56 protein-coding genes and 1 pseudogene (1 of these 57 cut by a window edge) are annotated in these 55,464 nt (G+C 70.9%); 26 read left to right on the forward strand and 31 right to left on the reverse strand.

Features of this window, described 5'->3' with window-relative positions; all coding sequences use genetic code 11:
• From rsmA to H5965_RS30045, 6 genes are all read right to left on the reverse strand, one after another.
• A protein-coding gene (rsmA, locus tag H5965_RS30020) for a 16S rRNA (adenine(1518)-N(6)/adenine(1519)-N(6))-dimethyltransferase RsmA (RefSeq protein ID WP_310973894.1) crosses the window boundary here: on the reverse strand, positions 1-481 show its 5' portion. It extends 356 nt beyond the left edge of the window; 481 of the gene's 837 nt are visible here — the first part of the coding sequence; it begins with the start codon at positions 479-481; its stop codon lies beyond the left edge, outside the window.
• Positions 482-643: 162 nt separating this feature from the next.
• Positions 644-2,068, reverse strand: a complete 1,425-nt coding sequence (locus H5965_RS30025) for a transglycosylase family protein (RefSeq protein ID WP_310973896.1) — start codon at positions 2,066-2,068, stop codon at positions 644-646.
• 209 nt (positions 2,069-2,277) lie between these two features.
• Positions 2,278-3,114: a TatD family hydrolase gene (locus tag H5965_RS30030; protein ID WP_310973897.1), complete on the reverse strand. Its 837-nt coding sequence runs from the start codon at positions 3,112-3,114 to the stop codon at positions 2,278-2,280.
• A gap of 9 nt (positions 3,115-3,123) precedes the next feature.
• Entirely contained in the window at positions 3,124-4,920 is a 1,797-nt protein-coding gene (metG, locus tag H5965_RS30035) for a methionine--tRNA ligase (RefSeq protein WP_310973899.1), read from the reverse strand.
• Positions 4,921-5,178: 258 nt separating this feature from the next.
• Positions 5,179-5,676, reverse strand: a complete 498-nt coding sequence (locus H5965_RS30040; protein ID WP_310973901.1) for a hypothetical protein — start codon at positions 5,674-5,676, stop codon at positions 5,179-5,181.
• Positions 5,673-6,215, reverse strand: coding sequence for a sigma-70 family RNA polymerase sigma factor (locus H5965_RS30045; RefSeq protein WP_310973903.1), 543 nt, complete (start codon positions 6,213-6,215; stop codon positions 5,673-5,675). Before H5965_RS30045 ends, H5965_RS30040 begins: the two co-directional genes overlap by 4 nt.
• 157 nt (positions 6,216-6,372) lie before the next feature.
• On the opposite strand from H5965_RS30045, the gene H5965_RS30050 reads away from it, so the two are divergent.
• From H5965_RS30050 to H5965_RS30065, 4 genes are all read left to right on the forward strand, one after another.
• Positions 6,373-7,350, forward strand: coding sequence for an ATP-binding cassette domain-containing protein (locus H5965_RS30050; protein WP_310973904.1), 978 nt, complete (start codon positions 6,373-6,375; stop codon positions 7,348-7,350).
• A complete protein-coding gene (locus H5965_RS30055) occupies positions 7,340-8,104 on the forward strand; it encodes an ABC transporter permease (protein ID WP_310973906.1) in 765 nt (254 codons plus the stop codon). Before H5965_RS30050 ends, H5965_RS30055 begins: the two co-directional genes overlap by 11 nt.
• A gap of 78 nt (positions 8,105-8,182) precedes the next feature.
• Positions 8,183-8,797 carry a GH25 family lysozyme gene (locus H5965_RS30060; RefSeq protein WP_310973908.1) on the forward strand — a complete coding sequence of 205 codons (615 nt, stop codon included), beginning with the start codon at positions 8,183-8,185 and terminating at the stop codon, positions 8,795-8,797.
• Positions 8,798-8,816: 19 nt separating this feature from the next.
• Positions 8,817-10,067: an aminodeoxychorismate synthase component I gene (locus H5965_RS30065; RefSeq protein ID WP_310973910.1), complete on the forward strand. Its 1,251-nt coding sequence runs from the start codon at positions 8,817-8,819 to the stop codon at positions 10,065-10,067.
• On the opposite strand, the gene H5965_RS30070 is transcribed toward H5965_RS30065, so the two are convergent.
• A complete protein-coding gene (locus tag H5965_RS30070; protein ID WP_310973912.1) occupies positions 10,044-11,000 on the reverse strand; it encodes a zinc-binding dehydrogenase in 957 nt (318 codons plus the stop codon). The genes H5965_RS30065 and H5965_RS30070 overlap by 24 nt on opposite strands.
• Before the next feature lie 42 nt (positions 11,001-11,042).
• On the opposite strand from H5965_RS30070, the gene H5965_RS30075 reads away from it, so the two are divergent.
• Positions 11,043-11,576: a QsdR family transcriptional regulator gene (locus H5965_RS30075; protein ID WP_310973913.1), complete on the forward strand. Its 534-nt coding sequence runs from the start codon at positions 11,043-11,045 to the stop codon at positions 11,574-11,576.
• Here the strand turns inward: H5965_RS30075 and rsmI are convergent.
• Entirely contained in the window at positions 11,569-12,405 is an 837-nt protein-coding gene (rsmI, locus tag H5965_RS30080) for a 16S rRNA (cytidine(1402)-2'-O)-methyltransferase (protein ID WP_310973914.1), read from the reverse strand. The genes H5965_RS30075 and rsmI overlap by 8 nt on opposite strands.
• Positions 12,406-12,472: 67 nt before the next feature.
• Here rsmI and H5965_RS30085 point away from each other — a divergent pair, with 67 nt between their 5' ends.
• Positions 12,473-14,041: a phospholipid carrier-dependent glycosyltransferase gene (locus tag H5965_RS30085; protein ID WP_310973916.1), complete on the forward strand. Its 1,569-nt coding sequence runs from the start codon at positions 12,473-12,475 to the stop codon at positions 14,039-14,041.
• Here the strand turns inward: H5965_RS30085 and H5965_RS30090 are convergent, their stop codons facing one another.
• Entirely contained in the window at positions 14,042-14,755 is a 714-nt protein-coding gene (locus H5965_RS30090; RefSeq protein WP_310974201.1) for a helix-turn-helix transcriptional regulator, read from the reverse strand.
• A gap of 76 nt (positions 14,756-14,831) precedes the next feature.
• On the opposite strand from H5965_RS30090, the gene H5965_RS30095 reads away from it, so the two are divergent.
• Positions 14,832-15,401, forward strand: coding sequence for a methyltransferase domain-containing protein (locus H5965_RS30095; protein ID WP_310973917.1), 570 nt, complete (start codon positions 14,832-14,834; stop codon positions 15,399-15,401).
• Here the strand turns inward: H5965_RS30095 and H5965_RS30100 are convergent.
• Positions 15,398-17,170, reverse strand: a complete 1,773-nt coding sequence (locus H5965_RS30100; protein WP_310973918.1) for a serine/threonine-protein kinase — start codon at positions 17,168-17,170, stop codon at positions 15,398-15,400. The two genes, H5965_RS30095 and H5965_RS30100, sit on opposite strands and share 4 nt — an antisense overlap.
• Positions 17,171-17,354: 184 nt before the next feature.
• Between H5965_RS30100 and H5965_RS30105 the strand changes: the two genes are divergently transcribed.
• Both H5965_RS30105 and H5965_RS30110 read left to right on the forward strand, forming a co-directional pair.
• A complete protein-coding gene (locus H5965_RS30105; RefSeq protein ID WP_310973920.1) occupies positions 17,355-19,223 on the forward strand; it encodes a propionyl-CoA synthetase in 1,869 nt (622 codons plus the stop codon).
• A 65-nt stretch (positions 19,224-19,288) separates the two neighbouring features.
• Entirely contained in the window at positions 19,289-20,854 is a 1,566-nt protein-coding gene (locus tag H5965_RS30110) for a beta-N-acetylhexosaminidase (protein WP_310973922.1), read from the forward strand.
• A gap of 2 nt (positions 20,855-20,856) precedes the next feature.
• Here the strand turns inward: H5965_RS30110 and H5965_RS30115 are convergent, their stop codons facing one another.
• The 6 genes from H5965_RS30115 to H5965_RS30140 form a co-directional block, all read right to left on the reverse strand.
• On the reverse strand, positions 20,857-21,342 hold the full coding sequence (locus H5965_RS30115) for a hypothetical protein (RefSeq protein WP_310973924.1): 486 nt from the start codon (positions 21,340-21,342) through the stop codon (positions 20,857-20,859).
• Between the two features lie 16 nt (positions 21,343-21,358).
• Entirely contained in the window at positions 21,359-24,856 is a 3,498-nt protein-coding gene (locus tag H5965_RS30120) for an ALF repeat-containing protein (protein ID WP_310973926.1), read from the reverse strand.
• A gap of 120 nt (positions 24,857-24,976) precedes the next feature.
• Complete coding sequence (locus H5965_RS30125; RefSeq protein WP_310973928.1) at positions 24,977-25,459, reverse strand: hypothetical protein; 483 nt, start codon at positions 25,457-25,459, stop codon at positions 24,977-24,979.
• A gap of 105 nt (positions 25,460-25,564) precedes the next feature.
• Positions 25,565-26,167: a TetR/AcrR family transcriptional regulator gene (locus H5965_RS30130; RefSeq protein ID WP_310973930.1), complete on the reverse strand. Its 603-nt coding sequence runs from the start codon at positions 26,165-26,167 to the stop codon at positions 25,565-25,567.
• On the reverse strand, positions 26,157-26,840 hold the full coding sequence (locus H5965_RS30135) for an MOSC domain-containing protein (RefSeq protein WP_310973932.1): 684 nt from the start codon (positions 26,838-26,840) through the stop codon (positions 26,157-26,159). Before H5965_RS30135 ends, H5965_RS30130 begins: the two co-directional genes overlap by 11 nt.
• Positions 26,841-27,348: 508 nt before the next feature.
• Positions 27,349-28,326 carry an NAD(P)H-dependent oxidoreductase gene (locus H5965_RS30140; RefSeq protein ID WP_310973934.1) on the reverse strand — a complete coding sequence of 326 codons (978 nt, stop codon included), beginning with the start codon at positions 28,324-28,326 and terminating at the stop codon, positions 27,349-27,351.
• A 100-nt stretch (positions 28,327-28,426) separates the two neighbouring features.
• On the opposite strand from H5965_RS30140, the gene sigJ reads away from it, so the two are divergent.
• The 3 genes from sigJ to H5965_RS30155 all read left to right on the forward strand — a co-directional run bounded on the left by sigJ (position 28,427) and on the right by H5965_RS30155 (position 30,693).
• Complete coding sequence (gene sigJ, locus H5965_RS30145; RefSeq protein ID WP_310973935.1) at positions 28,427-29,284, forward strand: RNA polymerase sigma factor SigJ; 858 nt, start codon at positions 28,427-28,429, stop codon at positions 29,282-29,284.
• A gap of 75 nt (positions 29,285-29,359) precedes the next feature.
• Positions 29,360-30,157: an SGNH/GDSL hydrolase family protein gene (locus H5965_RS30150; protein WP_310973937.1), complete on the forward strand. Its 798-nt coding sequence runs from the start codon at positions 29,360-29,362 to the stop codon at positions 30,155-30,157.
• On the forward strand, positions 30,136-30,693 hold the full coding sequence (locus H5965_RS30155) for a TetR/AcrR family transcriptional regulator (protein WP_310973939.1): 558 nt from the start codon (positions 30,136-30,138) through the stop codon (positions 30,691-30,693). Before H5965_RS30150 ends, H5965_RS30155 begins: the two co-directional genes overlap by 22 nt.
• Here H5965_RS30155 and H5965_RS30160 read toward each other — a convergent pair.
• Positions 30,668-31,186, reverse strand: a complete 519-nt coding sequence (locus H5965_RS30160; RefSeq protein ID WP_310973941.1) for a GNAT family N-acetyltransferase — start codon at positions 31,184-31,186, stop codon at positions 30,668-30,670. The two genes, H5965_RS30155 and H5965_RS30160, sit on opposite strands and share 26 nt — an antisense overlap.
• Before the next feature lie 130 nt (positions 31,187-31,316).
• Positions 31,317-31,466, reverse strand: a pseudogene (locus tag H5965_RS46220) (GNAT family N-acetyltransferase); the annotation flags it as partial.
• Here H5965_RS46220 and H5965_RS30165 point away from each other — a divergent pair.
• The 8 genes from H5965_RS30165 to H5965_RS30200 all read left to right on the forward strand — a co-directional run bounded on the left by H5965_RS30165 (position 31,410) and on the right by H5965_RS30200 (position 37,059).
• The gene (locus H5965_RS30165; protein ID WP_310973943.1) at positions 31,410-31,739 is read left to right on the forward strand and encodes a hypothetical protein; all 330 of its coding nucleotides are present in this window, start codon (positions 31,410-31,412) and stop codon (positions 31,737-31,739) included. The pseudogene H5965_RS46220 and the gene H5965_RS30165 sit on opposite strands and share 57 nt — an antisense overlap.
• Positions 31,740-31,756: 17 nt before the next feature.
• The gene (locus H5965_RS30170) at positions 31,757-32,476 is read left to right on the forward strand and encodes a DUF2786 domain-containing protein (RefSeq protein ID WP_310973945.1); all 720 of its coding nucleotides are present in this window, start codon (positions 31,757-31,759) and stop codon (positions 32,474-32,476) included.
• Between the two features lie 52 nt (positions 32,477-32,528).
• On the forward strand, positions 32,529-33,266 hold the full coding sequence (locus tag H5965_RS30175; protein WP_310973947.1) for a Long-chain-fatty-acid--CoA ligase: 738 nt from the start codon (positions 32,529-32,531) through the stop codon (positions 33,264-33,266).
• A gap of 55 nt (positions 33,267-33,321) precedes the next feature.
• Positions 33,322-33,663, forward strand: coding sequence for a winged helix-turn-helix domain-containing protein (locus H5965_RS30180; protein WP_310973949.1), 342 nt, complete (start codon positions 33,322-33,324; stop codon positions 33,661-33,663).
• The gene (locus H5965_RS30185) at positions 33,660-33,896 is read left to right on the forward strand and encodes a hypothetical protein (RefSeq protein WP_310973950.1); all 237 of its coding nucleotides are present in this window, start codon (positions 33,660-33,662) and stop codon (positions 33,894-33,896) included. Before H5965_RS30180 ends, H5965_RS30185 begins: the two co-directional genes overlap by 4 nt.
• 113 nt (positions 33,897-34,009) lie before the next feature.
• A complete protein-coding gene (locus H5965_RS30190) occupies positions 34,010-34,273 on the forward strand; it encodes a hypothetical protein (RefSeq protein ID WP_310973951.1) in 264 nt (87 codons plus the stop codon).
• On the forward strand, positions 34,270-36,111 hold the full coding sequence (locus H5965_RS30195) for an MMPL family transporter (RefSeq protein ID WP_310973952.1): 1,842 nt from the start codon (positions 34,270-34,272) through the stop codon (positions 36,109-36,111). The genes H5965_RS30190 and H5965_RS30195 overlap by 4 nt, the downstream gene beginning before the upstream one ends.
• A 27-nt stretch (positions 36,112-36,138) precedes the next feature.
• Positions 36,139-37,059: a DMT family transporter gene (locus H5965_RS30200; protein ID WP_310973953.1), complete on the forward strand. Its 921-nt coding sequence runs from the start codon at positions 36,139-36,141 to the stop codon at positions 37,057-37,059.
• Here the strand turns inward: H5965_RS30200 and H5965_RS30205 are convergent.
• Complete coding sequence (locus tag H5965_RS30205) at positions 37,002-39,125, reverse strand: EAL domain-containing protein (RefSeq protein ID WP_310973954.1); 2,124 nt, start codon at positions 39,123-39,125, stop codon at positions 37,002-37,004. The genes H5965_RS30200 and H5965_RS30205 overlap by 58 nt on opposite strands.
• Positions 39,126-39,418: 293 nt before the next feature.
• Here H5965_RS30205 and H5965_RS30210 point away from each other — a divergent pair, with 293 nt between their 5' ends.
• The 4 genes from H5965_RS30210 (at position 39,419) to H5965_RS30225 (ending at position 43,690) form a co-directional block, all read left to right on the forward strand.
• Positions 39,419-40,717: a cytochrome P450 gene (locus H5965_RS30210; protein WP_310973955.1), complete on the forward strand. Its 1,299-nt coding sequence runs from the start codon at positions 39,419-39,421 to the stop codon at positions 40,715-40,717.
• A 110-nt stretch (positions 40,718-40,827) separates the two neighbouring features.
• On the forward strand, positions 40,828-41,769 hold the full coding sequence (locus H5965_RS30215; RefSeq protein ID WP_310973957.1) for an AAA family ATPase: 942 nt from the start codon (positions 40,828-40,830) through the stop codon (positions 41,767-41,769).
• Complete coding sequence (locus H5965_RS30220) at positions 41,766-42,350, forward strand: hypothetical protein (protein ID WP_310973959.1); 585 nt, start codon at positions 41,766-41,768, stop codon at positions 42,348-42,350. Before H5965_RS30215 ends, H5965_RS30220 begins: the two co-directional genes overlap by 4 nt.
• Positions 42,344-43,690, forward strand: coding sequence for a hypothetical protein (locus tag H5965_RS30225; protein ID WP_310973961.1), 1,347 nt, complete (start codon positions 42,344-42,346; stop codon positions 43,688-43,690). Before H5965_RS30220 ends, H5965_RS30225 begins: the two co-directional genes overlap by 7 nt.
• Here H5965_RS30225 and H5965_RS30230 read toward each other — a convergent pair.
• Together H5965_RS30230 and H5965_RS30235 are read right to left on the reverse strand one after the other, a co-directional pair.
• On the reverse strand, positions 43,687-44,439 hold the full coding sequence (locus H5965_RS30230) for a DinB family protein (RefSeq protein WP_310973962.1): 753 nt from the start codon (positions 44,437-44,439) through the stop codon (positions 43,687-43,689). The genes H5965_RS30225 and H5965_RS30230 overlap by 4 nt on opposite strands.
• Before the next feature lie 24 nt (positions 44,440-44,463).
• The gene (locus tag H5965_RS30235) at positions 44,464-44,937 is read right to left on the reverse strand and encodes a M15 family metallopeptidase (protein ID WP_310973963.1); all 474 of its coding nucleotides are present in this window, start codon (positions 44,935-44,937) and stop codon (positions 44,464-44,466) included.
• Between the two features lie 88 nt (positions 44,938-45,025).
• On the opposite strand from H5965_RS30235, the gene H5965_RS30240 reads away from it, so the two are divergent.
• Positions 45,026-45,703 (forward strand): response regulator transcription factor, encoded by a 678-nt coding sequence (locus H5965_RS30240; RefSeq protein ID WP_310973964.1) that lies wholly within the window; start codon positions 45,026-45,028, stop codon positions 45,701-45,703.
• A 10-nt stretch (positions 45,704-45,713) separates the two neighbouring features.
• Complete coding sequence (locus H5965_RS30245) at positions 45,714-46,790, forward strand: HAMP domain-containing sensor histidine kinase (RefSeq protein WP_310973966.1); 1,077 nt, start codon at positions 45,714-45,716, stop codon at positions 46,788-46,790.
• Here H5965_RS30245 and vanX read toward each other — a convergent pair.
• From vanX to H5965_RS30295, 10 genes are all read right to left on the reverse strand, one after another.
• Positions 46,766-47,374, reverse strand: a complete 609-nt coding sequence (vanX, locus tag H5965_RS30250; protein ID WP_310973968.1) for a D-Ala-D-Ala dipeptidase VanX — start codon at positions 47,372-47,374, stop codon at positions 46,766-46,768. The genes H5965_RS30245 and vanX overlap by 25 nt on opposite strands.
• Positions 47,371-48,387, reverse strand: coding sequence for a D-alanine--(R)-lactate ligase (gene vanA / locus H5965_RS30255; protein ID WP_310973969.1), 1,017 nt, complete (start codon positions 48,385-48,387; stop codon positions 47,371-47,373). The genes vanX and vanA overlap by 4 nt, the downstream gene beginning before the upstream one ends.
• Positions 48,374-49,354 (reverse strand): D-isomer specific 2-hydroxyacid dehydrogenase family protein, encoded by a 981-nt coding sequence (locus tag H5965_RS30260; protein ID WP_310973971.1) that lies wholly within the window; start codon positions 49,352-49,354, stop codon positions 48,374-48,376. Before H5965_RS30260 ends, vanA begins: the two co-directional genes overlap by 14 nt.
• Before the next feature lie 194 nt (positions 49,355-49,548).
• Entirely contained in the window at positions 49,549-50,235 is a 687-nt protein-coding gene (locus tag H5965_RS30265; protein WP_310973973.1) for a class I SAM-dependent methyltransferase, read from the reverse strand.
• A 38-nt stretch (positions 50,236-50,273) separates the two neighbouring features.
• The gene (locus H5965_RS30270; RefSeq protein ID WP_310973975.1) at positions 50,274-51,512 is read right to left on the reverse strand and encodes an acyl-CoA dehydrogenase family protein; all 1,239 of its coding nucleotides are present in this window, start codon (positions 51,510-51,512) and stop codon (positions 50,274-50,276) included.
• A 34-nt stretch (positions 51,513-51,546) separates the two neighbouring features.
• Positions 51,547-53,091 carry a 4-hydroxyphenylacetate 3-hydroxylase N-terminal domain-containing protein gene (locus H5965_RS30275; RefSeq protein ID WP_310973977.1) on the reverse strand — a complete coding sequence of 515 codons (1,545 nt, stop codon included), beginning with the start codon at positions 53,089-53,091 and terminating at the stop codon, positions 51,547-51,549.
• Between the two features lie 17 nt (positions 53,092-53,108).
• A complete protein-coding gene (locus H5965_RS30280) occupies positions 53,109-53,231 on the reverse strand; it encodes a hypothetical protein (RefSeq protein ID WP_310973979.1) in 123 nt (40 codons plus the stop codon).
• A 182-nt stretch (positions 53,232-53,413) separates the two neighbouring features.
• Positions 53,414-53,869: an SgcJ/EcaC family oxidoreductase gene (locus H5965_RS30285; RefSeq protein ID WP_310973981.1), complete on the reverse strand. Its 456-nt coding sequence runs from the start codon at positions 53,867-53,869 to the stop codon at positions 53,414-53,416.
• 50 nt (positions 53,870-53,919) lie between these two features.
• Positions 53,920-54,393, reverse strand: coding sequence for an SgcJ/EcaC family oxidoreductase (locus H5965_RS30290; protein ID WP_191307076.1), 474 nt, complete (start codon positions 54,391-54,393; stop codon positions 53,920-53,922).
• Positions 54,377-55,309 (reverse strand): thiamine pyrophosphate-binding protein, encoded by a 933-nt coding sequence (locus tag H5965_RS30295; protein WP_310973984.1) that lies wholly within the window; start codon positions 55,307-55,309, stop codon positions 54,377-54,379. The genes H5965_RS30290 and H5965_RS30295 overlap by 17 nt, the downstream gene beginning before the upstream one ends.
• Positions 55,310-55,464: the final 155 nt, after the last annotated feature.

The raw sequence follows: 55,464 nt of genomic DNA on the forward strand, positions 1-55,464 counted from the left end.
CGGCCATCCGGTCGGCGACCTCGGTCTGCACCATGACGAGACCGGTCCGGAGGGAGGGCACCTCGGCCAGGAGGTGCAGCACGACGGGCACGGCGACGTTGTAGGGCAGGTTGGCGACGAGAGCGGTCGGCTCGCCCAGTTGTTCGCGGGTGACGCGCAGGGCGTCCGCCCCGACGACGGTGAGGTTCCCCGCGGCCTCGGGCCCGCGTTCGGCGACGGTCTTGGGCAGCCGTTCGGCGAGCTTGGGGTCGATCTCGACGGCGACCACCCGGGCGCCGGTGGCGAGCAGCCCGAGGGTCAGGGACCCGAGGCCGGGCCCGACCTCGAGGACGACGTCGTCGGGCGTGACGTTCGCCAGCTCGACGATCCGCCGGACGGTGTTGGGGTCGTGCACGAAGTTCTGCCCGAGCTTCTTGGTCGGCCGCACGTCGAGTTCGGCCGCCAGCGCACGGATTTCGGCCGGTCCCAGCAGTTCAACCACCGCTGGAGCCTACTTGAACCCGGAATTCGCGTGATCAGAGGCGCATCTCGCGTGATTGGGGGGACGACACGCGTGATTGGAGAGCCGACACGCGTGATTGGCGGGTCGACACGCGAAACGGCCCCCGTCCGGGGAGGGACGGGGGCCGGTTCGAAGCGGTACTCAGGCCTTCTTGCCGCAGACCGGCCAGGCGCTGTAGCCGCCGCGGGCGTCGCGGACCTTCTCCGCGACCGCGATCTGCTGCTCGCGCGAAGCCTGGCTCGGCAGGTTCGCGTACTGGTCGCCGCCGTAGGCGTCCCACGTGCGCTTGTCGAACTGGAGGCCGCCGTAGTAGCCGTTGCCGGTGTTGATGGACCAGTTGCCGCCCGACTCGCACTGCGCGATGCGGTCCCACGCGGAGCCGTCGCCGATGTTCGGGGCCGGGGCTTCCTTGGTGCCGACGTGGACGATCTTCGGCTTCGGCTGGGTGATGACCTTCTCGGAGATGCTCTCCCGGCCGACCTCTTTGCCGTTCTTCTGCGTGACCTTGTAGGTCACTTCCTTCTCACCCGGCGTGCCGGGGTCCTCGACCTGCGTCTTGCCCTTGGCGAGGTTCGGGTCGTCGACGCGCTGCTCGGGCGGGTCGATGGACTCCTTCTGGACGACCGTCGAGACGCCGGTGCGGCTGATGTGCACCTCGGCGCCGTCGGTCAGCTTGACGTCCAGGCCGCCCTCGGCCTGGTCCTCCGGGCCCAGGGTGAGCTTGTACTCGCCCAGGAACTCCTTCGTCGTCACGGCCGTGGTCTTGACCTGCTTCGGCGCGTTGCCGCCGTCGTACAGGGTGATGTTCTTGAGCGTCTTGATCTCGACGGTCGCGCCCTGCAGCGGCAGCTCGCCGCTCTTCGGCATTGACATCCAGGTGCCGGCCTTGTCCATCTCGGTCATCCCGAGCTGGCTCAGCGCGTCGCCGAGGTGGGTCGCGCGGACCCAGGAGGTGCGCTCGGCGCCGTCGACGATCAGCTTCAGCTGGCGGCCGCGCTCGAGCTTGATGACGCCGCCGTCGCCGACCTCCGCCTGCGGGGAGGGCGAGAGCGAGTCGTGCTCGCCGACGGACAGGCCCGCGTCCTCGAGCACCTCGCCGACGGTGCCGCCGAAGGAGTGCACGGTCTGCTGGTGGCCGTCGACGTCGACGGTGATGCTCTTGTTCATCGCCAGCGCGGCCGCGCCGCCGCCGGCGACGCTGATCATGACGCTGAGGACGGCACCCTTGAGGAACCGGCGCTTCCAGACCTTGGTGGTCTGGCGGAGGCCCTCGTCCAGAGCCGCACGGCGCGCTTCGGGGGAAGCGGTGCGGTCCTCCTCGAGGCCGTCCGGGATGACGATCGGCGGCAGGTACGTCGTCTCGGCGTTGATGAGGCGGATCAGTTCGTCGACGTCGACGTCGATCTCGGCCATCATCGCGTCGGCATCGGGGCCGAGCGCGGCGAGGATGTCCTGCTGCGTGATGTTCGGGTCGTCGGAGAAGTCGAGCTGGCCGTACGCGGTGTCCTCGAAATGACCGCGTTCGAGGACGGCGGAGCGCGCTCCAGCCTGTCTGCTACCTGTCACCGGGGATCGTTCCCTTTCACGAGACGACGGTCGGGGGCGCCGTCTCTACGACTGGGCGTGACGATCGGCAACTGCTGAGCGCAGGTCCGACCGGCACGATCACGGGACAGTAACGGGTCGCGGCGGGTTGCGCAAACACCCCCCGGAGTGTCGTGATCTGGGTCACTCCATCAGGTGGACGAGCCGGGAACCCTGTTGTCGCAATGCGTTCAACCCGTTGTGACACTGGGGAGTCGGTAGACCCGCTCGGCGGTGGTCCGGACCGCTTCGGCGACTTCGTGGACAGCTTCGCCCCTGAGCGCCGCGAGGTGACGGACGGTGTAAGCGGCGCCGAACGGCTCGTTCGGCCGCCCACGGAACGGGTGGGGGGTCAGAAACGGCGCGTCGGTCTCGACGAGGTACTGCCCCGGCGGGCAGAGCCGGGCCGCCTCGTGAAGCCCCTTCGCGTTCTTGAACGTCACCGTGCCCGCGAAGGAAAGGACAAAGCCCGCGTCGACGCACTTGCGGGCCATTTCCGCGTCCCCGGAGAAACAATGGAAAATTACGGCATTCGGCGCACCCTCTTCGGCCAGGATGCGCAATACGTCGTCGTGGGCCTCGCGGTCGTGGATCATCAGCGGCTTGTCCAGCCGCTTCGCGAGGTCGATGTGCCAGCGGAACGCCTCCTGCTGGGCGTCGTGCGGCGAGTAGTCCCAGTAGTAGTCGAGGCCGGTCTCGCCGACGGCGACCACCCGCTCGTGCCCGGCCAGCCGCTCGATCTCGGCCTTCTCGGCCTCGCCGAACTCCTTGGTCCGGGTCGGGTGGATCGCGACGGCGGCCCAGACGCGACGGTCCCAGCCGGCGGCCTCCGCGGCCCAGCGGGCCGACGCGAGGTCGTCCGCGACCGTGACGACGCGGGCGACGCCGGCGCGCTCGGCGCGGTCGACCATGGCCGTGACATCGGCCGCGGTGACCGCGCCGCACGCGTCGAGATGGGTGTGCGCGTCCACCACCGACACCGGGAGCCGGTCCGGGACAGGCGGCAGCTCGCGCTTCTGATCACCCATGTGTTCTTCTCACTCCTTGATGATCGGCGCCCACTCGGGACCGGTCTCGCCGAGCGCCGGGTCGAGCTTGGTGAACAGCGGCGACGGCTTCTGCAGGGGCGTGCCGACCTCGATCGGCGTCGACTCCCACTTCGCCTGCTCGGCCGCGTAGTCGCCGGTCAGGATCGGGTTGACCCGGCCGTCGATGTCGAGGTCCTCGACCTCCTTGAGCTCCGGCTGGGCGGCCCAGACGCCGGTGCCGCCGAGGGCCTCGTGCACCTTCTGGGCCGAGTGCGGCAGGAACGGCGTCAGCAGCGTGTTGGCGTCCGAGACGACCTGCAGCGCGGTGTGCAGCACCGTGTCGCGCCGCGTGGGGTCGTCCTTGAGCTTCCACGGCTCCTGGTCGGAGATGTACTTGTTCGCCGCGGTGACGACCTTCATCGCCTCGGCCGCCGCCAGCTTGAACCGGGACCGGGCCAGGTGCGCGCCCGCGGTGTCAAACGCCTTGCGCGACAACGCTTTCAGCTCTTCGTCGGCCGCCGTCGGCGCCTCCGGGCGCGGGATGGCCCCGACGTTCTTGTGGGCCATCGAGATCGACCGGTTGACCAGGTTGCCCCACTCGTTGGCCAGCTCGAAGTTGGTCCGGCGGACGAACTCGTCCCAGGTGAAGTCGGTGTCCTGGGTCTCCGGGCCGGCGACCGAGATGAAGTACCGCAGCGTGTCCGGGCCGAAGTCGCGCAGGAAGTCCTCGACGTAGATCACGCGCCCGCGCGAGGTCGAGAACTTCGAGCCGCTCATGGTGAGGAACTCGGACGAGACGATCTCGTCGGGCAGGTGGAGGCGGCCGTACTTCCCGGGCTCGCCGCCCTTGTCGCCCTCGCCGTTGTGACCGAACAGCAGGGCCGGCCAGATCTGGGCGTGGAAGGTGATGTTGTCCTTGCCCATGAAGTAGTACGACCGGGCGTCGGCGTTGTTCCACCACTCCTGCCACGCGTCCGGGTTCCCGGAGCGGCGGGCCCACTCGACGCTGGCCGAGAAGTACCCGATCACCGCGTCGAACCAGACGTAGAACCGCTTCAGCGGCTGGTCGCGCCAGCCGTCGAGGGGGATCTTGACGCCCCAGTCGAGGTCGCGGGTGATCGGCCGCGGCCGCATGTCGTCGATCAGGTTCTTGGTGAAGTTGAGGACGTTCGGGCGCCAGTCGGTCTTCGTCGACAGCCAGTCGCCGAGGGTCTTGGTGAACGCCGGCAGGTCGAGGAAGTAGTGCTCGGTCTCGACGAACTTCGGCGTCTCGCCGTTGATCCGCGACTTCGGGTTGATCAGCTCCGCGGCGTCGAGCTGGTTGCCGCAGTTGTCGCACTGGTCGCCGCGCGCGCCGTCGTACCCGCAGATCGGGCAGGTGCCCTCGACGTAGCGGTCGGGCAGGGTGCGGCCGGTGGACGGGCTGATCGCCCCGCGGGTGGTCTTGGGCACGACGTAGCCGTTGCGGTGCAGCGCGAGGAAGATCTGCTGCGTGACCTCGGCGTGGTTGCCGGTGGTGGTGCGGGTGAACAGGTCGTAGGAGAGGCCGAGGCCCTGCAGGTCGGTGCCGATCTGGCGGGTGTACTTGTCCGCCGTCTCCTGCGGGGTCGAGTTCTCCTTGTCCGCCTGGACGGTGATCGGGGTGCCGTGTTCGTCGGTCCCGGACACCATGAGCACCCGGTTGCCGGCCATTCGCTGGTAGCGGGAGAAGACGTCGGAGGGGACGCCGAATCCGGACACGTGGCCGATGTGGCGGGGGCCGTTGGCATAGGGCCAGGCCACCGCGGTCAACACAGGGGTGCTCATACCTTATTAGCCTACGGAGGGCGTCACGCGCGTTTTCGGGAGGGAGGTCCAGCCCGGGTCGATCCACCACGCCCTGAAGAAGATGACCGCCGAGGACCTGCTGGAGCCAGCGGCAGGCGGAGCTGATGCTCGAGGAGCTGAAGGTCGGCAGGGGCCTGGGCACGCCGGAGCACGTCGGCGAGCTGTACCGGCGGTGGGGCGGGATCACGAACGCGAGCCACGCCTGGCCGGAACGCCTGATCGTGCGGCTCGAAGTGATCAGGCGGTCTGGTCGCGAAGGGTGTCCCGCAGGCGCAGCAGTGCGGCGCGCCGGGCGTGTGCCCGCGCCAGCAGCAGCCCGGCCGCCACGACGAGGACACCGCCGGTCAGGGCGGTGGCCAGGAGCTCGGCCGTGGTGCCGCGGGCCGCGGCCACGGCCGTGCCGGCGGCGCCGGTGGCCAGGCTGACCGCGAGCGCGAGCCGGGCACCCAGCACCCGGTCCCGGGCGAACAGCGGCCGGCGGCGGGTCAGCACCCACCCGGCGAAGGCGGCCCAGGCCAGGCCGACCGCGATCAGCGCGGCGAAGGCGGCCCGGGTGCGGGCGGGCAGCGGGTGCGGCTCGGTCACCCACAGCACGGTGAGCAGCGCCGCACCGCACCCGCCCGCGAGCCCCACGGCCACGTGCCGCATCCGGGAGCGCAGCGAGACCTCCGCCGCCAGCGCGCGCTCCAGTTCCACCGGGACGGCCCGGTCCGTCGCGTCGTCGTGCTCACTCATGCCTCGTACCCCTTCTCCACCAGGGCCTCCCGCAGCATCCGGCGCGCGCGGTGCAGCCTGCTCTTGACCGTGCCCGGCGGGACGCCGAGCACCTCCGCGCAGCCGGCCAGCGGGAGGTCCTCCAGGTGGAACAGGATCAGCACCTCGCGTTCCAGCGGCGGCAGCCCGCTCAGGCCGGCTTCGACCTCCAGCGCGGTCAGGACGTCACCGAGGCCGTCGTCGGCCGTGGCCTCGTCCGGCTCGGCCTCGGCGGTCCTCGGCGCCCCATACGCCCGGCGCAGGTGGTCGGTCACGGTGCGCCGGGCGATGGTGAACAGCCAGGGGGCGAACCGGGCCGGCTCGTGCAGGCGCGGCAGCCCGCGCACCACGGCGACCCACGCCTCCTGGGCGAGGTCGTCCGCGACGTGCGACGAGCCCACCATGCCCCGCACGTAGCGCCACAGCGGTCCGTGCCAGCGCCGGACGAGGTCGTGGAACGCCGCCCGCTCCCCGAGCTGGCAGCGCACCACCAGCAACTCGTTGCGCCGTTCCTCGCTCACCGCGTCTCCCCGTCTCACTTCGTGCGCGTCACCAAGACAGTCGGGGTTCCGGGCGGAAAGGTTCACCGCCGCGGTAATCAAATTTGACTAGTGCACTCTTCTGAGGCACAGTGTGCGACTCAATTAGTCAAGATGGACTACTGCGAGAGGGGATCTCATGATCACGGCACGCGGTCTCGAGCGGCGGTTCCGCCGCAAGGGCCGCACTGGGGGCGAAGTCCACGCGGTGAAGGGCGTCGACCTCGACGTCGAAGCGGGTGAGCTGGTCGGCTTCCTCGGGCCCAACGGCGCCGGGAAGACGACCACCCTGCGGATGCTGACCACGCTGCTGAAGCCGACCGCGGGCACCGCGACCGTCGGCGGCTGCGACCTCCTGTCCGACCCGCTGGGCGTGCGCAAGCGGATCGGCTACGTCGCCCAGGGCGGCGGCAGCGCGCCCGAGAGCAAGGTCGCCGACGAGCTGGAGCTGCAGGGCCGGCTCTACCGGATGAGCAAGGCCGACGCGATCGCGCGCGGCGCCGAACTCGCCGAGCAGCTCGACCTGACCGGGCTGGACCAGCGGCTGACCAAGACGCTCTCGGGGGGCCAGCGGCGTCGGCTCGACATCGCGCTCGGGCTGATCCACTCGCCCGGCCTGGTGTTCCTCGACGAGCCGTCGACCGGCCTCGACCCGCAGAGCCGCGCCAACCTGTGGGACCACATCCGCCGGCTGCGCGCGGAGCAGGGCGTCACGGTCTTCCTGACCACCCACTACCTGGACGAGGCGGACGCGCTGTCGGACCGGCTGATCGTGATCGACGACGGCCGGATCGTCGCCGAAGGGACGCCGGACGTGCTCAAGGCGCGGGTCAACGGCGACCGCGTCGAGGTGGGTGTCGAGCCGGAGCAGGCCGCGGACGCCGCGGAGATCGCCGGGCGGCTCGCGGGTGTTCAGGAGCTGTCCGTCGACGGCGGGGAGGTCCGGTTCCGGGTGCCGCGCGGCGACGTCGCGCTGCCGGAGCTGCTGCGGGCGCTGGACGCGAAGAGCATCGCGATGCTGTCGGTGCAGGTCCACCGGCCGACGCTCGACGACGTCTTCCTGACACTCACCGGGCGTTCGCTGCGGGAAGCGGAGGAGGCCGGCCGTGCTGCGTGACACCTGGCTGATCTTCCGCCGCGACATGCTGGCGGCGCTGCGCAACCCGACCTGGGTGCTGATCGGGATCATGCAGCCGCTGCTGTACCTGTTCCTGTTCGGGCCGCTGATGGTCCGGACCGTGCAGGACCAGGGCCTGACCGAAACGGCGGGCTGGATGCTGCTGACCCCGGCGCTGATCGCCCAGCTGGCCCTGTTCGGCAGCTCGTTCGTCGGCTTCGGGCTGCTGGCCGAATACCGCTCCGGCGTCGTCGAGCGGTTCCGGGTGACGCCGGTCAGCCGGGTCGCGCTGCTGCTGGGCAAGGTGCTGGCCAACGCGCTGCAGGCGGTGGTGCAGGCCGTGCTGATCATCGTGCTGGCCACGCTGGTGTTCCCGCTCGACGCCCCGGCGGGCGGCGTGCTGCTGAGCCTGGTGATCGTGTTCCTGCTGGCGGTGTCGCTGGCGTCGTGCTCCTACGCGCTGGCGTTGACGCTGAAGAGCGAGGAAACGTTCCCGGCCTTGCTCAACGCGGTGTTGATCCCGCTGCTGCTGCTTTCCGGCATCCTGCTGCCGATCACCGCCGGGCGGGCGCCGGACTGGCTCTACACGGTTTCGCGGATCAACCCGTTCCGGCACGTGGTCGACGTCGAGCGGAACAGCTTCGGCGGCGACTTCACGATGGACGCCCTGTTCACGGGCAGTGTCGTGGTGCTGGTGATGGCGGTGTTGTCCCTGTGGTGGGGCACCCGGACGTTCCAGCGCGAAAACGCCTGATCAACCGCGCGTTTGTCACTGCGGGTCCGTCCCCGGCGACGTATGGTGTGCTCTCCACCGACGTGCCGGGGGCGGACCGTGACAGAGCCGGAGAGTGAACTCGGCATTTCGCTGTCGCACCGCGAGCGGGTGGCCGACTGGCAGGCCGTGCGCGCCGCCCAGACCCGGTTCGTGTCGGTGACGATCAGCGAGAACGTCAACTGGAGCAACCCCGCCGCGGAGCGGAACCTGGCCGGCGCGCAGGAAGCCGGGCTGCACGCGGGCGGTCGGCACTACGCCCGGCCCGGCGCCGTGCACGACCAGGCGGACTTCTTCGTGCGGACGGCGAGCCGGCTCGGCGCGTTCGCCCCGGGCTCGCTGGCCCCGGCACTGGAGGTCGCGGCGCCGAGCGTCGACGACCGGTTCGTCAAGGCGTGGATCAAGCACGTCCGGCACGCGGCCCGCATCGAGCGGGTACTGGTTTACGCCGACCACGACTGCTGGGCGCACCGGCTGCACCCGGACCGCTGGGCCGACAGCGAGGTCGTGCTGTGGCTGATCCGGCACAACGGCATCCCCGGGCGGCCGGGCTGGTTCCACTCGCGGCTCGGCGTGCACCAGCACGCCTACGCCCCGGACGTCCCCGGCATCGCGGCGCCGGTGGAGCAGAACGCCGTCGTGTACCCGTTCACATTGGGCGACTTGCTGCTCTGACGTGTGGTGGTATGTCGCCATGCGCGTGACGAGCAGGGCACTCCGGACGGACGTGACGCCGGCGCGCGCGTTCTCGGTGCTGGCCCACCACGCCGCTTCGCGCGGCTTGCCGCCGCCGGCCATGCTGTCCGGTGAGTGGTTTTCTTCCCGGGCGGTGATCGCGCCGTCGCTGGCGGTCGCCCCGTCCGCGTTGCCTTCCTTCGCGCCGGAGGTCGACGCCGCCCCCGGCGTGCTCGGCGGCGGCTGGTTCGGGTACCTGTCCTACGACTCGGCGGACCCGTCCGGCCGCACCGGCGCGCTGCCCGCGTCCGCCTGGGGCTGGGCGGACCACGTGCTGCGGTGGTCCGGCACGGGCACGTGCTACCTGGAGTCCCTGGACGGCGGCGGCCCCTCGGTGTCCACAATGGAGTCGCTGCTGGCTTCGCCCGCGCCTCCGGCGTCGTGGACGGCGGGGCCGCTGCAGCGTCCGCTGCCCTCGGAGCACCGGGACGCGGTGAAGGCGTGCGTGCACGCGATCGAAGCCGGCGAGCTGTTCCAGGCCAACATCTGCGCCCGGTTCACGGGTCCGTTCTCGGGGTCTCCCGCGGCGGTGTTCGCGGCGGGGGTGTCTTCGCTGTCGCCTCGCCGCGCGGCCTTCCTGTCGGGGGCGTGGGGGTCGGTGGTTTCGTTCTCGCCGGAGCTGTTCCTCGCGCGCCACCGGCGTTCGGTGCGCTCGACGCCGATCAAGGGGACGCTCCCCCGCCGCGGGCCCGAGGACGACGGGAACGCCGCGCTGCTGCGGCAGTCCACCAAGGACGTCGCGGAGAACGTGATGATCACCGACCTGGTGCGCAACGACCTCGGCCGGGTGTGCGAGGTGGGGTCGGTGACGGTGCCGTCGCTGCTGCAGGTCCGCGAGGCGCCCGGGGTCTGGCACCTGGACTCGACGGTGACGGGCGTGCTGCGGCCCTCGGTTCCGGACGCCGCGTTGCTGGAAGCGACCTTCCCGCCGGGGTCGGTGACGGGCGCGCCGAAGATCCGCGCGCTGGACCTGATCGCGGCCTTGGAGCCGTGCGGGCGCGGGGTCTACACGGGCGCGATCGGGCTGGTGTCCCCGGCGGCGGGGCTGGAGCTGAACGTCGCGATCCGCACGTTCGAGATCTCCGGCGGTTCGATCGCGCTCGGTGTCGGCGGCGGGATCACGGCGGATTCGGACCCGGAGGCGGAGTGGCAGGAGTGCCTCCACAAGGCGGCACCCCTGGAACGCCTACTTGCCGGGGTCGAGCAGTAGCTTCCCGACCGTCTTGCGCGACCGCAGGGCCTCGTGCGCGCCACGGGCGTCCGACAGCGCGTACTCGCCACCCGGGATCGCCTTGAGCTTGCTTTCGAGAACCAGGTCGAACAGCTCCGTCAGCGCCGTCCCGAAGACGTTGCCGGGCAGCCGGAAGACGTGCGGGAGCCACATGCCGCTGATCGTCGTGCTGTGGCCGAGGACGTTGCGCAGCTCCACCGGCTTCGGGTTCTCGCGGCCCGCCATGCCGTAGAACGCCAGCCGCCCGAAGGGGGCGAGGGCGGCGATGCTCTGGTCGGTGGTCGTCCCGCCGACCATGTCGAGCACGACATCGACGCGGCGGCCGTCGTTCGCCTCGATCAGGGCGGCCGTCATGTCCTCGGCGCGCGAGTCGATGGCGATGTCCGCCCCCAGCTCGAGGGCCAGCGCGCGCTTCTCCTCGCTGCTCGCGGTGGCGATGACGCGCCCGGCACCCCAGGCCTTGGCGAGCTGGACGGCGACCGTCCCGACCCCGCCGGCGGCCGCGTGCACGACGACCGATTCGCCTTCGGCCAGGTGGGCGTTCTTGCGGAGCAGGACCCACGCGGTCGTGCCCTGGACCAGCATGGACAGCGCGGTGAGGTCGTCGATGCCGTCGGGCACCGGGAACGTCGTGGCCGACGGCGCGACGGCCTTCTCGGCGTACCCGCCACCGCCGTTGAGCAGGGCGACGACCCGCTTGCCGTCCTGGGTGCCGACGACCTCGCCGCCGGGGACGAGCGGCAGCCGGGACGGCGCGAGGTAGGAGTTCTCGGCCTGGTGGGTGTCGGCGTAGTTGACGCCGATGCGCTCGACGTCGATGAGCACCTCGCCGGGCCCGGCCACCGGGTCGGGCAGCTCGACGGGAGTGAGCACCTCGGGTCCGCCGAACTCGGTCACCTGCACTGCGCGCATGTCGCGTTCCCTCTCCGTCGTGGTTGTGAGACATTCTGACATATGTCTCAGGAGTTCGAGGTGGCCCGTGAGTGGTTCCTGTCCGGCCGCCGGCTGGACATGGGCGAGCTGGCTCAGGAGCTGTCGATCAGCCGCGCGACGCTGCACCGGCGAGTGGGGTCTCGCGACCTGCTGCTGGGCGAGATCCTGTGGTCGCTCTCGGAGGTCACGATCGCCCACCTGTGGCCTTCGTGCGCCGGCCGCGGCGCAGCCGGGATCGCGGACTTCGTGAGCGGGTACGTCCGGCTGGCGAACGACGCACCGCCGTTCCGCGACTTCCTGCGCCGCGAGCCGGAGCGCGCTTTGCGGCTGCTGACGACCCGCGCAAGCGTTTGCCAACGCCGGACGACGGAGAAGCTGGTCACCCTGCTGGAGGGCGAGGTCGCGGCCGGGCGGCTGGTCCCGCCGCTGCCGGTGCCGGATCTGGCTTACCTGCTGGTCCGGATCGGCGAGTCGTTCGTGTACACGGACGTGATCACCGGGGATGCCCCGGACGCGGAGAAGGCGCACGCCGCGGTGACCGCGTTGCTCACTTGACCCGCGCCGCCAGCACGGCGTCGTAGAGCTCCTTTTTGGACACCCCGGCCGCCGCGGCGACCTCCGCCGCCGCCGACTTCAGGCGCTCGCCGGACGCCACCCGGTCGGCCACCTCGCCCACCAGGTCCGCCACCGAAACCTGCCTCGGCGAGGCGCCCGACAACACGACCGTGATCTCCCCGCGCACCCCGTCCTCGGCCCACGCAGCCAGCTCCGCCAGCGTTCCCCGCTTCACCTCTTCGTACGTCTTGGTCAGCTCCCGGCACACCGCCGCGCGCCGGTCCGGCCCCAGAACCGCGGCCGCATCGGACAAAAGGGATGCCAGGCGGTGCGGGGACTCGAAGAACACCGCCGTCCGGGGCTCGTCGCGCAACGCCGTCAGCCAGCGCGTGCGCTCGCCCGGCTTGCGGGGCGCGAAGCCCTCGAAACAGAACCGGTCGCACGGCAAACCGGACAACGCCAGCGCCGTCGTCACCGCGGACGGGCCGGGCAGGCACGTCACCGGCAGATCCTCCGCCACGCACGCCGCCACCAGGCGGAAGCCCGGGTCGGACACGCTCGGCATGCCCGCGTCCGTCACCAGGACCACCGTTTCGCCCGCCTGCAACGCTTCGAGCAGCTTGGGCAGGCGCGCCGGCTCGACGTCCTCGTAGAAGCTCACCACGCGGCCGCGCGGGGTCACGCCCAGCGCCGTCGCCAGCGACCGGAACCGGCGGGTGTCCTCGGCGGCGATCACGTCCGCGTCCGCCAGGGCCGAAGCCAGGCGCGGGGAAGCGTCGCGGACGTCGCCGAGCGGGGTGGCGGCGAGGATCAGACGGCCCTGGGTCACCCGGCCAGCCTAGGCTGATCAGCGGATCCGGACGACGGACGCCCTGCCTCGCCCGTAGGATCGCCCCGTGACCGCCGTGCTGACCCGTCCCGACGACGAAAGCGTCCGGCCGGACCCGGTCGAGGCGCTCCGGCCGCCCACCGACCGCGAGCTGACCCTGCTCGGCCGAGGCATGCCGGCCGACCGGCTGCGCGGCTGGGTCGTCACCCTGGTGCTGACGCTGATCGGCGGCATCGTCCGCCTGCAGAACCTCGGCGTGCCCACCGACAAGGGCAGCCCGGTCTTCGACGAGAAGCACTACGTCCCGCAGGCGTGGCAGGTGCTGCGCAACGGCGGTTACGAGGACAACTACGGCTACGAGCTGGTCGTCCACCCGCCGCTGGCCAAGCAGCTGATCGCGATCGGCGAATGGCTGTTCGGCTACAACGGCTGGGGCTGGCGGATCATGCCCGCGCTGGCCGGCACGCTGCTGGTGCTGCTGGTCGTCCGCGTCGCCCGCCGCCTGACCCGCTCCACGCTGCTCGGCGGCATCGCCGGCATCCTGGTGATCAGCGACGGCGTGCTGCACCTGCAGTCGCGGATGGGCATGCTCGACATCTTCATCGCGCTGTTCGTCTTCGCCGCGTTCGCCTGCCTGCTGGTGGACCGCGACCAGGTGCGCGAACGGCTGGCGACGGCGGTCCGCGAGGGCTGGGTCAACGAGTCCGTCTGGGGCCCCAAGCTGGGCTTCCGCTGGTGGCGGTTCGCGACCGGGCTGATGATCGGGCTCACCTTCGGCGTCAAGTGGTCGGCGCTGTACTACATCGTCGCGTTCGGGCTGCTGTGCGTGTTCTTCGACGTCGCGGCCCGGCGCGCGGCCGGCGTCGAACGGCCCTGGCTGGGCACGATCCGCCGGGACGTGCTGCCCGCGCTGTGGGCCATCCTGATCATCCCGTTCCTGATGTACTTCGCCGCGTACTGGGCCTGGTTCGCCAGCGAGACGGCGACCGACCGGCACTACACCGAGATCAAGGACATCGCGCCGGGTTTCTGGTCGTGGGTGCCGCCGGCGCTGCGCTCGCTCGGCGACTACACGGCGAACGTCCTGCACTTCCACGAAACGCTGGTCACGCCCAAGGACAACCCGCACCCGTGGGAGTCCAAGCCGTGGACGTGGCCGATGGGCCTGCGCCCGATGCTCTACAGCTACAACGGCGAAGTCACCGGCTGCGGCGAGGCCCGCTGCATCAGCGCGACGATGCTGATCGGCACCCCGGCGATGTGGTGGCTGGCGATCCCGATGCTCGGCTGGGCGGCCTGGCGCTCGATCTTCCGCGCGGACTGGCGCTTCGCGGCGGTCCTGGTCGGTTACCTCGGCGGGTACGTCTTCTGGTTCACCAACATCGACCGCCAGATGTACTTCTTCTACGCGACCCCGCTGGCGGCGTTCCTGGTGCTGGGACTGACGTTGTGCCTGGGCCAGATCCTGGGCAGCGCGCGGCGCGGCTTCGAAAGACGGGGAACGGGTCTGCTCGTGGTGTCGCTGTACGTCGGGCTGGTGGTGGCGAACTTCGCCTGGCTGTGGCCGATCCTGAACGGCATCGCTATCACAAACGGTCAGTGGGAGGCCGAGCGCTGGCTGCCGTCCTGGCGGTAGTCAGCCCGCGAAGTAGGCGCCCGGCGTGACCCCGACGGCGCGCCGGAAGGCGGCGACGAACGCGCTGGCCGAGCTGTACCCGACCCGGTAGGCCACCGTCTCCAGCGGCGTGCCCTGGGCCAGCAGCGGCAGGGCCGCACGCAGCCGCACCTGCGTGCGCCAGGTCCCGAACGGCATCCGGCACTCCCGGACGAAGATCCGCGCGAGCGTGCGTTCCGCGGCACCGACGTCCCGGCCGAACTCGGCGAGCGTGCGGGCGTCGGCCGGGTTCGCCAGCACCGCGCGCTCGACGTCCCGCGCCCGGGCGTCTTCCGGTGACGGCACCACGATCGGCACCACATCGAGGGGTTCCAGCAGGTCGAAGGCCACGGCTTCGGCGCGCAGCCGGGCGTCGGGCGCGACGCCGTCGCCGGTCAGGTATTCGAGCAGTTCCCGCAGCAGCGGCCGGACGACGACCATCCGCGGTTCCGGCCACGACACCGGCGAGCGCGCCGGGTCGGCGTAGATGCCGCGCAGCGCCGCTCGCCCGAGAGCGCCGGTCCGGTGCCGCACGCCGGCGGGCATCCAGAGGGCCCGCGTCGGCGGGAGGACCCAGCCCGCGTCGCCTGCCTTGACCGCGACGACCCCGCGCGCCGACCAGACGAGCTGGTGCGCCGGGTGTTCGTGCCACGGGAACCAGGTCCCGGCGGGCAGGTCGAGCGCGCCGAGAAGCATGGCTTGGCTGTTTGGCGACATGGGTTGGCAGCGTATCGGCTACCGGTCACCCGCGCCCCAAAATAGCGTCGGGACCATGCCGATGAACCTCATCCACCGCAAGCTCTGCCGGTCCGCCTGGTGGGCGGACAAGATCGAGCGGCTCCTGAAGCCCTGGCTGGCCCGCCAGGACCTCGGCGACGACGTCCTCGAGCTCGGCCCCGGCTTCGGCGCGACGACGAACCTGCTGCTCGACGTGGTCCCGAAGCTGACGGTCCTGGAGATCGACCCGGCTTCCACCCAGCTCCTGCGCGAGAAGTTCGGCGACCGCGCCGACGTCCACGAGGGCAGCGGCGCCGAGATGCCCTTCGCGGAGGGCCGCTTCTCGGCGGTCGTCTGCTTCACGATGCTGCACCACGTCCCGACGACCGAGCTGCAGGACGCGATCTTCGCCGAAGCGGCCAGGGTCCTGCGGCCGGGCGGGAGGTTCTGCGGCACGGACAGCCAGCTCAGCTTCCGGTTCCGGCTGCTGCACATCGGCGACACGATGAACGTGCTCGACGCATCTACCCTGGCGCAGCGGCTGAAGAAGGCCGGGTTCGAGCAGGTCGAGGTGCAGACCCGCCCGAAGGAGACCGTGACGTTCTCGGCGGTCAAGCCCGGCTAGCGGCGGGGCAGCTGGCTCCCCGGCTGGCGCGGCACCACCCGCGTCACCGGGCCGTCCGCCGACTTGCCCGCCCGCGACAGCCAGCCCTCGACCTCGCGCCGCACCGCGTTCAGCGTCGGGCGCCGGCGCGGCTCCGGGTCGAGTGACGCCGCCAGCAGCCGCGCGTGCGCACTCCGCTGGGGCAGCCGCGACACCGGCTCCGCCCGGGCCGCCGCCATCAACGCCGCCATCGGTGTCTCGCGCGTCCCACGCGGCGGCTGGCCCGACAGCGCGTAACTGATCGTCGCCGCCAGCTGCCACGCGTCCGAGGCCGGCGACGCCGCCGAGCCCATCGCCTGCTCGGGGGCCACGAAGTCCGGCGTGCCGATCATCATGCCGGTCGCCGTCATCTTCGAGTCGCCCTGGCTGCGGGCGATGCCGAAGTCGATCAGGTGGGCCAGGCCGCTCGGGTCGAGGACGATGTTCGACGGCTTGATGTCGCGGTGCAGGACGCCCTTCTCGTGCGCCGCCGCCAGTGCGCCCGCCATCGTCGCCCACAGGCGGCCCGCCGCGACGTCGTCCAGCGGGCCCTGACCGTCGACCAGCTCGGCCAGCGGGCGGCCCTCCAGGTACTCCATCACCAGCGCCAGGCCGTCCGGCTCCTCGGCCAGGTCGTACACCTTGACGCAGTTCGGGTGGCTGACCACGGCCAGCGCGCGGGCCTCGCGCTGCATGCGCTCGGCCGTGTCGCGGTCCGGTGCGTGCGCGATCTTCAGCGCGACCGTGCGGTTCAGCTGGGTGTCCACGGCCTGCCAGACCGTGCCGAACCCGCCCGCGCCCAGCTGCTTGACGCGCCGGTAGCGGCTGCCACCGGCGTTGCGGGAGCCCGGCGGCGGCGGGATCGGGCCCGGGGCCGCGGCCAGCATGCCCCCCGGCGGGGACGGCGGCTCGGGCGCGGAGGCCAGCGCCGTCTTCGGGTACGGGCGGTTGGCCGGGGGCGGCGGTGGGGGCGGCGGGGTCGGACGCGGCTGGACCTGCGACGGCGGCGGGCGGTGCAGCTCCGGTTCGCGACGCGGCGGCGGCTCGTCCGACCGGTCCGACCGGTTGATCACCGACCACGGCGGCGGCCCGACCATCGCGACCGGGATCAGCCCCAGCACGCTGAACGGCAGGAACCCGAGCCAGAAGTGCAGCGCGGTGTTCGCCTCCATGCCGACGCTGAACACGAGCATCGCGGCGAACGGGATCCAGAAGAACCGCGACGGCCACTTCGGGCCGCGGCGGAAGGCCGTGCGGCCCTGCAACATCACGAAGAACAGCGAGCCGGCACCCAGCACGATGAACGCCAGCAGGTACACGAAGAACGGGAGGTCCTTGCCGTTCTGCGAGGACAGCACGTCGAAGACGGTCTGGCCGCCGCCCAGGTAGTCCCGCTGGTTGTCCACCCAGCAGCCGCCGGGGCCGTTCAGCGTCGACAGCTCGGTCGCCGACAGCCCGGTCTTCGCCTTGCCGTAGGCCGCCTGGAAGACGCCCGAGACGCCGATGGCCAGCAGCCACGGCAGCACCAGCGTGCTGAGCAGGCCGATCACGCCGAAGACGCCCAGTGTCGTGGCGTCGTAGCGGTTGCCGGTGCCCTTCCGGATGATCGACACGGCGACCGCGCCGATCGGCGGGAGCAGCGCGACCAGCGCACCGGCCGCACTCGTGGCCCAGACCCAGTCGCCGGGGCAGAAACCCGGGCCGAACAAGGAATGGGCTAGCGAGAGCAACGCGCTCGCGAGTCCGTTCACCGCCGGGCTCCCCTCACTGTCCGTGTTCACTTCGTGGCCGTCACGCGGCGTTTGCCCGCGGTCCAGCTTAGGACGCTCCCGGGCTCCGTGAGGTTGCCGGGTCTTTCCGCGCGGGAATCCGGCGCGCCCGCCGCTCCCGCGCCATGATGGGACCGGCGGAACGTCCGACCCGAAGGAGCCGAGCATGGGCGCGTACTCCGAAGCCTACCGGCGCAGCCTGGCCGAGCGGGACGCGTTCTGGCTGGCCGCGGCCCAGTCGATCAGCTGGACCAGAGCGCCGGAGCGGGCCTTGGACGACACCCACCCACCCTTCTACCGGTGGTTCCCGGACGCCGAGCTGAACACCTCGTACAACGCGCTGGACCGGCACATCGAGGCCGGCCGCGGCGGCCAGGCCGCGCTGATCTGGGACTCTCCCGTGACCGGACGGCAACGCACCTACACCTACGAGGAGCTGCGGGACACCGTCGCGCGGTTCGCCGGCGCGCTGCGCTCGCTGGGGGTCACTAAGGGTGACCGGGTCATCGTCTACCTGCCGATGGTGCCGGAGGCCGCGATCGCCATGCTGGCCTGCGCGCGGATCGGCGCGGTGCACTCGGTGGTCTTCGGCGGGTTCGCGCCGAAGGAGCTGGCCGCCCGGATCGAGGACGCGAAACCCAAGGTCATCCTGGCCGCGTCCTGCGGCATCGAGCCGACGCGGGTGGTCGAGTACCAGCCGATCATCGAGGCCGCCCTCGGCATGACCGAGCACCAGCCCGACCACGTCGTCATGCTGCAGCGCGAGCAGGCACCGGCCACGGCCGGCCGCCACTTCGACTGGCGCGAGCTGGCGGCGGGCGCCGACCCGGCCGACCCGGTGCCGGTCGCGGCCACCGATCCGCTCTACATCCTCTACACGTCCGGGACGACCGGGAAGCCGAAGGGCGTCGTCCGCGACACCGGCGGCCACGCCGTCGCGCTCGCCTACTCGATGGACGCCGTCTACGACGTCCACGCCGGCGACGTCTGGTGGACCGCGTCCGACGTCGGCTGGGTCGTCGGGCACTCCTACATCGTCTACGCGCCGCTGCTCGTCGGAGCGACGACGGTGATGTACGAGGGCAAGCCCGTCGGCACGCCGGACGCGGGCGCGTTCTGGCGGGTCATCGCCGAGCACGGCGTCCAGGCCCTGTTCACCGCGCCGACCGCGCTGCGGGCCGTCAAGAAGGTCGACCCGGACGCCCGCGAGCTGGCGAAGTACGAGCTGAAGCAGTTCCGGACGCTGTTCCTGGCCGGCGAGCGGCTCGACCCGGAGACCTACCACTGGGCCCACGAGAAGCTCGGCGTCCCGGTGGTCGACCACTGGTGGCAGACCGAGACCGGCTGGCCGATCGCGGCGAACCCGCGCGGCCTGGAGCCGATGGACGTCAAGGCCGGGTCCGCGACCAAGCCGGTCCCCGGCTGGGACGTCCGGATCCTCGACCAAGCCGGCGAGGAGCTGCCGCCCGGGCGCGAAGGCGCCATCACGGTCAAGCTGCCGCTGCCGCCGGGGTCGTTGCCGACGCTCTGGGGCGACGACGAGCGCTACCGCGAGGCCTACCTCTCCCGCTACGAAGGCCACTACCTGACCGGCGACTCCGGTTACTTCGACGAAGACGGCTACCTGTTCGTCATGGGCCGCACCGACGACGTCATCAACGTCGCCGGGCACCGGCTGTCCACCGGGTCGATGGAGGCCGTGCTGGCCGCCCACCCGGCGGTCGCCGAGTGCGCCGTGATCGGCGTGGCCGACCAGCTCAAGGGCCAGCTCCCGCGCGGGTTCGTGGTGCTCAAGGCGGGCGCGGGCATCGCGCCGGAAAAGCTGCGCGAGGAACTGGTGGCGATGGTCCGCCGGGACATCGGCCCGGTCGCCGCCTTCCGTGACGTGTCCATTGTGGACGCGCTGCCGAAGACGCGGTCGGGGAAGATCCTGCGCAAGACCATGCGCGCGATCGCCGACGGCCGCGACGAGGCCGTGCCCTCGACGATCGAGGACCCGAGCGTCCTGGAGGCCATCCGGGCCGCCCTTCGTTAAGAGCTGTTCCAAATGCCCCGGCTGGTCTGTACCTTTGCAGGGAGTCCCCGACCGGAGGTGCTTCGATGCGCTTGTCCAGAGCCGTCCTGACCGCGGCCGTCGTGAGTCTCACGGCCGCCGGCCTGCCCGCTTCCGCCACGGCCGCCCCGGCCGCACCCGAACGCGGCGTGACCGACGTCGTCCCGGCGCCCGTCTCGGCGAAGGCCGATCCGCGCGGCGACTTCCGGCTCACGCCGCTCACCGTCATCACCGCCGACCGCGGGGCCGGCCAGGTCGCGGACTACCTGCGCGGCCTGCTCCGCCCGGCCACCGGCTACCCGCTGCCGGTCGTGCCGCACGCCGCCGGTCTGCCCGCGATCTCACTGAAGTTGAGTCACGACCCGCGGATCGGCACCGAGGGTTACCGGCTGAAGGTCGCGCGAGACGGCGTCACGCTGACCGCCAACACCGCCGACGGGCTCTTCGAAGGCGTGCAGTCGCTGCGGCAGCTGCTGCCGTCGGCGATCGAGGCCACCCGCGTGCAGCACCGGACGTGGACCGTCGCCGGCGGCACGATCCTCGACTACCCGCGCTTCGCCGAGCGCGGCGCGATGCTCGACGTCGCCCGGCACTTCTTCAAGCCGGACCAGGTGAAGCGCTACATCGACCAGATCGCCCAGTACAAGGTCAACACGCTGCACCTGCACCTGGCCGACGACCAGGGCTGGCGGATCGAGATCAAGAGCTGGCCGAAGCTGGCCACGGTCGGCGGCAAGACCGCGGTCGACGGCGACCCGGGCGGCTACTACACGCAGAAGCAGTACAAGGACATCGTCGCCTACGCGGCTTCGCGGCACATCACGGTGATCCCGGAGATCGACATGCCGGGCCACACGAACGCGGCGCAGTCGACGTACGCGGAGCTCAACTGCGACGGCAAAGCCGTTCCGGTCCGCACGGACACCGAGGTCGGCTACAGCTCGCTGTGCATCTCCTCGCCGATCACGTACAAGTTCGTCGAGGACGTCGTGCGCGAGCTGGCGGCCCTCACGCCCGGGGAGTACCTGCACATCGGCGGCGACGAAGCCCACTCGACACCGCCCGCGGACTACCTGACCTTCGAGCGGAAGGTCCAGCCGATCGTCGCCAAGTACGGCAAGAAGGTCACCGGCTGGCACGAGATCGCCAAGTCGGCCCCGCCGGCGTCGGCGGTCCCGCAGTACTGGGACTTCGGCGGCGACAACCCGGACGTCGCGGCGGCCGCGGCGCGCGGCAACAAGATCCTGATGTCGCCGGCGAACTACGCGTACCTCGACATGAAGTACAACCCGCAGACGCCGCTCGGCCAGGACTGGGCCGCGCTGATCGAGGTTCGCGACGGCTACAACTGGGACCCGGCCTCGCTGGTCACCGGCGTCGGCGAGAGCCAGATCGCGGGTGTCGAAGCGCCGCTGTGGACCGAGACGATCCGGACCAGCGACGACATCGAGTACATGGCGTTCCCGCGGCTGCCGGGGATCGCGGAGATCGGCTGGTCCCCGCGGAGCACCCACAACTGGGACGCCTACCGGGTGCGGCTGGCGAAGCAGAGCCCGCGCTGGGTGGCGCAGGGCATCGACTTCTACCGGAGCCCGCAGGTCGACTGGAAGTGACCTCAGCCCAGGGTCCGGCTGCGGAGGTAGACGACTTCGCGGCCGGGCCCCGGCTTGACGAGCACCCAGAAGGTCGACCACCGGTCCGGCGCGTGGAAGCCGAAGTAGAGGTCGTACCGCACGCCCGCGTCGAGCACCCACCCGAACTGCCGCATCTCCGCCGGGTCGAACGGGGGGTTCTGCGGCCCGATCTCGTCCTGCGGCTTCGCCGGATCGACGCCGTACTGCCGCAGATAACCGTCCACACAGGACTTGGGCGCGGTGAAGGTGACCGCCAGCCGGTCGGTGAGCGGCGGCTGGACGTCGAACCGGAAGCCCTCCACCGGGCACGACGGGAGCGAGATCCGGTACCGCGCCGCGGCATCTTCCCAGCTCACCCCGCTTTCACTGCCCGGGTAGGCCCGCGGGTCGGGCTCCTTGCCGCAGCCGGCCAGAACGGCGGCCGCGGCAAGGAGCCCGAGAACGGCCGTCAGCGGCCGTGCACGCATCGCACTCCTCGCGGATTCATCGGTGCCCCGCAATGTCGAGCTTCTGGTTCGTGCTGCCCTGCACGGTGAAGTCCTGCGCGAGGCCGACGGTGGGCATCTGGGCCAGGTCCTTCACATTGTAGTCAACGCCGTGCACGGTGATCGGCGGCTTGTCGGGGTCGAAGTTGTAGGCCTTCTTCAGGTCCACGCGGTAGCCACCGGTCAGCTGCACCGTCCCGTCGCCGGTCACCTTGGCGGTGAGGTCGCCGGTGAGCCGGTACTCGAACGAGTGCAACGCGAAGATGTGGTCGGACACCTGCGTGAACTGCGAGCCGAGCCAGTTCGTGTCCAGCTTCAGCGCGCACGTGAAGCCGACCGGCCCGGTGCACTTGGCCGCGGCCTGCTTGGCGTAGGCCGCCAGCCGGGTGTTCAGTTCGCCCTGCCACTGCGGATCGCTGTAGAAATTGGCCATCTGATCGGCGCTGAGGACGTAGTCCTTGCCGCTCGCCTTCGCCCAGTGGTCGAACAGCGCGCAGGTGATCGGCCGGTTGTTGCAGACGAACAGCGCGGCCGCGCCCTGTTCCATGGTCAGCATGTTGATGTAGTCCTGCAGCCCGACCCGCTCCCAGGGCGTCGGCTCGTGGTAGGCCGGGTGGCCCGCCTGGTCGTCGCTGTAGGGGTGCCCGTCGGGATCGGTCATGTCCGGCCGGCTGCCGCCGCCGGCTTCGGCGATCTCGCGCAGGTAGAGGTCGATCGTCCGCTGGAAGGCGTCGGCCGCGGCCTGCACGGCCTGGTCGCGGCTGAGGTTGGCGTCCGCGGCCGACTTGGCCGCGTCGGCCGCCGCCGTCCGCGCGTCGGCCGCCGAGGCCGCCGCGTCCGAAGCGGACGCCTGGGCCTTGTTCGCGGACTGCTGCGCCTGCTGGGCCGCCTGGTGGGCGGCGGCCTCGGCCTGCTTGGCCTGGTTCGCCGACTGCACCGCCGCGTCCGCCGACGCCTTGGCGTCCTGCGCCGACGCCGCGGCCTGCGCGGCGTAGGTCTTGGCCAGCTCGGCGGAGTCCTTGGCCTGCTGCGCGTAGCGGGCCGCGTCGTCGGCCGCGCCCCGCGCCACCGCGGCGGCCTTGGCCGCCTCGGCCGCGTTCTGGCGGGCCAGCGCCGCCGAGCGGGCGGCGTCGGCGACGTACCCGGCGACCTCGGCCCGGTGGGTGGCGGTCAGCGCGTCCCGCTGCCGCGCCCGGTACAGCCCGGACTCCAGGAACGTCCGGACGACGCCCGCCGGCCCGGCCAGCGCGGCCCGCGCCGAGGCGCGCACCTCCGGCCCGCCGGTCGAGACGGCCTGCGTGGCCAGCACCCGGTCGTCGGCCTCGCGGGCGGTGTACTGCCCGGTGCGCAGGAACGCCCGGACGTCGTCCGCGGTCCCGTCGAGGGCGCGCCGGCCGGCGGCCTGCACGCCGGGTCCGCCCGCCGCGATGATCTGGGTGGCGAGCACCCGGTCGTCGGTTTCGCTGCCCGGGTACCGGCGGTTGCGCAGGAAGTCCTGCACCTGCGCGTCGGTGCCGACCATCGCGGTCCGCGCGGTCGTCGCCTCGGCCGGGTGGGCGGTGGACGCCGCGATGGCCGCGACGCTGGCCCGGTCGTCCTTGCGCTCGGTGGCCGGCTGGACGGTGGTGACGAACGCCTTGACGTCGAAGTCGTCCCCGACCAGCGCCGTTTCCGCGGCGGAGCGGGTGAACGGGCCGCCGAGCTTGAGCAGGCCCGCCGCGGCCTTACGACCGTTGCGCGTCACCACGGCCGCGTCGGCGCCCGGCGTGCGCGCTTCGGTGAGCAGGCGCTGGGTTTCGGCGTCGAGCTTGGCTTCTTCGCCGGCGGTCCAGGTGGCGTCCGCCTGGGCGTCCGCTTCGGCGTCCTTGGCCGCTTCGGCTTCGGCCGTCTCCTGGGCTTCCTGCTGGGCCAGCCGCTCTTCGTCGGCCTTGCGCGCGGTCGCGGCGACGGTCGCGGCGGTGTCGGACGCGGTCTTCGCATCGTTCGCGGCGGTGTCCGCTTCCCGCGCGGCGGCTTCGGCTCGTTCGGCCGCGTGGGCGGCTTCGCCGGCGTGGGCCGCGGCTTCCTCGGCGGCGGTGGCCGCCGCATCGGCGTGCGCGGCGGCCGAATCCGCGGCCGCGGCGGCCTGGTTGGCCGCCCCCACCGCCTCGTTCGCCAGCGCGGTGGCGGCGTTCGCCGCGCGGGTCGCCTCGGCGGCCTGTCGCTTCGCCTGCTGGGCCGCGCGCCGCGCCCGGTCGGCCTGCGCGCCGGCCTGCTCGGCGAACCCACCGGCGGCGTTCGCGGCGTCGCCGGCCGCGGTGGCGTGCTGCCCGGCCGCCGCGGCCGCTGTGGCGGCATCGGCCGCGGCGAAGGCCGCGGTCACCGCACCACGGGCGGCATCGGCGGCCCGGCGGGCGTTCCACGAGACCTGACGGGCGTCGACCGCGGCCTGCCGCGCCCGGTCCGCCTGGCCGGCGTCGGTGGCGGCCGCGGCCGCCGCGTTGCGCGCGTTCGTCGCGGCCTGCCCGGCCTGCACGGCCGCGGTGGCGGCCTGGGACGCCGCGCTCGCCGCGATCCGCGCCGATTCGGTGGCCGCGGAGGCCGCCCGGATCGCCGTCTTGGCCGCGTCGGCGGCTCGCCGGGCCGCGTCCGCCGCCCGGCCGGCCGCGGCGGCCGCGGTCAGGGAGTCGTTGCGGGCCGCCTCGGTCTCCTGGGCCGCCCGCTGCGCCGCCTGCTTGGCCAGCTCCGCGGCCTGCACGGCCTGGGCGGCGGCCTCCTTCGCGGCCTCCGTCTGGGCCGCGGCCCGCGTCTGCGCGTCCGCGGCGAGGTCCGCGAGCTGCGACACGGTCAGGGTTTCGTGGTCCTGCGCGACCGCGACCGGGTAGCCGGCGGTGAGGAAGCGCGAGATGTCTTCGTCGGTGCCGTCCAGCGCGATCTGCGCGGCCCGCTTGACCTGCGGACCACCCGCCGCCATCAGCTGGGTGACCCGCACGCGGTCGTCGCCGGCCTGGGCCCGCGCCCGGCCGGAGCTGAGGAATTCCCGCTGCTGCTCCGGGGTCCCGGCCAGCGCCGTCTGGGCGGCCCGCTTGACGCCGGGGCCGCCCGCGGCCAGTGCCTGGGTGACCTGCACGCGCAGGTCGTCGAGGCTCGGCTGCTGCCACCCGGTGTCGAGGAACGCCTGCATCTGCGGGACGGTGCCGCCGGCCGCGGTCTGCAGGGCGCGCCGCAGGCCCGGGCCCGCCCGCGAGACGAGCTGCGAGATGCGCACCCGCAGGTCCTGCTCGGCGGCGACGGCCAGCCCGGCGGTCAGGAAGGCGTGCACGTCGGCGTCGGAGCCGCAGAGGGCTCGCTCGGCGGCGGTCTTGACGCCGGGTCCGCCGGTCTTGAGCTGTTCGAGGGCCTGCGCCCGCTCGCTCGGCGGCGCCGGTTCGGCGGCGGCCGCGGGCAGCGCGGTGACTCCGGACAGGAAACCCACGGCGGCCAGCACGGCGGCCACGGGTCTGCGGAAGGATTTCATGTCTCGTCTCTCCCCTTTTTGGGCACGACGAAATCGCGGAACCCGGCCACGCGGAAAATCAGCGCGACCGGACCGCGCGAATGGACGGAATACCGGTCAGCGGAACACGACCGGAGCGGCTCAGGACCGGCCGGAGCGCAATTCGACGAGCGGGGTGAAACCGTTCTGCGGGTCGGCACCCTCGCCGACCGGCGTGTAGGTGTTCTTGACCACGTCGGTGGGCGTCGCGGTGCCCTTGATCACCACGGTGGCCTTGAGCTCGTGGGCGTCGCCGGTGATCGCGAAGACGTCGGGGACGTCCATGGTCAGGTAGCCGGATTCGCCGGTGATGCGGAAGCAGAAGTAGGAGCGCTCGGCGATCCGGCTCCACACCTTGACGAGCGGGCCGCTCGCGGTGCAGTCGGTGAACAGGATGTGCCCGTCACCCTTGAGCAGCCGGATGTGGTACTGCGCGTAGATCGCGTCGGCGCCGGGGTAGTCGTACTCCTCGACGATCGGCGGCGGGACGTCGTCCGCGGCGGCGATTCCGGGAACGAACGGCAGAACGGCAGCGGAAAGAGCACCCGCGACGAGCGGGCGCGCGAACTTCTTCACAGTTTTCATCCCCCTGAAAAAAGGCGGCTTTCGCCGCCTCGAATCCCCGATCCGAAGCCGATCTTACGGAGACCACACCGGGGAAGTCAACGGGCGAACCCGGCGCACCGTTCGCTAACGCCCGGCGGCTTCGAGCCGCGCCCGGATCGCCCGCCGGGCCAGCTCGTAGGGGCGGGTCCCGCCGCCGAGGACGGCGTCGGCGTTGGCCGCGCGGCCCAGCGCGTGGAGCTCGAAGGCCAGCACCTCGGCGTCCGCCTCGACGTGCCCGAGCGCGACCGCCTCCGCCGCGGTTTCCCGCAGGAAAGCGGCGAACGAGCCGCCCGCCGCCGCGACCGCGTCGTGCACTCGGCCCGGGCGCGCGTCGAACTCCGCGCCGACGTTGAAGAAGAAGCAGCCGCCCGGGAAGACGCGCTGTTCGGAGTAGGCCAGCCACTTCTCGCACACCGCGCGCAGCCGCGGCAGCCCGGGCGCCACCGCCCGGGCCGGTGTCACGACGTGCGAACGGAAGATCCGCAGCGCCGCGTCGATCGTCGCGAGCTGCAGCTCCTCCTTGGAGCCGAAGAGCGCGAACACCCCGCTCTTGCTCAGCTCCAGTTCGGTGGCCAGCCGGCCGAGGGAGAGCCCCTCGAGACCGTCGACCGAAGCGACGTCGACGGCCCGGCGCAGCACCAGCCGCCGGGTCGCGTCGCCGCGGGCGACCCGGCCGTCACCCGGCACGCCGCGCCCGCCAGCGGTCCACAGTGGACTGGACGCCGCCGCGGTAGGACGCCGAGAGCGCGGGCGCGGCCAGCACGCGGTCGGCGAGGTCCAGCGCCGCCCCGACCTTGTCCTCCGGCAGCTGCCCGTAGTTGGCGAAGGAGACGAGGTACACCTCGGTGATCGTCGGCCCGTCCGCGCGCTCGACGAGCTCGACCGGCCCGGACGTCGGCACCGTGCCGGGCCGCAGGACGCGCAGGTACCAGCCGCTGCGCCCGCTGTCGATCATCAGCGGCGTGACGTCCTTGCGCCCGGTCTTCATGGCCAGCTTGAAGCACGGCTGCCGCGGCTGCGAGACCTGGACCAGCGCGTCACCCCAGGCCCAGACGTCCCCGATCCGGACGTCGTCCTCGGTGACGCCGGACAGCGAAACGTTCTCGCCGAAGCCGCCCGGCTCGGCGTCGAGACCGTCGGCCGCCCACGCCGGGTAGTGCTCGGCCGGGTAGACGTAGACCGCTTTGTCGACCCCGCCGTGCACGGTGAGGTCGGCCTGGCGGTCGCCGTCGAGGTTCAGCTCGGTCAGGTGCAGCTCCGGGGCGGTGACCCGCGCCTTCGTGATCGCGCTCAGCACCGGCCGCTCCCGCCGGTACCCCAGGACGCTCGGTTCCCCCACAAACACGCCGTCGACGTTCATGAGAGGAAGGTAGCACGATCGTTCGTTTATTTTTCTGGCTCCGCCGGCCGGCTTGTCCGCGGGTTAAGCGAACCGGCGGCCGGCAACGGAAGCCGGCCAACGACGTCACCAGGCCTCCCCCGCCCCTCATCCCAGCTTTCTCTTCAGCCGGCGGAGGGGCGGGGGCGGTCGGACCCGCTCTGCCGCGGCAGAGCACCTCGCCGAAGCCTCCCCAGAAACTCCCTAAGCCGAAGTGCCACATCACGGTGACATTTGGCCCTAGGGCGACCGAACGGCCCTTACAGCTTGCCACCTGCCAGCCCGCCAACTGATCTTTTCTGCCGCCGCAGAAAAGATCAAAGCTGTCCTCGCCGGACGGGCAGGCTCCGGGATGACCTCCGGGAGCGCTGCCGTCTCACCTTCTGGAGTTGGGCCACTGGGTGGTCATCCCGTCGCCTGATTGAGGCCTATCACGGCCTCAGGCGACGGGATGACCGCCCAGCTCCTTTCTTGGGTGTTGTTCGGGCCGTCACGGCTCGAGGTCGGTCCGGCCCTGGCCGGTCGCCATGTCGAGCGGCACCGATGCCTGGTCGTGGACGATCACCCAGTCGTCGCCCGTCTTCCGGAAGACGAAGGTCGCCCGGACCCACATGCCGTCCGTCACCACCCCGTTCTTCAGTGTTCCGCTGACCCGGCCGAAGCCGTGTCCGACAGCGAGGTTGCCGCTCGTCGTGATGGTCAGGTCTCGCAGCTCGTAATCCACCTTTTCGAAGACCGTGAACACCCGGGCCCAGTTCTCCAGCTTCGCGTCGGTCCCGACGTGCTGCAGCGGCGGTTCGACGTCGAAGGACACGACGTCCGGGGCGTAGACCCGGCGCAGGGCTTCGAGGTCCTTGTTCCGCAGCCCGTCGATGATCGCGTCGAGCCTGCTCCGGATCGCCGCTTCCGCGTCGCCGCCCCGCAGCGGCGCCAGCGCGGTGCTCCAGGCGACGACGTGGTCGAGCAGCGTGTCCAGTGCGGCGAGCTGGTGGTCGCCCGGCTTGAAGACAGCGTGGTTCTCGAACTCGGTCGCCAGGGGCAGCGTCACCTGCGGGGCCACGTCGGCCAGCTGGAGTGCGCCGCAGACGAGCCGCAGCTGCTCGACCGACCGGGCGCCGCCGACCCCGCCGTACGAGACGAAGCCGGCCGCCTTGTTGTTCCACTCCACGTAGACGTGGTCCAGGGCGTTCTTGAGCACTCCGGGCACGGAGTGGTTGTACTCCGGCGTCACGAAGACGAACCCGTCGCACGACGCGACGACCGCAGCGAACGCCTGGGTGCGCTCGTCCTGGTACTGCCCCGAGAAGCCCGGCGGCTCTTCGAGGTGGGGCAGCGGGTGGTCGCGCAGGTCGATCACGGCGAACTCCGCGTCGCTCCGGCGCGCGGCGCGCTCGTGCACCCACCGGGCGACCTGGTCCCCCACGCGGCCGGAGCGGGTGCTGCCCAGCACGATTCCGATCTTGGTCATCGTCTTCTCCCCTGTTCGGTTGCCTTCGAGCGGTACGACGAAGCAGCCGCCGGGAACGTCAGGCCCTGACGTTCCGGCAGGCTGTGTCGTCGGAGGAGTCATGACAACGTCACCGGAACCGGTCGTCGCCGAACGACGTCACCTGGTCAACCTCGCCTATCGGCTGCTCGGCTCGCTGACCGAAGCCGAGGACGCCGTCCAGGAGACCTACGCCCGCTGGTACGCCCTGTCGCCGGCGCAGCAGGAGGCGATCTCCTCGCCCGGCGCCTGGCTGACGACGGTGGCCGGCCGCATCTGCCTGGACGTCCTCGGCTCGGCGCGGGTCCGGCGCGAGCGGTATGTCGGCGAGTGGCTGCCGGAACCGCTGCCCGACCAGCCCGATCCGGCCGACCGGATCACCTTGGACGAGTCGGTGAGCATGGCTTTCCTGGTGGCGCTCGAAGCGATGACGCCGGCCCAGCGGGTGGCCCTCGTCCTGCACGACGTCTTCGGGTACTCGTTCGCCGAGGTCGCCGAGACCACCGGCCGGACACCGGCGGCGTGCCGCGAACTCGCCTCCGCGGCCCGCCGCCGGATCCGCGCCGACCGGCCCGCCGTCTCGGTCGGCCGCCAAGCCGGTCTGGTACGGGACTTCAAGGAGGCCTGGGCCGCCGGCGACATCGGCACCCTCGTCGGGCTCCTCGACCCGGACGCCACCCTGACCGCGGACGGCGGCGGCCGGGTCCGCGCCGCGATCGCCCCGATCGAAGGTGGCGAACTCGTCGCCCGGTACGTGGCGGAGCTGGCCTCCTCCGGCGAGCTGACGCTCGAGGAGCGCATGGTCAACGGCCGCCCGGGCCTGGTGCTCAGCCGCGGCGACGAGCTGGCGGCCGTCTACTCCTTCGCCGTCAAGGACGGCCGGATCACCCGCATCTGGGCGATGCGGAACCCGGAGAAGCTGGGTCCCTGGCTGGGGTGAACGCCGAGTAGACACCGTCTACACAAGTTTGATAGACAGTGTCCACAAGGTGAACCACGGGTTACGGAGATCGGGATGAGCTACCACCGTTTCGTCGTCGTCGGCGACAGCTGCGCCGAAGGCCTCGACGACCCGTACCCGGACCAGCGGCACTACCGCGGCTGGGCCGACTTCGTCGCCGCCCGGCTGGCCGAGGACGAGCCCCGCTTCCGGTACGCCAACCTCGCCGTCCGCGGGCGCCGGCTCGACCAGATCGTGCCCGAGCAGCTCCCGGCCGCCCGGCGCCTCGAACCCGACCTGGTCGCCCTCTTCGGCGGCGGCAACGACGTCATGAGCCGGGGCTGGGACGCGCGCACGGTCGCCCGGCGGGTCGACGCCGCCGTCCGGGCCTGCACCGACATCTCGCCCGTCGTCGTCACCTTCACGCTCAGCGACGTCTCCCGCCGGATGCCGCTGGGCAGCCGGATGCGGCCGCGGATCATCGCGCTCAACGACGCCATCCGCGAAGCCGCCGTCAGCTACGGGGCCCAGCTCATCGACCTGTGGCCCGACCAGGCCGTCACCGATTCGCGCTACTTCGGCGCCGACCGGCTGCACCTGTCCGCCCACGGGCACCGACGGCTCGCCGCGTACGTCCTCGCGCGGCTCGGCCTCGATCACGATCCCGCCTGGCTCGCGCCCCTGCCCGGCAGCGCCGCGCCCGGCAGCCGGCGCGCCGACCTGCAGTGGCTGCTCCGGGAGGTGCTGCCGGTCGCCGTCACGCGCACGCGCAACCGGCTGATCGGCCGCCAGCCCGGCGACGGCTTCTTCCCGAAGCGCCCCGACCTGCTCCCGATGACCCTGGACGAGGCATGGGCACGCGGCAACGCCTGATCACGACGGCGTCGGAGCTGCTCGCCGACGAAGGCGTCGGCGCGGTCACCCTGCGCGGGATCGCCAAGGCGGCCGGGGTTTCCCACGGCGCACCCCTGCGGCACTTCTCGGGCCGCGCCGAGCTGCTGTCCGCCGTCGCGACCCGCGGGTACGCCGAGCTGCTCGCCCGCCGGGAGACGCTGCCGGACACCTCCCCGCGGGAGCGGCTCACCGCGGCTTGCCACAGCTACCTCGACTTCGCGCTGACCAACCCGGCGATGTTCGAGCTGATGTTTCGCCGCGACCTGATCGACCCGGACGACCCGGCACTCTCGGCCGCGGCGAGCGCGGTGTTCGACACCTTCGCCGTGCTGGTGGCGGCGGTACCGACCCGGGTCGCGCGGTCCGGTGCCGACCTGCGGCTGGTCGCCGCGTCGCTGTGGGCCGCGCTGCACGGCCTCGCCCAGCTGTGGCTGTGGGGCGGCCTGGCCGGGGCGAGTTTCGCGCCGTCGCCGGAAGCGGCGCTGGCCGTCACGCTCGACGCGTACCTCGGCTGAGGAGCGCGTCGAGGTCCTGCTGAACGGCGATCACGGCCGGCAGCGAGCTGAAGCCGAGTTCGCGGTTGACCCGGATCATGTGCGCGTTCTCCACCCCGGTGGTGGTGCTGATCCGCCGCAGCCCGGGGCGCTCGGCGAGCAGCCACCGGATCATGTGCGCCTTGACGCACCGCCCCAGGCCGTGCCCGCGGTGCCGGGGGAGCACCGCGGTGTCCCGCTGGTAGCCCCAGTCCGGCCGGCGCGGGTGCACGCACACTTCGGTGAACCCGGCGACGTCCCCGGTTTCCTCGTGGACCGCGGCGACGATCCGTTGTTCGAGGCCCTGCGACCGAGCTTCGGCTTCGGCCGCGCGCACCCGCTCCGCCGTCCACGCCGGCCACTGGTAACCCGAGTCCCCGAGCGGGGCGTCGTGGATCGCCGCCCGTGCGCCGGCATAGGAATCGAGCAGATCGCCCGGGGCCGCACCCGCCCACCGCACCACCCGGTATCCCACCGGGACGGTCACCTCCCAGCGCGCCCGCTCGCCCTTCGGCGAAGACCAGGGCCTGCCGCACGATCGTCCGCACCGGCCGGAAGCCGAGCGCCTCGGCCCACGGCTCCCCGGCGGACCCCGCGGCAACCTGCCACCCTTCGACGCTCCGGCGGTCCCGCGCGCGCAGTTCCGGCAGCACTGCGTGCAGCAACGCGGTGCCGATCCCCGAGCGCCGCGCGGCCGGGTGCACGACGACGTCGATCAGCCCGATTCCGCTGTTTTCGGCCTCGAGGAAGTGCACCTCGGCGAACGCGACGAGCTCGTTGCCGCGGTACGCCACCCACTGGGCGGCTTCCCCCATCCCCGGCAGCGGCCTCGTCAGCCGTCCGGCCAGCTCACCGAGCGGCAGCACGGGTTCACCGGGCCGGTCGGTTTCCCGGCTCGCCGCGAGCACGGCGTGGTAAGCCGAGAATTCCGCCTCGGCGGCCGACAGCGGGGCGAAGCGTTCGATCGTCACCATCCCCCCAGTGTCCAGGCCGACACGCCGACCCGGTCCCCGCACCCGAACACCTGATCGAATACCCTCTCGGCATGACCGAGTCAGACCCGCAGCTCGAGCGCATCCGCAAGCTGCTGGCCAAGGCCGAAGACCCGGCGGTCACCGAGGCGGAAGCCGAGGCGTACAACCAGAAGGCCGCCGAACTCGTCGCGCGGTACGGCATCGACCAGGCGATGCTCGCCGCGTCCGGGGCCGGCAGCGACGAGATCGGCACGCTGAAGATCCCGATGAACGACCCGTACAGCCGCGACAAGGCGAGCCTGCTGACCTCGGTCGCGTACCCGCTGCGCTGCCGGACGCTCCTGCATCGCCTCGGCCAGAAGGTCGAGAGCGTCACGGTGTTCGGCTTCCGCTCCGACCTCGGCCGGGTGGAGCTGCTGTTCACCAGCCTCCTGCTGCAGGCGAGCACGCAGCTGACGCGCGTCCGGCCGGACGGCTTCTTCCCCGGCGAATCCCTGGCCGCGTACCGGCGCACCTGGCTGCACGGCTTCGCACGCGCGGTCCACGAACGGCTTTCCCACGCCGAACAGGAGGCCGTCCGCACCGCGGTGCCGGGCGAGCGGTCGGCGGAACTGGTGGTCCGCGACCGCGCGCAGATGGTCCAGCACGCGTTCGACTCCGAGTACGGCGACCTGCGCGCCGCCTCGCCCCGGCGGCTCTCCGGCAGCGGTTACCTCGACGGCCACGACGCCGGCACCCGGGCCAACCTCGACCCGGCCGCGCTGACCCGGCGCCGCAAAGCCCTGCGCTGAGTCGCCCGGTTGCCGCTATCGCGGCGGTGATCGCTTCCGCTTGTATGGGCGCATGCGCGTTGTCGATCTTGCCGGCCGCCCCGACCTCCTCGACGCCGCACTGGCCCTCGGCGACGTCGGCGGCCAGTTCATCTACCAGGGCGTGAGCGGCCGGATGATCACCGGCGAGCGCTTCCTGCGCCACTGGGCGCGGTACTTCCTGATCGCCCTGGACGACGCCGGCACGCCGATGGCCCGCGCCCTGTCGGTCCCGCTGGCCTACCCGGCCCCGGACCGCACCGAGCTCCCGGACCGCGGCTGGGACCAGGCGATCGAGTGGGCGGCCCACGACATCATCGACGGCCGCGCGCCGAACGCGTTGTGCGCACTGGAAGTCGTGATCGCCCCGCACCTGCGCGGCACGGGCCTGTCGGCCCCGATGCTGAAGGCGCTGAAGGCCCGGGCGGCGGAAACGGGCCTGCGCAAGCTGATCGTCTCGGTCCGTCCGATCGGCAAGGAGGCCGAGCCGGCGGTCCCGATGCCGGAGTACGCGGCCCGCCGCCGCCCGGACGGCCTCCTGGCCGACCGCTGGCTGCGCACCCACGAGCGTCTCGGCGCACGGGTGGTGAAGGTGTGCCCGTTCGCGGTGACCCTCTCGGGATCCTTGTCCGACTGGCACGACTGGACGGGCGTCAAGCTCCAGGAAGGCGAGAACTTCATCCCGGGCGGCATCGCCCCGGTCCACGCCTCGACCGCCTACGACATGGCGACCTACGTCGAGCCGAACGTGTGGATGGAACACCCGATGTGATCTCGGGGATCACCCCGATGGCCAGGCCGCCGACCACCTGCTAACTTTTGTTGGCATGTGGACGACGGGTGACGAGCTCCTGCGGCAGCTGGGCGCCCTCGGCAACCCGCACCGGCTGCGGATCGTCGCGGCCCTGCACGCCGAACGCACCTACGTCAGCAAGCTGGCCCGCGAGCTGCGGATCAGCCGCGCGCTGCTGCAGGTCCACCTGCGCAAGCTCGAAGCCGCCGGCCTGGTCACCGCCAGCTTCGAGGCCGGCGAGGACGGCAAGACGCTGCGGTTCTACGAGCTGACCCCGTTCTCCGTCGTGCTGACGCCGGAGGCGATCGCGGCCGCCGCGCCGACGCTCACCACACCGGATTCCGTCCACGGGGACGGCGAGGAGGGACGGACATGAACTGGCACCAGTGGCAGGAGATCATCGGCGTCACCGGGGTGTTCGCCCTGCTGTCGATCGCGATCGTGCAGCTGGCCTCGACCTGGCGCGCCAAGGCGAAGCTGGCGCGGGAGCACGAATACCGGGCGCTGGCCGAGAAAGCCGTCCGGACGCAGGAAGAGACCGAACGGCAGCTCAAGGACGTCCAGGACCGGCTGCGCTCCATCGAACGCGTGCTCAAGGAGGTCGACTGAAGTGAGGCCCTGGGCCACCGAGCGGCAACTCGGCGGCCCAGGAAGAAGAAGCAATCACCTCGCCCGAGGGCGAGCTCTCATCGGATCACTCCTTCACGGAAGGACCTTAGTTCATGCTGCCCGCAAAAACGCCGGTGGTCGAGACCGTGACGAACTGGTCGTTGCGGCACCGCGCCGCCGCGATCCTCGGCTGGCTGGCGCTCGTCGCGCTGGCCTGGGCCGTCGGCACGTTCGTCCCCGGCACCGACGCGCGGTCGAGCCCGGCCGGCGACGCCGGCACCGGCCAGGCCGTCCTCGACCGCCAGGCCACCCGCGAACCCTTCTGGGAGAACGTCCTCGTCCAGCCCGGTCCCCCGAGGCCACGGCCGACCTCGTGACCACCTTGACGACGTCGGGCGCGGCCGCGGACATCCGCTCCGAAGTCTCCGCCGACCACCGGTCGGAACTGGTCACCTTCCGGATCACCGGCAGCGGCCCCGAAATCCGGGCCAATCTGGCCACGGCGACGGCAGCCGTCGACACCGTCGCGACCCGGCACAGCGGCGTCCGGCTGGCCCAGGCCGGCGACCTCAGCGTGCCCGGCGCGGTCGACAAGAGCATCAAGGAGGACATCGGCCGGTCGGAGGCCCGCTCGCTCCCGATCACCGTGCTCATCCTGCTGCTCGTGTTCGGCTCACTGGTCGCGGCCGCGATCCCGGTCCTGCTGGCGGCCACCGCGGTGGCCGCCACCTTCGGCTTTCTGTCCGTTGTGGACAATGCGATCCCGGTCAACAGCGCGACTTCCGCGATCACCTTGCTCATCGGCATGGCGGTCGGGGTCGACTATTCGCTGTTCTTCCTGCGCCGGGTCCGGGAGGACCGCGAACACGGCACCGACGAGTCCATCCGGATCGCGGCCCGGACGTCGGGGCACGTGATCGTCGTGTCCGGGCTGACCGTCGTGCTGTGCGTGACCGGCCTGCTGTTCACCGGCCTCGACAACCTCCGGGGCCTGACCGTCGGCACGGTCCTGGTCGTCGGCCTGGCCGTGCTGGCCGCGGTGACGGTGCTGCCCGCGACGCTTTCCCTGCTCGGTTCCCGCGTCGACCGCGGCCGCATCCCGTGGCTGGGCCGCCGCCGCCTGCGCTCCCGGTTCTGGGCCGGCGTGGCCGACGTGGTCACCCGGCGGCCCGCGGTCTGGAGCGGGCTGGCCACCGCCCTGCTCGTGCTGCTCACCATGCCCGCGCTGGGCATGCGGCTGCAGGACCCGGCACCGACCGAAAGCCTGCCGCGCAGCATCCCGGTGATCGACGCCGCCGTGCGCGTCCAGGAAGCGTTTCCCGGGGTCACCATGCCCGCGCACGTCGTCCTCTGGAACACCCGTGGCGGCCCGGTCGACACCCCCGCGCTGCGTCAGGCGATCGGCGAACTCACCGCGGAGGTCCCGCGCCCGGCCGTCGTCGTGCCGGTGGATGATGCACTCGTCGTCCGGATCCCGCTCGGCGGCACCGGCAACGACGAAGCGGCGAGCCGCACGCTCACGACGTTGCGGGAAACCCTGCTGCCGCGGACGGTCGGGCGGATCGACGGGGTCGGGTACGCGGTGGCGGGCCGGACCGCCGAAGCACACGACTTCACCGAGCAGGCGATCGCCCGGGCGCCGTACACCTTCGGGTTCATCCTGCTGCTCGCCTTCGTGCTGCTGCTCGTGGTGTTCCGGTCGGTCGCGGTGCCGGTGGTGTCGATCCTGCTCAACCTGCTGTCGGCCGGCGCGGCCTACGGCGTGCTCACCCTCGTGTTCCAGGACGGGTTTCTCGCGCCGCTGCTGGGTTTCACGCCCTACGGCGGGGTGCTCGGCTGGCTGCCGTTGTTCCTCTTCGTGCTGCTGTTCGGCCTGAGCACCGACTACCACGTGTTCATCCTGAGCCGGATCCGCGAGCGACGGCTGTCCGGCGCGCCGGTCCGGCAGGCGATCGTCGAAGGCACCGCGCGCAGTTCCGGCGTGGTGACGAGCGCCGCGCTGATCATGACCGGGGTGTTCAGCGTCTTCCTCAGCCTCGCCGCGATCGAGTACAAGATGCTCGGCCTCGGCATGGCGGTCGCGATCCTGCTCGACGCGACGATCGTCCGGGGTGTCCTGCTGCCCGCCGCGCTGGCCCTGTTCGGCGACCGGCTCTGGCGCCGGGAGGAATTAGCACCCCTTAAAGATCCGTCCAGAACTCTTCACTTGTCCTGACGGGTCCGCTTCGGCACGGTTGATCTCATGAACGGTGGACGGGGCGCCTCGGCCCGGATAGCGGCCCTGGCCCTGCTGTGGGGCTCGGGTTTCCTCTGGATCAAGCTGGCCCTGACCGGGCTGAGCCCCGTCCACCTCACCCTCGTCCGCTGCGCCCTCGGCGCGCTGACGCTGCTGGGCCTGGCGTTCGCCGCCCGGCAGCGGCTGCCGCGGGACCGCCGGACCTGGGCGCGGCTGATCGTCGCCGCGTTCTTCTGCAACGCCTTGCCGTTCGCGCTGTTCGGCATCGGGGAACGCACCGTCGACTCCGGCGTCGCCGGCGTCATGAACGCCACCACCCCGCTGTGGTCGCTGCTGATCGGCGTGGCGCTCGGGACGGAACGGCGGCTCAACCCCGCGCGGCTGCTCGGGCTGGCCCTCGGCTTCGCCGGCATCGTGGTGATCTTCGCGCCGTGGCACCGGTCGGGGTTGCTGAGCACGGGTGCGCTGGCCCTGCTCGGCGCCGGCCTCAGCTACGCGATCGCGTTCGCCTACATGGCCCGGAAACTGCCGCCGGACGGCGCTCCGCTCGCGCTGTCGGCCGCGCAGCTGATGACCGCCACCGGGCTGACCGCGCTCGCCCTGCCGGTCGCGGGCACGGCGCCGCACCTGACGCTCACCGCCGTCGTCGCGGTGACGATCCTGGGTGTCTTCGGGACCGGCATCACCTTCTCCCTGAACTACCGGATCCTCACCGACGAAGGCCCGACCGCCGCGGCGACCGTCGGCTACCTGCTGCCCGTGGTGTCGGTGGCGCTCGGCGCGCTCTTCCTCGGCGAGCCGCTGTCGCTCCGGGTCGTCGGCGGGATGGCGGTCGTGCTGGTCGCCGTCGGCCTGACCCGGTGGCAGCCTCAGGTGCGGGCGAACTGCCCGGCGAGCTCGGCCGGCGGCCTGGCCACCCCGAAGTAGTCGCCGGTCGCCAGCTCCGCGCCGGCCGTGCGCCACCAGTCCGCCTGGTCCTCGGTGTGGATCCCGTCGACGACGAGCGTCGCGCCGACCTGCCGGACCAGCGGTACCAGTGCGCCGAGGAACGTCGAGTCCGACCACGCCTGCCACTCCGCGAGCCGCCGGTCGACGCGCACGATGTCCACCGGCAGGTCCTCGATCGCGCGCAGGTCGTCGGGCCCCAGCCCGAACTCGTCGAGCATGACGTGCACGCCGAGGTCGGCCAGCGCGGTGACGTTCTCGATCACGCCGGCGACCGGCAGCGCGCCGGCCGGGACGCCGAGCATCAGCTGCCCGGGCGGCAGGCCGGTGTCGCGCAGCAGCCGCGTCACGCGCGTGCCGAGCGCGTCGTCGGACACCTGGTGCCCGGTCAGGCCGGCGACCATCGGGAGACCGAAGCCCGCGCGCTGCCGCCACCATTCGCCCTGCCGGCCTGCCGCGCGCACCAGCCAGTCGCCGAGCGGCAGCATCAGCCCGGTCGACTCGGCGAGCTCGACGCAGCATTCGTGCGAAAGGGCCGTGTCGTCCGGCCGGTTCCAGTGCAGGCGGGCTTCGACGCCGGCGACTTCGCCGTCCGCCAGCCGCGCCATCGGCCGGTACCGCACGCCGATCTCGCCGTGCTCCCAGGCACCCGCCATGCCGACGGCCACCGCCTGCGTCCGCCGGTCGTGGGCGTCGGCGTCGCGGTCGAACATCTTCCACTGGCCGCGCCGGCGCTCCTTGGCCCGCCGCAGCGTCTGGTCCGCCTGGCGCAGCAGTTCGAGGGGGTCGATGCCCTTCGCCGGCCGGTGCACCACCCCGGCGCTGGCCGACAGCGCGAGCCCGTGGCCGTCGACGAAGAACGGCTCGGCGAGCTCGTCGTTGATCGCGCGGACGATCGTGTCGATGTCCGGCGTCGATTCGGTGTTCTCGACCAGGATGCCGAACTCGTCGCTGTGGAACCGCGCGATCATCGCGTTTTCGCGGGCCATCACCGCCTTGAGCCGCTGCGCGAAGTGCACCAGCAGCTGCTCGCCGACCCGGCGGCCGAGGCTGTTGCAGACCATGCCGAACGCGTCGAGGTCGACGTGGAACAGCGTGACCCCGTACGCCGGATCGGCGCGCCGCAGCGCCGCTTCCAGGTGCGTGCCGAAGTACTGGCGGTTCGGCAGCCCGGTGAGGACGTCGTGCAGGGCCTGGCGGCTCAGCTCGCCCTGCAGCAGCATCAGCTCGGTGCCGTCCTCGATCACGACGACGAAGTGGGACGGCCGGTTTTCCGCGTCACGCAACAGGGACGCGGTCAGCGAGATGCGGACGACGTCGCCGTCCTTGCGCAGCAGCCGTTCCGACTGCCGGATCCGCTCCTTGCCGCCGTCCAGCAGCGCCGTCATCGCGTCGCGGAGGACCTCGACGGACTCGGGGTGGACGACGTCGTACAGCACCGAGCCGGCCAGTTCGCCCGCCGGGTGCCCGAGCATCTCGGCCAGCGCCGCGTTGGCGCGCACGATCCGGCCGTCCAGCGCGACGACGGCGATGCCGCTCGCCGTCGACGTCACCACTTCTTCGAAGCGCGCTTCGCTCTGCCGCAGGTTCCACTGGGCGTCCCGCACCGCCTTGATCAGCGACAGGTGCATGATCTCCTGCTGGTCGAGGACGCTGCGCTCGTGCGCGAGCAGGAAGCCGCAGGCCAGCGCGCCGAGCGCGGCCACGACCCGGTCGGCGGCGCCGTCCACCTCCTGGAGTTCGGGCAGTGCGGGCAGGCCCTTGCCGAGGACGTCGAGCGTGCACCGCAGCCCGGGCTCGCCGACGTAGCCGAGCGCGACCAGCCGAGCGCCGATCCGCTCGGCCGGGGTCAGGTCCGGGGACGTCCGGCGCAGGGCGTCGCAGAGCGTGCCGACCAGATCGCGCAGTTCCGCGTCGAGTTCTTCGCGGCTCAGCGACACGACGGTCACGCCGCTGAGCAGGTACGCCCATTTCCGGGCGAGCAGCACCCGCCCGCGGCCCGCATCGGGTGCGAGGGGCTGATCCGACTGGGATTCGATCATCGGCATGAGGGCGTCCGCCATCAGATCCTGCGGCCGATTCCGCAGGAAAGCGCGATGGGTACGGTTATATCGGCACCCGGCGGAACGAATCCCGGTGATCGTGTCACGAAGAACACCTTCTCGATGAGGCTTGTTTCAGCCGTCGGACGGAAAGAGCTTAGCGATTCCCGGTGGTCCGGCTACTGGGCCATCCGCGTGAGCCCACACCACCCGATCGGGCACTGTCCCGTTCGACCGGACAGGCCTACCGTGAGCCGTCTCGTTGGGAAATCCACACAATGGCGCAACGAGGAGTATGCATGAGCGTCCCGGTCGCCCCCAGCCGGTGGCCTTTTCTCGGCCACACTCCGGCGCTCCTCCGGCAGCGCTTCGCATTCACCGACTCATTGCCCGCCCACGGCGAGATCGTCAAACTCTATGTCGGACCCGCGCCCGTCTACTTCGTCGCGAGCCCGCGATTGGCCCACGAAGTGCTGGTCAACGAGGGACCGAAGTTCCGCAAGGGCGCAATGTTCGACAAGTTCCGGCCGTTCGTCGGAAACGGCTTGGTGCTTTCGAACGGCGACTTCCACCTCCGGCAGCGCCGGTTGATGCAACCGGCGTTCCACCGCGACCGCCTGGCCGCCTACGCGGAGATCATGCGGCGCGCGGCCGCGGACCTGAGCGACTCGTGGCGCGCCGGCGAAGTGCGGCCGATCGACGACGACATGCAGAGCCTGGCCGTGACGATCGTCGGCGAAGCGCTGTTTTCCACCGAACTGGGGAAAGCGGCGATCGCCGAAGCCCGCCGTTCGATTTACGTGATCATCCAGCAGGGGATGATTCGCGCGTTGTCGCCCAAGTTCGTCGAAAAGCTCCCGGTGCCGGGGAACCGGCGGTTCGACGAGGCGATCGCCCGGATGCGGGGAATCGTCGTCGAGGTGATCCGCGACTGGCGGCGCGCCGGCACCGACCACGGCGACCTGCTGTCGACGTTGCTGCTGGCCGGCATGACCGACGAGCAGGCGCGCGACGAGGCACTCACCCTGCTCACCGCGGGCATCGAGACGACGGCACTGGCCCTGGCCTGGACGTTCCACGAACTCGGCCGCCACCCGGAGATCGAGGCGCGGGTCCACGCCGAGCTCGACGAGGTGCTGGGCGGCCGCCCGGTCACCATCGAGGACCTCCCCCGCCTGACCTACACCCGGCAGGTGGTCGACGAGGTGCTGCGGCAGTACCCGCTCTGGATGCTGATGCGCCGCACGCTCACCGAAGTCGACCTCGGCGGCACCCGGCTGCCGGAGGGGGCGGAGGTGATCGTCAGCCCGCACGCGCTCCACCACGACCCCACGTCGTTCGCCGACCCCGACCGCTTCGACCCGGACCGCTGGACCCCGGAGCGGGCGGCGGCGGTGCCGAAGGGCGCGTTCGTACCGTTCGGCGCGGGCACCCGGCAGTGCATCGGGAACCGGTTCGCCCAGAACGAAATCGTCATCACCCTGGCCACGGTGGCCGCCCGCTGGCGGCTGGTGCCGGTGCCGGGCAAGCCGGTCCGCGTGAAGTTCACGTCGGCCGCGTACCCGGAAAGCCTGCCGATGACGGTGGTTCCCCGCTAGCGGCAGGCCAGATCCTGGACAGATCCGGGACAGTTGGCGGCGATCCGTGCCGGTCCGCCCGCCCGCGTAATACAAACGGGCCGCAGGCACGAGACCACCGGGGAGTGCGCATGCGGGTCGTGGCGGTCATGAACTACAAGGGCGGAGTGGGCAAGACGACGCTGACGGCGAACCTCGGCGCGGTCGCCGCGAGCCGCGGCCTGCGGGTCCTGCTGCTGGATCTCGATCCGCAGACCAACCTGACGTTTTCGTTCTTCTCCATCGACGACTGGCACGAGCGGCTGGCGGACAAACGCACGATCAAGCAGTGGTACGGCGCCGAACTGCCCGGCCGGGACATCCCGCTGGCCCAGCTCGTCGTGTCGCCGGAAAGGGTGAACAAGGTCCTCGACGGCACCGGCGGACGGCTCGACCTGATCTCCTCCCACCTCGGCCTGATCGACATCGACCTCGAACTCGCCGCCCTGCTCGGCGGGACGACCACCCTCGACGGCTCCAAGCGGCGGTTCCTGGACCTGCACGGCTGCCTGCGCCGGGCCTTGGCGGACAGTTTCTTCGCCGAATACGACCTGGTCCTCATCGACTGCGCCCCAAACTTCGGGCTCGTCACCAAGACGGCGATCGTCGCGAGCGAGCGGATCCTCGTCCCGGCGAAAGCGGACTACCTGTCCACCCTGGGGCTGGACTACCTCGGGGGCAACTGCACCGGCCTCGTCGAGCAGTTCAACGACTTCGTCCACCACAAAGGGGGCAGTCACGGACACAAGCCGATCAATCCCGAGTTCCTCGGCGTCGTGTTCACCATGGTGCAGTTCTACGCCCAGCGGCTGACGGCCGCCCAGCAGAAGTACGTCGACGAAGCGCAAGCGAACTCCCAGGTTCCGGTGCTGAAGAGCTACATCCGCAACAGCACTCCCCATTTCGGTGACGCCGGCGAAGACGGCGTGCCGGCCATGCTTCGCGCCACCAGCCGCGACAACGTCGTGCGGGAGTTCGACGAATTCGCCGACGAGGTCCTCGGCGCGCTTTCCCTCTCCGGAGATCGCCGGTGAACGACCTGAAGCGGCTCGCCGCCCTTCAAGCGCGGGTGTTCGAATTCCTGGAGCAGCAGGACGAGGCCACGCTGGAAGCGATCATCGACGGCACGGCTCAGCTGACCGTCGACGGTGCGGCCGAGCCGCCCCAGACCCGCGCGGGCTTGGAGGCGAAGACGGTGCCCGAGCTCAAGGTGCTGGTGAAGAACCGCCGGTTGGGCCCGTACAGCAAACTCACCAAGCGCGAACTCATCGACCGGCTGCTCGGCGCCGGCTCCAGCGCCCCCGTCGCCGAGCAGCCAACGGCCCCCGCCGCTCCCCAGCCGGTCGCGAGCCCGCCGCCCGCACCGCCGCCGGCCGCCGCGCGCCCCGGCGTCGACGCGGCCGCCATCGCCGCCCACCTGCGCGAAACCGAAACCGAAGAGGAAGGCGCCGCCTACCTCGAGGCGCAGCACCTCGACCGGGACAGCCTGCTCGCCGTCGCCACCGAGCTGCAGCTCACCCGGGTGGACCGCCTGAGCCAGAAGGAACTGAAACGCCGGATCCTCAAGCAGGCCATCGGCGCCCGGCGCAAGTTCGCCGGGCTGCGGAAGTGGTGACCGCCGACGGCCGCTCGATGTACCTGATCGACGGCCGCCGCGTCACCGTGCCGGACCTGCTGGAAGCCGGCCTGCTGGCGCCCGGGGCGAAGCTCAGGTTCGAGCGCAAGCGCGTCGGCGCGACCTTCGACGCGACCGTCACCGCCGCCGGCAAGATCCGGATCGAGCCCGACGGCGAAGAATTCCGCTCGCCCTCCCGCGCGGCGATGGTGGCCGCCGGGATGCGCGCGGTCGACGGGTGGCGGGCCTGGGTGGTGGTGGCCGAGCAGCGCCTGCTGGATTCGGTGCGCCAAGACTTCCTCGACCAGGCGATCTCCGCCACCGACCGGCAAACCGGGGACCAGCGCGTCCACGAGCGGTTGCGGCAGGCCCGCACCCGGGCCGACCAGGGCGATCCCGAGCGCATCACGGTCCGCGACCTGCTGAAGCTGTGGGGCGTGACCGACCGCGGCGACCAGGTCGGCCGGATCGAAGCGGGCCTGGCCAACCACGGATTGGTGACGTCCCCCGGCTTCCGCGCGGTCACCCTCGACACCGTCGTCACCCTGACGACGCCACCGGAGGAGCCCGAAGAACCGGCGGCCCCCGACGTCCTGCCGGCCACCGAAGACGACGAAGGCGGCGGCGACCTGGACGTCCGCTTGACGGTGGGCAACCTGAAGCCGGTCGAAGGCCTGGCGTTCATCGGGCCCAACGGCTCGCTCGAAGAAGCCATCACCACGATGCTCCTCAACGACTTCTCGCAGCTGGCCGTGCTGAGCGGCCCGCGCAACCCCCGCGGAGCCGTGACGTGGCGCTCCATCGTGCAGGCCATGCACAGCAAGCCCGGGGCGAGGCTCGCCGACGCGATCGTCCACGCCGAGGTCGTCGCCTACGACCGCGACCTCTTCGATGTCCTGCCCACCCTCCAGCAGCAGGAGTTCGTGCTGGTCACCGACGAGAGCCGGGCCGTGCAGGGCATCGTCACGACCTCCGACGTCGCCCGGCGCTACGGCGAGATGGCCACGCCGTTCTTCCAGCTGGGCGAGCTGGACCAGACGCTCCGCTGGATCATCCGGTGCGAACTGGACCTTCCGGCCGTCCGGCCCCTGTGCGGCCGCCCGGTCGACAGCTTCGACCACCTGACCTTCGGCGACTACCAGCGGATCCTGGAGAACAAGGACGCCTGGAACCGCATCGGCTGGCCCCTGGACCGGCCGGCGTTCATCGCCCGCCTGAACGAGATCCGGCAGATCCGCAACAGCGTCATGCACTTCCACCCGGACCCGATCTCCGAAGACACCGTCGAGAAGCTGCGGCACTTCAACAGCCTGCTGCACCGCTACCGCACCCGGGCCTAGGAGGCCTCGAGCACCGCAAGATCACGCACGGCGTAACGGTGGTGCTCGGCCTCCTCCTTCAGCACGACCTTGTGACACCGCCGCACGACGTACTCCTGGTCGGGATACGGGTCGGCCGGCTTGCGGCCACACACCCGGTCGAGCTCGGCCTCGGTGAGCCCGTCGACCACCCGCCGCATCGCGGCCATGCGGGCGAGCCGCGGTGCGAGCACCTCGTCGAGCGTCGGAGTGGCTTCGAGGGTGAGACCGAGCTTCGCGGCCGCGTCGGGCGACATCCCACCGGCCGGAAAGCCCAGTGGGTGGTACGGCGCTTCCTCCTCGAGCACGGCGTTGCCGAGCCAGGCGTCGCACGCGAACAGCAGGTGCCGCTGGGTTTCGACGAACGACCACTCGCCGTCGACCCGCTCGTGCAGTTTCGCCTCGGGCAGCAGTCTCGCCCGGTCGAGCGTCGCGCTCCACAGGTTCTCGACGGCGTCCCAAGCCGCCCGGTAGTCCTCGGGCGAAGCCGCCTCCCGCGCCAGCACGCGCGCGGGGTGCCTCCGGTCGAGCTCGGCCTCGACGTAAGCGGTCACGTCGACGTCGTTGACGACGAGGCGCTCGAAGTCGCCACCGAGGTAGACGTCGCCGCCGTAGCAGTCGACGATCTTCAGGCCGCTCACCTCGCAGTCGCGGATCTCGAGGCCGGCGAGGTCGCACAGGTGGATGCGGGCACCGCGGAACTGGTCGCTCTGGGTGTATTCGGAAACCATCGGAGCAGTCTCCTCCTCCGGCGGCTACCGCGTCCGCGGATCCTGCGACGGGTCGGCGTACATCGGCGGGCACCCGTGTTCCACGGCTTCGGGCCGCAGTTCGTAGTGCCACGGTTCGTTGCGGTAGATCTGGCACAACCCGTACCGGGCGCCGTGTTCGGCCAGCCACCTCCGGGCGGCGGGCGGGCCGATGTCGACCGCCTGCCCCCGCACGTGCGCCGACCGGTCCGGAGTCGTCACCCAGCGGGCCGCGGCCGCTTCCGAGCCGTGCTTCGCGACCCCCTGACGCCGTAGCTGCTCCTGGTACGCCCAGGAACGCCAACCGCCGTTGACGACGAACGACACCCCGTCGGCCGCGGCGGCCACCGCGGCCCGGCGGAGGGCGTCGAGCAAGCCGGGGTCGAGGTTCGCCACGGCCGGGGAGTCGTCGAAGACCGGCAGGCCGTCCGGGACGGCGCCGTGTCCCCGGCCGAGCGACGTGCGTTGGCTGGAGGTCATGGCCGTCAGTCAAGGCCGCGCGGTGTTGCCGGCACGTACGCGCTTTCCGATATGCGCCCGATATGCACCCGCTCGTAGCATCGGCGGGGTGCGTGTCTTGATCGTCGAGGACGAGCCCTACCTGGCCGACGCCATCCGGGACGGCCTCCGGCTGGAGGCCATCGCGGCGGACACCGCCGGCGACGGCGACACCGCGCTGGAGCTGCTGAGCGTCAACACCTACGACATCGCCGTCCTCGACCGCGACATCCCCGGCCCGTCCGGCGACGAGATCGCCCGGCACATCGTCGCCTCCGGCAGCGGCCTGCCGATCCTCATGCTCACCGCCGCCGACCGGCTCGACGACAAGGCCACCGGCTTCGGCCTCGGCGCCGACGACTACCTCACGAAGCCGTTCGAACTCCGCGAACTCGTGCTCCGGCTCCGCGCCCTCGACCGGCGGCGCGCGCACAACCGGCCGCCGGTGCACGAAATCGCCGGCCTGCGCCTGGACCCGTTCCGCCGCGAGGTCTACCGCGACGGCCGGTACGTGGCCCTGACGCGCAAGCAGTTCGCCGTGCTCGAAGTCCTCGTCGCGGCCGGGGGCGGGGTGATCAGCGCCGAAGAGCTGCTGGAGCGGGCCTGGGACGAGAACGCGGACCCGTTCACCAACGCCGTGCGCATCACGGTGTCCGTGCTGCGCAAGCGGCTCGGCGAACCCGGGATCATCGCGACCGTGCCCGGCGTCGGCTACCGCATCGACACCGGCGACGAGGACCGTGGCTAGGGAACCGGGGTTGAGCGCCCGCCTCAAGCTCACCCTCAGCTACGCCGGGTTCGTCATGCTGGCCGGCATCTTGCTGATGGGCGCCGTGCTGGCCTTCTACCTGTACTTCCTGCCCAACGGCTGGATCATCACCGAGGGCAACTTCTGGATCAACCGCTCGCGCCTGGTGCGCGCGTTCGTCCCGTTCATGGCCGTCGTGATCGTCTTCCTGCTGGTGTTCGGGCTGCTGGGCGGGTGGGTCCTCGCCGGCCGGATGCTCGACCCGCTGACCCGCATCACCGACGCCACGCGCGTCGCCGCCACCGGCACGCTCTCCCATCGCATCCGCCTGCCCGGCCGCGCCGACGAGTTCCGCGAACTCGCCGACGCCTTCGACACCATGCTCGCGCGGCTCGAGACGCACGTCGCCGAGCAGCGCAGGTTCGCCGCCAACGCGTCCCACGAACTGCGCACACCGCTGGCGATCACGCAGAGCCTGCTCGACGTGGCCCGCAACGACCCCGAGCGCACCACCGACGAACTCGACGAACGCCTTCGCGTCGTCAACACCCGGGCGATCGAGCTCACCGAAGCCCTGCTGCTGCTCAGCCGCGCCGAGCAGCGGGCCTTCAGCCGCGACCGCGTCGACCTGTCCCTGGTCGCGGAGGAAGCCGCCGAAACGCTCCTGCCCCTCGCCGAGAAGCGGGGCGTCACCGTCGAGACGTCCGGCGACGCCGCGCTGACCCTCGGCTCACCGGCGCTCCTGCTGCAGCTGACGACCAACCTGGTGCACAACGCGATCGTCCACAACCTGCCCGAGCAGGGCGCGGTGTGGGTCACGACGGGCGCCGAGCCGGGGGCGGTGGTGCTCACCGTGGAAAACACCGGCGAGCACCTCCCGCGACCCCTGGTGGCCACCCTCGCCGAGCCCTTCCAGCGCGGCACCGAGCGCATCCGCACCGACCAGGCGGGCGTGGGCCTCGGCCTGGCCATCGCCAAGAGCATCACCCAGGCCCACGACGGAACGCTGACGCTGATCCCGCGACCGACGGGCGGCCTCCGCGTCACCGTCCGGCTGCCCGGTCACGCGACGGGGAAGTCGAAGTAGGTGTCCGGGTAGGGCTCGTCCTTCAGGCCGTAGTGCCACCATTCGCGGTCGTAGGCGGCGAACCCGCAAGCCTCCATGATGGAACGGAGGCAGGCGCGGTTCCCGGCTTCGGCCTGCGGGATCCCCCGGGCACCGTGGTGCGAGATCGCGTCCATCAGGTCGTGGCCGCCGCCCATGGACGCGAGCTCGCCGGTGTCGAGGTGGTAGAGCGTCAGGTCGACGGTGCTGCCCCGGCTGTGGCCCGACTTCGCGGCCACGTACCCCTTGGCGAACATCGCGCGCCGGTCGATGTTCGGGTAGTGCCACAGCTTCGTCCGGCCGTCCTCGGGTTCGTCCACCCAGCGCAGGAAGCAGTCGACTGCGCGTTGCGGGCGGTAGCCGTCCCACAGCACCAGTCCGAAGCCGAGGGAGGCGGCCTTCTCCTGCGCTTCGCCTAGGGCGGCGCACAGAGTCTTCGTCCCGGCGATCCGGTTGACGAGGTAGCCGTCCACCGGCCTGCCGGTGAAGTTGTCCCAGGTGGCGTACTTGGCGTCCCAGCGGATGCCGGGCACCAGTTCGTCCACGAAGGCGAAGTCGTCGTTCACCGCGCCGCCCCGGCGACGATCCGGTCGATCAGCTCCGAAAGCGGCACCCCGGCGGCGGCCATCATCCGCGGGTAGCGGCTGTAGGACGTCAGACCGGGCAAGGTGTTGACCTCGTTGAGGACTATCGTGCCGTCGTCGGTGAGGAACATGTCCACCCGGGCCAGTCCCCCGCACCCCAACGCGCGGTAGATGGCTTTCGCCGTCTCCTGGACGCGTGCGCGGGTTTCCGCCGGGATGTCGGCGGGCACGATCGGTGTCGAGTTCTCGGAGCCGGTTTCGGGCGCGTCCTCCTGGTGGATCCGGAAGAAGCCGTGGGAAAGGGCGATCCGGTCCACCTCCCCGGCGAAGAGCTCCGGGCCGCGGCCCAGGATCGCGCACCCGACCTCGCTGCCGGCCACGGTCTCCTCGATCAGCACCTTCGAGTCGTACCGCGCCGCGGTCGCGATGGCCGCCGCCAGCTCGTCCGCACCGGACACCTTGCTGACGCCGAATGACGAGCCGGAACGGGCCGGCTTCACGAAAACGGGATAAGTGAGCCCTTCGACGTCCTCGCCCGCCTGAACGGTCCGGAAGTTCGGCGTGGCGATGCCCGCGCTCCGGGCGACGACGTAGGCGAGTGATTTGTCCATGCACAGGGCCGAACTCTGGACGTCGCAGCCGGCGTAGGGAAGGCCGGAGAGTTCCAGCAGCCCCTGGATCGCCCCGTCCTCGCCGAGCTTGCCGTGCAGCACGGGCAGCACCACGTCCAGCTCGATCGTCTCGTACTTCCCGTCTTCCAGGACGAGCAGCCCGGGAACGCTCCGGTCCGGCGACAGAACGACGGTCCGCCCGTCTTCCCAGCCCGCTTCCGGTCCGTCACAGAGCTTCCAGGCCCCGGTCTTCGTGATCCCGACCCAGCTCGGTGCGTACTTCCCGGTGTCGAGGTGTTTCGCGACCTCTTGCGCGGACTTGACCGAGACGGGGTGTTCTTCAGAACCGCCCCCGAAGATGATCCCGAGCCTAACCTTGGCCATGCCGTTCCCCGCTTTCGAATTCCAGGCAGTTGACGATGGAGTTTTCGACGGTGTCGCGCAGCGCGTGGTCCGTGTAGTAGGCGGTGTGCGGACTGACGAGCACGTTCGGCAGTTTCTGCAGCCGCACCAGCAGTTCGCTTTCGACGGGCCGTCCCCGCCAATCGGCGTAGAAGACGCCTTCTTCTCCTTCGAGGACATCGAGTGCGGCCCCGCCCAGCCGGCCGGTTTCCAGCGCCTCGACAAGGGCTCCGGTATCGAGAAGCGGCCCTCGCCCGGTGTTGACGACGAACGCACCGGGCTTCATCAGCTCGAGCCGCCCTCGGTCCAGGAGGTGACGCGTACCGGCGTCGAGTGGCGTGTGAAGGGTGACGATGTCGCTCGACCGCAGCAGTTCTTCGAGCGGCAGGTAGTCGACGTCCGCGTGCGGCCGGCTGTCGTACGCCACCACCCGGGCGCCGAACCCGCGCAGCCGCCGGACGACCGCGGCGCCGATCCGTCCGGTCCCGATCACCCCGACGGTCAGATCGCGCAGTTCTCTTCCCCGCACGTCGTTCAACCGGTAGTCGTGCTCGTCGGCCCGCCGGATGACGGACTGGGCGTCCCGCGACAGCATCAACATGAGCATGAGCGTGTAGTCGGCCACGCTGTCCGGCGAATAGGCGACGTTCCCCACGGAAATGCCGACGCTGTGCGCGTACCCGACATCGACGTGGTCGTAGCCGACGCTCCTCGTGGAGAGATAGGAGACGCCGACCCGGCTGAGCGCAAGAAGAGTCCGGTCGTCGACCGGCGACTTGTGGCCGACGCTGACGCACCGGCGGCCGGCGGCGAGCCCGACGTTGGCCTCGCACAGGGCAGCGTCCGTAATGGTCGGCGTCACCCCGAAGCGCGGCGCCATCTCCCGGAACAGCAGGCCCTCATCGGGTGCACACCCATAGATCGTCATCCCGAGTGCCGGTTCGCTCATGCCGGCCAGTCAAGGGAAGACGGCGTTGCCGGGACGTATGCGCTTTTGGATACACCGACGATAAGTTACCGTCTGGTAAGTAACACCGACGCTGACACTCGACGCAAAAGGCCCGCACCCTGCACGGGTACGGGCCACCGAAGCGTGGAGGTCAGGGGGTCTTACTCGAGACGGAATTCGACTACTGCTGTGGACTACGCCGCGGCGCGCGAGTAGTTGGCTCGCTTATACGCCAGGGTCACACCATCGAAGACCGGCAGCATGCTCAGGTCGACCCGGTCGTCATCGCATAGTGCGGCGTTCAGTGCGCGGAGTGAGTCCGTCTCCTGGTCACTGATGTCGGGGCGGGCCACCTTGCCTGACCAGAGCACGTTGTCCAGCACAAGCAATCCGCCCGGCCGGAGTAATTCAAGGCATCGTTCGAAGTAGTCGGAATAGCTTTCCTTGTTGCAGTCGATGAACGCGAAGTCCACCGTGCCGGCGGCACCGTCGGCAAGCAGTGCGTCCAAGGTCTCGACGGCGGGACGGATTTCCACCTGGATACGGTCGGCGACCCCGGCCCGTTCCCAGAAAGGGCGGCCGATCTCGGGCCACTGCGCGTTGACGTCGCACGTGATGACGCGCCCATGTGCGGGGACGGCGCGGGCCATGGCCAGCGTGCCATACCCGGTGAACGTCCCGACCTCGACGACGGTGGTGGCCCCCGTCAGCCGGACGAGGAAGCCAAGCAACTGCGCCTCCTCCGGTGGAGTCAACATGCCGTGCTCGAACGAGAGCCGCACGGTGGCCGCCCGCAGCTCACGCGCGATGTCGTCTTCGCGAAGGGAAACATCCCGCACATACTTCTGGATTCGATGGTCCAGTACCAAATTGCGGAGCACCCGGTTCCTCCTGATCTCGGCGATGGCGTGTTGCGAGTTCAGCTCGCGATGCCCAGTTCCAATTGAGCGAGTTCACGGGGGGCGATGGTGGCCAGATAGATGTGCACTCCGGCATGCGTATGCAGAGTCGACATATCCCGCCAGATCCGCTCGAGCCGTTCGCCCGCACGTACGGCGCTGGTCCCGGCGGTGGGATACAGGATGTCGGACACCGTGTTCCACGTCATCCGTACGACCTCGCGGCTGATGATCGACATCCGGAGCTCCACCTCACGGGTGACATTCCCCTGCTCGGCTGTCTCATGCCATTGCCTCAGCACGTCCGTCATCGCCGCCCGTGCCGCCGCGATGCGTCCAGCCGCTTCGCCGTAACGGAGCTGAAAATCCGGGTCCTCGGAACGCGGTCCGAACGGCGGATACGTGACCGGACGTTCCCGCGTCAGCTCGGCGTAGACATCCAGCGCCGCGGTGGCCATGCCCACGGACAGCGCGCCGAGCTGGAAGGTGAACGGGGCCACCACGCTGCCGCCGTACAAGGTGTTGCGATGCAGCCGAAGCCCCGGCGTTCCCCCGACGACGGAGATCATTCCCATATGCGTACCAGGCAGCGCGTAGTGCGCCGGGATATGCGCCTTCTCGACTTTGACGCTGTGCGAGCCACTGCCTTTCAGGCCAAGCTGGGAACCCCAGTCGTCCAGCCGCCGCCACTGGTCCCTCGGCACGATGAACATCAACTGCTCGGGCGGTTCTCCTTCCGCTCCCGCGACGAAGGTCTGGCCGACGAAATGAGTGGCGTAGGGCGAGCCGGAGGCATAGCGGAACACGCCGTCCACGATCCAGCCGCCGTCTTCGGCGGGCTCGGCGAACCCGGCCGGCGCGATGACTCCCGGGCAGATGAAGTCACCGCCCGCGAATAGCTCATCCTGCGCTTGTTCGCCATAAACAGCAGCAATCAGATGGGCGTGGGACGCCCCAAAGGTGTACATCCACGCCGTCGACGCGCACCCCCGCGCGAGCCTTTCAACCACCTGCATGTGAGTGTCGATACCGAATTCGTAACCGCCGTATCGCCGTGGCACCATCAGCCGGTAGAAGCCGGATTTGAGCAGCAGTTCATGCGTGTCGAGCGCATAGAATCCGCGGGCCTCCGTCTCCTGCTGTCGGTCGACGAGGGTCTTGGCGATCCGTTCGGCGCGGGCCAAGACTTCGTGCTCGGTCAGGCCCGGCTCCGGTGGAAGCGGATAGTCCTTCGCCGAGGTATCCATGGCGGCAGTCATGTGCTGACGCTCCTTTCATCGAAACACGATCACGTCAGCCAAGGAGGGCGCGGCCTGCCGCGCCGACGTCGGGGAACGAGGCAAGGTCCGGGACCTGCCAGCCGTTCAGGTCATATTCGGCAAGACAGCGGTCGACGAACGCACGATAGCCGTCGAGTTTGCCGTCGCCGAGTTGCCCGCGAAGTAGTTCGGTCCTGGTGTTTTCGTGGTTACCGGTATAGTTGCGTTCGTAGAGTTCGTGCCTGCCGCCGAATTCGGTGCCGACCGCGTCCCAGAGCAGTTTCATCACCTTTACCCGCTCCACGGCGTCGACCCCGTTCGATCCGCGCAGGTACTTGTCAAGGTACGGCCGGATGTCATCGTTGTGGAAGTCCTGCGCGCTGGAGTTGAGGTAGATCAGTCCGCTCGCGACATCTTGCAACACGATCTCCCTGATCCTCGCGTAGCCGATCTGGGAGAACCAGCGGTAAGCCATGGCGTAGTCCGGGTTGGGCAGGACAGCACCACCCCGCCACGGCACCGGGTTCCGCGCTGCGGCGTCGGACAGCCCCCAGAACAGATTGCGCCAAGCGAGCACTTCCCCCAGTCGCGTCTGGACCCCGCGGAACTCGGAGACCCCGGTGATGTCCAGCGCCTTGGCCAGCAGACCGGCGATGAACTCCAGTTTCACCGCGAGCCGCGTGCAACCGTGAAACATGGCGCGCTCGTTGAACCCGGAAAACCCGGTGAACATGCCGACCTTGGCAGTATCCCCGTAGATGAACACGTTTTCCCACGGGATCAGCACCTTGTCCAGCACCAGCACGCTGTCGTTCTCGTCCAGCCGCGAGGACAGCGGGTAGTCGAACGGGCTGCCGGTCAGCGCGGCCGAGGCGGCGTACGACTGGCGGCAGATCAGTTTTTGGCCGGGGGCGTTCATCGGCACGGTGGCGACGATGGCGAACTTGCGGTCTTTGATGGGCAACCCGGTGTGGGCGATGAAGTTGTAATGCGTGAGCGCGGAGTTCGTCGCGACGACCTTCGCTCCGCTCACCACCAGACCGCTGTCGGTCTCCCGCTCGACGTGCACGAACACATCGGCGACCTCGTCCGGCGGCCGGTGCCGGTCCACCGGCGGGTGTACGAAGGCGTGGTTCCAATACAGGACCTTCTCCTGTGACTCCCGGTACCAGCGCTTCGCATTGTCGGCGAACGGGTTGTAGAACTCGGCGTTCGCTCCGAGCGTGCCGAGGAACGACGCCTTGTAGTCCGGGCCACGGCCCATCCAGCCGTAGCTCAGCCGGGACCACGCGGCGATAGCCTGTTGGTCAGCGATCAGATCGGCCGCGCTGTGCGGCGTGGTGAAAAACCGGTGCGTGTAGCCGCCGGGGCCGCCGGCGTCGGTCTCGGTGGTCAGCACGTCCCGATGCTCCGGGTCGTGCAGTGCGTCGTAGAGCCGGGCCGTCATGCGCGCCGGGTTGCGGAACGCGGGGTGTTCGGTGACGTCCTTGACTCGGTCGCCATAGAGGTAGATCTCGCGGCCGTCGCGGAGACTTTCAAGATATTCGGCGCCGGTCAGCGGCCGGGTCTGTTCGGTCATCGCGTTCTCTTTGTCTCTCAGGCCGCGGTGCTCTGCGTGGCGTCGACAAGTGCCGCGGGACCGGCCATCCGCTCGTCCGACCCGGCGCACGTCCGCTCGACCTGAGCGGAGAACAAGTCCCGAATGGAATCGGCTGACATCGCATCTCCTGTGCCTGATTGGTTCTGACGTGCGGCCTCGGTTCCGGCCGGACATGGCGGCGCGGTCCTAGCCGACACCATGCCTGGGCCGCTTTGCTCGCGGTGACGCCACGTGACGCCACCGACCGCCACTTTCGTGGAGATGTCTCCTCAATCTCGATCGAGGTCGAGGAGACACCTTCCTAGCTGTTGACAGGGCTCGTCTGCCTCGACACGACCCGCCAGTCGCCGTCCTTCTTGACGAGCACCCACAGCGAGCGGGCCAGCTCTTCCGGTTCGATGTCGTCTTGGTCCTTCTTGACGACACCTCCCTCGGTGACCGCGATCGCTACCGAGTCGGTCAGCAGGCGGACCTCCTTCGGCTCGTCGGTCAGCCGGGTTCCCTGGAAACCACCGGCGAAGGCGTCGGCCAGGTACGCGCGGATCTCCTCACGGCTGCTCAGCTGGGCATCGCCCACGAGCATGCTGCCGTTGTCGACGAACAGGTCGGCGATGGCGTCGGCGTCGTTCGCGTCCCACCCCGCCCGTACGCGCAGCTGCGCGGTCACCACGGCACCCTCGACCCCATTGGGGTAGGGGCCGTAGTGCGAGGCCCACTTCTTCGCACCCTCCACGAGGGCTTCGGCGTTGCTGCTCATTGGATCGTCCTCCAAGCGAGTCTGGTCAGGTGTTTGCTGATCGCGGCGGATTACCAGCGCAGGGTCGCGCCGCCCCCACGCGGGCTGTTCTGGTAGGCGGCGAGCTGCCACTGGCCGTCCCGCTTCACGACGACCCAGCTCGACAGCACCGCCAGTTCCGGCGCGATCTCGGTCTCCCCGGGCGCGAGAATCCCGCCGTGCGTCCGGAACACGGCGACGTCGTCGGTGACGAACCGAAAATCGACCGGTCGTCCCGTCACGCCCGTTCCCTTGAACGGACCGGAGTAAGCGGCCGCCATGAAAGCCTGGATCTCTTCGCGGCCGCGCTTGTAGACGTCGCCGGGAAGCAGCATCACACCCTCTTCGGTGAACACCTTCGCGACGTCGGTCGCGTCGTTGCGCGACCACGCCTCGACCAGCCGCAGCGGCACGCCAAGGGCTTCCTTCTGCTTCTCGCCGGTGAACTCGCCGTAGTAGGCGTCCAGGGCGTCGCTGGTCGCCTCGGCCTCATGAATCGCGGTCATTGAACGTCCTCTCGACATCAGGACAGGCACTTCCAGTAATGGCCTGTCGATTATGGTTGCCGGTCACGGGCCCGGCCGTCTCCTCGCTTGCCGATCCGGTCCGCCCGCAGCTCCGACGGTGCGTACCGTGGCGACCTGGGGCCGGGTATCGGCCCCGGCGCCGCCGTAACGGTGCACCTCGAATAGGTAGGCGGCATCGTCGTAGAGGACGGCAAGGACCGAACGACGGGATCGGATCAGTGTCTCCAGGGCCGGGAAGCCCCATCAACGCGCCGCCGTCGCGGCCTCCGCCGAGCGCGACCGTCCGTTCCGCGGGAGGGATTCCAGCGAGCTCCAAGCTCAGCGTGCGCGGGTCGATCCGTTCAGTCGTGCTCACGTCCGTGTACGGCTCCTGTGCCCACCCCACTCCGGCCGGCATCGGCTCCGCCACGTCGCGCCAGTCGGTGCGCACCAGTTCGGCCGCGTCGATGGCGTCGAGCGACGCACCGAAGGCCAGCACCAGCGGCCTGCGCGCCGTGACGAGCCGGTGCAGGACGGCGTCCACTTCCGCCGGCTGGCACGCGGGCCGGCGGACCGGCTCGCCTGCTGTCACGCGGACCGCGCGGGCACCGATCGCGTCGGCGAATCCCGCCGTGTTCATGTCGAAAGGGCGTGGGCCGCCGGTCGGCGCGTCGCCGCAGATGACGATCACGGAGCTGCGATGTTTCACCGCCTCGCTCAACGCCGTGGCGGTGTTGGAAAGACCGGCTTTATGCACGGTGGCGCAGACCGCGGTCTCGCCGGTGGCCCGGTAGCAGGCGTCGGCCATCGCCATCGCCCCGCCTTCGTGCCGGGCGGCCACGTGGTCGACGCCGAACGCCTGCCGTACGCCGCCACGGGCCCGCTCCCTCACCAGAACGGACACCAGGTCTGTCATGCCCCGCGTCCCATCGTCGATGAGTGGCCTAGGTGGCACCACGTTCGCAGCACCCACGGAACCGGTGCATCTCCCTGGCTGCTTTCCGGCAGGGCGATCGGCACGAGAAGCGCACGGTCGGAGACGCCCTGGTGAGAACCGTGCTATGACGCTTG

The organism is Amycolatopsis sp. 505 (genome assembly GCF_031625235.1).
In the GTDB taxonomy this organism is placed as follows: Bacteria; Actinomycetota; Actinomycetes; order Mycobacteriales; family Pseudonocardiaceae; genus Amycolatopsis.

Bases quoted from the DNA above. Each gene is read 5' to 3' on its own strand.
- H5965_RS30075 (WP_310973913.1), top strand. From the start codon at position 11,043: ATGTCTCAGGAGTTCGAGGTGGCCCGTGAGTGGTTCCTGTCCGGCCGC.
- sigJ (WP_310973935.1), top strand. From the start codon at position 28,427: ATGACAACGTCACCGGAACCGGTCGTCGCCGAACGACGTCACCTGGTC.
- H5965_RS30140 (WP_310973934.1), bottom strand. From the start codon at position 28,326: ATGACCAAGATCGGAATCGTGCTGGGCAGCACCCGCTCCGGCCGCGTG.
- H5965_RS30210 (WP_310973955.1), top strand. From the start codon at position 39,419: ATGAGCGTCCCGGTCGCCCCCAGCCGGTGGCCTTTTCTCGGCCACACT.
- H5965_RS30200 (WP_310973953.1), top strand. From the start codon at position 36,139: ATGAACGGTGGACGGGGCGCCTCGGCCCGGATAGCGGCCCTGGCCCTG.
- H5965_RS30180 (WP_310973949.1), top strand. From the start codon at position 33,322: ATGTGGACGACGGGTGACGAGCTCCTGCGGCAGCTGGGCGCCCTCGGC.
- H5965_RS30285 (WP_310973981.1), bottom strand. From the start codon at position 53,869: ATGAGCAGCAACGCCGAAGCCCTCGTGGAGGGTGCGAAGAAGTGGGCC.
- H5965_RS30205 (WP_310973954.1), bottom strand. From the start codon at position 39,125: ATGCCGATGATCGAATCCCAGTCGGATCAGCCCCTCGCACCCGATGCG.
- H5965_RS30070 (WP_310973912.1), bottom strand. From the start codon at position 11,000: ATGCGCGCAGTGCAGGTGACCGAGTTCGGCGGACCCGAGGTGCTCACT.
- H5965_RS30230 (WP_310973962.1), bottom strand. From the start codon at position 44,439: ATGGTTTCCGAATACACCCAGAGCGACCAGTTCCGCGGTGCCCGCATC.
- H5965_RS30295 (WP_310973984.1), bottom strand. From the start codon at position 55,309: ATGACAGACCTGGTGTCCGTTCTGGTGAGGGAGCGGGCCCGTGGCGGC.
- H5965_RS30155 (WP_310973939.1), top strand. From the start codon at position 30,136: ATGGGCACGCGGCAACGCCTGATCACGACGGCGTCGGAGCTGCTCGCC.
- H5965_RS30110 (WP_310973922.1), top strand. From the start codon at position 19,289: ATGCGCTTGTCCAGAGCCGTCCTGACCGCGGCCGTCGTGAGTCTCACG.
- H5965_RS30090 (WP_310974201.1), bottom strand. From the start codon at position 14,755: ATGCTTCTCGGCGCGCTCGACCTGCCCGCCGGGACCTGGTTCCCGTGG.
- H5965_RS30125 (WP_310973928.1), bottom strand. From the start codon at position 25,459: ATGAAAACTGTGAAGAAGTTCGCGCGCCCGCTCGTCGCGGGTGCTCTT.
- vanA (WP_310973969.1), bottom strand. From the start codon at position 48,387: ATGGCCAAGGTTAGGCTCGGGATCATCTTCGGGGGCGGTTCTGAAGAA.
- H5965_RS30235 (WP_310973963.1), bottom strand. From the start codon at position 44,937: ATGACCTCCAGCCAACGCACGTCGCTCGGCCGGGGACACGGCGCCGTC.
- H5965_RS30065 (WP_310973910.1), top strand. From the start codon at position 8,817: ATGCGCGTGACGAGCAGGGCACTCCGGACGGACGTGACGCCGGCGCGC.
- H5965_RS30190 (WP_310973951.1), top strand. From the start codon at position 34,010: ATGCTGCCCGCAAAAACGCCGGTGGTCGAGACCGTGACGAACTGGTCG.
- H5965_RS30185 (WP_310973950.1), top strand. From the start codon at position 33,660: ATGAACTGGCACCAGTGGCAGGAGATCATCGGCGTCACCGGGGTGTTC.
- H5965_RS30170 (WP_310973945.1), top strand. From the start codon at position 31,757: ATGACCGAGTCAGACCCGCAGCTCGAGCGCATCCGCAAGCTGCTGGCC.
- H5965_RS30290 (WP_191307076.1), bottom strand. From the start codon at position 54,393: ATGACCGCGATTCATGAGGCCGAGGCGACCAGCGACGCCCTGGACGCC.
- H5965_RS30280 (WP_310973979.1), bottom strand. From the start codon at position 53,231: ATGTCAGCCGATTCCATTCGGGACTTGTTCTCCGCTCAGGTCGAGCGG.
- H5965_RS30275 (WP_310973977.1), bottom strand. From the start codon at position 53,091: ATGACCGAACAGACCCGGCCGCTGACCGGCGCCGAATATCTTGAAAGT.
- H5965_RS30260 (WP_310973971.1), bottom strand. From the start codon at position 49,354: ATGAGCGAACCGGCACTCGGGATGACGATCTATGGGTGTGCACCCGAT.
- H5965_RS30040 (WP_310973901.1), bottom strand. From the start codon at position 5,676: ATGAGTGAGCACGACGACGCGACGGACCGGGCCGTCCCGGTGGAACTG.
- H5965_RS30135 (WP_310973932.1), bottom strand. From the start codon at position 26,840: ATGAACGTCGACGGCGTGTTTGTGGGGGAACCGAGCGTCCTGGGGTAC.
- H5965_RS30030 (WP_310973897.1), bottom strand. From the start codon at position 3,114: ATGGGTGATCAGAAGCGCGAGCTGCCGCCTGTCCCGGACCGGCTCCCG.
- H5965_RS30175 (WP_310973947.1), top strand. From the start codon at position 32,529: ATGCGCGTTGTCGATCTTGCCGGCCGCCCCGACCTCCTCGACGCCGCA.
- metG (WP_310973899.1), bottom strand. From the start codon at position 4,920: ATGAGCACCCCTGTGTTGACCGCGGTGGCCTGGCCCTATGCCAACGGC.
- H5965_RS30050 (WP_310973904.1), top strand. From the start codon at position 6,373: ATGATCACGGCACGCGGTCTCGAGCGGCGGTTCCGCCGCAAGGGCCGC.
- H5965_RS30120 (WP_310973926.1), bottom strand. From the start codon at position 24,856: ATGAAATCCTTCCGCAGACCCGTGGCCGCCGTGCTGGCCGCCGTGGGT.
- H5965_RS30105 (WP_310973920.1), top strand. From the start codon at position 17,355: ATGGGCGCGTACTCCGAAGCCTACCGGCGCAGCCTGGCCGAGCGGGAC.
- H5965_RS30095 (WP_310973917.1), top strand. From the start codon at position 14,832: ATGCCGATGAACCTCATCCACCGCAAGCTCTGCCGGTCCGCCTGGTGG.
- H5965_RS30215 (WP_310973957.1), top strand. From the start codon at position 40,828: ATGCGGGTCGTGGCGGTCATGAACTACAAGGGCGGAGTGGGCAAGACG.
- H5965_RS30150 (WP_310973937.1), top strand. From the start codon at position 29,360: ATGAGCTACCACCGTTTCGTCGTCGTCGGCGACAGCTGCGCCGAAGGC.
- H5965_RS30115 (WP_310973924.1), bottom strand. From the start codon at position 21,342: ATGCGTGCACGGCCGCTGACGGCCGTTCTCGGGCTCCTTGCCGCGGCC.
- H5965_RS30270 (WP_310973975.1), bottom strand. From the start codon at position 51,512: ATGACTGCCGCCATGGATACCTCGGCGAAGGACTATCCGCTTCCACCG.